This is a genomic window from Leifsonia poae (assembly GCF_050632865.1).
GTDB lineage: Bacteria > Actinomycetota > Actinomycetes > Actinomycetales > Microbacteriaceae > Leifsonia > Leifsonia poae_B.
Genome location: NZ_JBODSA010000002.1, coordinates 169694 through 224830, shown reverse-complemented (window position 1 = coordinate 224830; position 55137 = coordinate 169694). Strand labels below are relative to the sequence as shown.

52 protein-coding genes, 1 tRNA gene and 3 pseudogenes (2 of these 56 only partly in view) are annotated in these 55137 nt (G+C 70.8%); 33 read left to right on the top strand and 23 right to left on the bottom strand.

All coding sequences use genetic code 11. The features are described 5' to 3' along the window. The 6 genes from ACRAWB_RS08285 to ACRAWB_RS08260 form a co-directional block, all read left to right on the top strand. Positions 1–451 carry the final stretch of an MFS transporter gene (locus tag ACRAWB_RS08285; RefSeq protein WP_431352910.1) on the top strand. It extends 521 nt beyond the left edge of the window, so the window shows 451 of its 972 coding nt (coding positions 522–972); the start codon falls outside the window, past its left edge; it ends in the stop codon at positions 449–451. Positions 452–502: 51 nt separating this feature from the next. After that, on the top strand, positions 503–1030 hold the full coding sequence (locus ACRAWB_RS08280; protein WP_431352909.1) for a hypothetical protein: 528 nt from the start codon (positions 503–505) through the stop codon (positions 1028–1030). 110 nt (positions 1031–1140) lie between these two features. Then, positions 1141–4896 carry an AAA family ATPase gene (locus ACRAWB_RS08275; protein ID WP_431352908.1) on the top strand — a complete coding sequence of 1252 codons (3756 nt, stop codon included), beginning with the start codon at positions 1141–1143 and terminating at the stop codon, positions 4894–4896. Positions 4897–4926: 30 nt separating this feature from the next. Continuing rightward, positions 4927–5148 carry an antitoxin gene (locus tag ACRAWB_RS08270; RefSeq protein WP_431352907.1) on the top strand — a complete coding sequence of 74 codons (222 nt, stop codon included), beginning with the start codon at positions 4927–4929 and terminating at the stop codon, positions 5146–5148. After that, positions 5145–5504: a type II toxin-antitoxin system PemK/MazF family toxin gene (locus tag ACRAWB_RS08265; protein WP_431352906.1), complete on the top strand. Its 360-nt coding sequence runs from the start codon at positions 5145–5147 to the stop codon at positions 5502–5504. Before ACRAWB_RS08270 ends, ACRAWB_RS08265 begins: the two co-directional genes overlap by 4 nt. Before the next feature lie 9 nt (positions 5505–5513). Then, complete coding sequence (locus ACRAWB_RS08260) at positions 5514–5693, top strand: hypothetical protein (RefSeq protein ID WP_431352905.1); 180 nt, start codon at positions 5514–5516, stop codon at positions 5691–5693. A 12-nt stretch (positions 5694–5705) separates the two neighbouring features. Here ACRAWB_RS08260 and mscL read toward each other — a convergent pair whose 3' ends face one another. From mscL to ACRAWB_RS08245, 3 genes are read right to left on the bottom strand one after another with little or no spacing between them, the layout of a single operon-like run. Then, positions 5706–6143: a large-conductance mechanosensitive channel protein MscL gene (gene mscL, locus ACRAWB_RS08255; protein WP_431352904.1), complete on the bottom strand. Its 438-nt coding sequence runs from the start codon at positions 6141–6143 to the stop codon at positions 5706–5708. Positions 6144–6157: 14 nt separating this feature from the next. Continuing rightward, the gene (locus ACRAWB_RS08250) at positions 6158–6454 is read right to left on the bottom strand and encodes an FmdB family zinc ribbon protein (RefSeq protein ID WP_431352903.1); all 297 of its coding nucleotides are present in this window, start codon (positions 6452–6454) and stop codon (positions 6158–6160) included. A gap of 32 nt (positions 6455–6486) precedes the next feature. After that, positions 6487–7071, bottom strand: a complete 585-nt coding sequence (locus ACRAWB_RS08245) for a 5-formyltetrahydrofolate cyclo-ligase (RefSeq protein ID WP_363805104.1) — start codon at positions 7069–7071, stop codon at positions 6487–6489. 59 nt (positions 7072–7130) lie between these two features. On the opposite strand from ACRAWB_RS08245, the gene galU reads away from it, so the two are divergent. The 5 genes from galU to ACRAWB_RS08220 all read left to right on the top strand — a co-directional run bounded on the left by galU (position 7131) and on the right by ACRAWB_RS08220 (position 10106). Beyond that, positions 7131–8108: a UTP--glucose-1-phosphate uridylyltransferase GalU gene (gene galU / locus ACRAWB_RS08240; RefSeq protein WP_431352902.1), complete on the top strand. Its 978-nt coding sequence runs from the start codon at positions 7131–7133 to the stop codon at positions 8106–8108. A gap of 19 nt (positions 8109–8127) precedes the next feature. Beyond that, entirely contained in the window at positions 8128–8790 is a 663-nt protein-coding gene (locus tag ACRAWB_RS08235) for a GNAT family N-acetyltransferase (RefSeq protein WP_431352901.1), read from the top strand. Between the two features lie 109 nt (positions 8791–8899). Beyond that, entirely contained in the window at positions 8900–9436 is a 537-nt protein-coding gene (locus tag ACRAWB_RS08230) for a hypothetical protein (protein WP_431352900.1), read from the top strand. Further along, positions 9427–9972 carry a hypothetical protein gene (locus tag ACRAWB_RS08225; RefSeq protein WP_431352899.1) on the top strand — a complete coding sequence of 182 codons (546 nt, stop codon included), beginning with the start codon at positions 9427–9429 and terminating at the stop codon, positions 9970–9972. The genes ACRAWB_RS08230 and ACRAWB_RS08225 overlap by 10 nt, the downstream gene beginning before the upstream one ends. Before the next feature lie 58 nt (positions 9973–10030). Beyond that, positions 10031–10106, top strand: a tRNA-Ala gene (locus ACRAWB_RS08220). A 67-nt stretch (positions 10107–10173) separates the two neighbouring features. Here the strand turns inward: ACRAWB_RS08220 and ACRAWB_RS08215 are convergent. After that, positions 10174–10773 carry a LysE/ArgO family amino acid transporter gene (locus ACRAWB_RS08215; RefSeq protein ID WP_431352898.1) on the bottom strand — a complete coding sequence of 200 codons (600 nt, stop codon included), beginning with the start codon at positions 10771–10773 and terminating at the stop codon, positions 10174–10176. 69 nt (positions 10774–10842) lie between these two features. On the opposite strand from ACRAWB_RS08215, the gene ACRAWB_RS08210 reads away from it, so the two are divergent. Continuing rightward, entirely contained in the window at positions 10843–11775 is a 933-nt protein-coding gene (locus ACRAWB_RS08210) for a LysR family transcriptional regulator ArgP (RefSeq protein ID WP_431352897.1), read from the top strand. Here ACRAWB_RS08210 and ACRAWB_RS08205 read toward each other — a convergent pair. Continuing rightward, positions 11714–14584, bottom strand: a complete 2871-nt coding sequence (locus ACRAWB_RS08205; RefSeq protein WP_431352896.1) for an aminotransferase — start codon at positions 14582–14584, stop codon at positions 11714–11716. The genes ACRAWB_RS08210 and ACRAWB_RS08205 overlap by 62 nt on opposite strands. Before the next feature lie 198 nt (positions 14585–14782). Between ACRAWB_RS08205 and ACRAWB_RS08200 the strand changes: the two genes are divergently transcribed. Further along, on the top strand, positions 14783–15199 hold the full coding sequence (locus ACRAWB_RS08200) for a DUF3054 domain-containing protein (protein ID WP_431352895.1): 417 nt from the start codon (positions 14783–14785) through the stop codon (positions 15197–15199). 4 nt (positions 15200–15203) lie between these two features. Here ACRAWB_RS08200 and ACRAWB_RS08195 read toward each other — a convergent pair whose 3' ends face one another. The 3 genes and pseudogenes from ACRAWB_RS08195 to ACRAWB_RS08185 form a co-directional block, all read right to left on the bottom strand. Next, on the bottom strand, positions 15204–16316 hold the full coding sequence (locus ACRAWB_RS08195; RefSeq protein ID WP_431352894.1) for an aminopeptidase P family protein: 1113 nt from the start codon (positions 16314–16316) through the stop codon (positions 15204–15206). 13 nt (positions 16317–16329) lie between these two features. Then, positions 16330–17495 (bottom strand): annotated as a pseudogene (locus ACRAWB_RS08190) (acyl-CoA dehydrogenase family protein). 84 nt (positions 17496–17579) lie between these two features. Next, complete coding sequence (locus ACRAWB_RS08185; protein WP_431352893.1) at positions 17580–18335, bottom strand: SDR family NAD(P)-dependent oxidoreductase; 756 nt, start codon at positions 18333–18335, stop codon at positions 17580–17582. A gap of 58 nt (positions 18336–18393) precedes the next feature. Between ACRAWB_RS08185 and ACRAWB_RS08180 the strand changes: the two genes are divergently transcribed. After that, positions 18394–18966, top strand: coding sequence for a TetR/AcrR family transcriptional regulator (locus ACRAWB_RS08180; RefSeq protein ID WP_431352892.1), 573 nt, complete (start codon positions 18394–18396; stop codon positions 18964–18966). 6 nt (positions 18967–18972) lie between these two features. On the opposite strand, the gene ACRAWB_RS08175 is transcribed toward ACRAWB_RS08180, so the two are convergent. Beyond that, complete coding sequence (locus tag ACRAWB_RS08175; RefSeq protein ID WP_431352891.1) at positions 18973–19587, bottom strand: TetR/AcrR family transcriptional regulator; 615 nt, start codon at positions 19585–19587, stop codon at positions 18973–18975. Positions 19588–19679: 92 nt separating this feature from the next. Between ACRAWB_RS08175 and ACRAWB_RS08170 the strand changes: the two genes are divergently transcribed. Continuing rightward, on the top strand, positions 19680–20774 hold the full coding sequence (locus ACRAWB_RS08170) for an ABC transporter permease (protein ID WP_431352890.1): 1095 nt from the start codon (positions 19680–19682) through the stop codon (positions 20772–20774). Between the two features lie 79 nt (positions 20775–20853). After that, positions 20854–21834, top strand: a complete 981-nt coding sequence (locus tag ACRAWB_RS08165) for an aldo/keto reductase (RefSeq protein WP_431352889.1) — start codon at positions 20854–20856, stop codon at positions 21832–21834. A 69-nt stretch (positions 21835–21903) separates the two neighbouring features. On the opposite strand, the gene ACRAWB_RS08160 is transcribed toward ACRAWB_RS08165, so the two are convergent. Further along, a complete protein-coding gene (locus ACRAWB_RS08160) occupies positions 21904–22773 on the bottom strand; it encodes a hypothetical protein (protein ID WP_431352888.1) in 870 nt (289 codons plus the stop codon). 137 nt (positions 22774–22910) lie between these two features. Continuing rightward, a pseudogene (locus ACRAWB_RS08155) lies at positions 22911–24123 on the bottom strand (MFS transporter). Between the two features lie 205 nt (positions 24124–24328). Between ACRAWB_RS08155 and ACRAWB_RS08150 the strand changes: the two are divergent. The 7 genes from ACRAWB_RS08150 (at position 24329) to ACRAWB_RS08120 (ending at position 32480) form a co-directional block, all read left to right on the top strand. Next, a complete protein-coding gene (locus ACRAWB_RS08150) occupies positions 24329–26812 on the top strand; it encodes a ribonucleoside-diphosphate reductase subunit alpha (protein ID WP_431352887.1) in 2484 nt (827 codons plus the stop codon). 116 nt (positions 26813–26928) lie between these two features. Further along, positions 26929–27918, top strand: coding sequence for a ribonucleotide-diphosphate reductase subunit beta (locus ACRAWB_RS08145; RefSeq protein WP_064109554.1), 990 nt, complete (start codon positions 26929–26931; stop codon positions 27916–27918). A gap of 15 nt (positions 27919–27933) precedes the next feature. Next, positions 27934–28818, top strand: a complete 885-nt coding sequence (locus ACRAWB_RS08140) for a sulfurtransferase (RefSeq protein WP_431352886.1) — start codon at positions 27934–27936, stop codon at positions 28816–28818. A 236-nt stretch (positions 28819–29054) separates the two neighbouring features. Next, entirely contained in the window at positions 29055–29954 is a 900-nt protein-coding gene (locus ACRAWB_RS08135; RefSeq protein ID WP_431352885.1) for an ABC transporter substrate-binding protein, read from the top strand. Positions 29955–29960: 6 nt separating this feature from the next. Continuing rightward, entirely contained in the window at positions 29961–30944 is a 984-nt protein-coding gene (locus ACRAWB_RS08130; protein ID WP_431352884.1) for an amino acid ABC transporter permease, read from the top strand. Continuing rightward, the gene (locus tag ACRAWB_RS08125; RefSeq protein ID WP_082888921.1) at positions 30941–31711 is read left to right on the top strand and encodes an amino acid ABC transporter ATP-binding protein; all 771 of its coding nucleotides are present in this window, start codon (positions 30941–30943) and stop codon (positions 31709–31711) included. The genes ACRAWB_RS08130 and ACRAWB_RS08125 overlap by 4 nt, the downstream gene beginning before the upstream one ends. Positions 31712–31727: 16 nt before the next feature. Further along, positions 31728–32480, top strand: a complete 753-nt coding sequence (locus tag ACRAWB_RS08120; RefSeq protein ID WP_431352883.1) for an SDR family NAD(P)-dependent oxidoreductase — start codon at positions 31728–31730, stop codon at positions 32478–32480. 14 nt (positions 32481–32494) lie between these two features. Here ACRAWB_RS08120 and hrpA read toward each other — a convergent pair. Continuing rightward, positions 32495–36367, bottom strand: a pseudogene (hrpA, locus tag ACRAWB_RS08115) (ATP-dependent RNA helicase HrpA); the annotation flags it as partial. Between the two features lie 119 nt (positions 36368–36486). On the opposite strand from hrpA, the gene ACRAWB_RS08110 reads away from it, so the two are divergent. From ACRAWB_RS08110 to ACRAWB_RS08095, 4 genes are read left to right on the top strand one after another with little or no spacing between them, the layout of a single operon-like run. Then, a complete protein-coding gene (locus tag ACRAWB_RS08110; protein WP_431352882.1) occupies positions 36487–38058 on the top strand; it encodes a long-chain-fatty-acid--CoA ligase in 1572 nt (523 codons plus the stop codon). Between the two features lie 19 nt (positions 38059–38077). Then, complete coding sequence (locus ACRAWB_RS08105) at positions 38078–38911, top strand: aldo/keto reductase (protein WP_431352881.1); 834 nt, start codon at positions 38078–38080, stop codon at positions 38909–38911. Between the two features lie 57 nt (positions 38912–38968). Continuing rightward, positions 38969–39379, top strand: coding sequence for a hypothetical protein (locus ACRAWB_RS08100; RefSeq protein WP_431352880.1), 411 nt, complete (start codon positions 38969–38971; stop codon positions 39377–39379). A gap of 38 nt (positions 39380–39417) precedes the next feature. After that, positions 39418–41280 (top strand): thioredoxin domain-containing protein, encoded by a 1863-nt coding sequence (locus ACRAWB_RS08095; RefSeq protein WP_431352879.1) that lies wholly within the window; start codon positions 39418–39420, stop codon positions 41278–41280. Here the strand turns inward: ACRAWB_RS08095 and ACRAWB_RS08090 are convergent. From ACRAWB_RS08090 to ACRAWB_RS08075, 4 genes are all read right to left on the bottom strand, one after another. Continuing rightward, positions 41258–41872, bottom strand: a complete 615-nt coding sequence (locus ACRAWB_RS08090; RefSeq protein WP_431352878.1) for a dihydrofolate reductase family protein — start codon at positions 41870–41872, stop codon at positions 41258–41260. The two genes, ACRAWB_RS08095 and ACRAWB_RS08090, sit on opposite strands and share 23 nt — an antisense overlap. A 13-nt stretch (positions 41873–41885) precedes the next feature. Next, on the bottom strand, positions 41886–42221 hold the full coding sequence (locus ACRAWB_RS08085) for a hypothetical protein (RefSeq protein WP_431352877.1): 336 nt from the start codon (positions 42219–42221) through the stop codon (positions 41886–41888). Positions 42222–42343: 122 nt separating this feature from the next. Beyond that, positions 42344–43237 (bottom strand): aminodeoxychorismate lyase, encoded by an 894-nt coding sequence (locus ACRAWB_RS08080; protein ID WP_431352876.1) that lies wholly within the window; start codon positions 43235–43237, stop codon positions 42344–42346. 88 nt (positions 43238–43325) lie between these two features. Continuing rightward, positions 43326–43601 carry an acylphosphatase gene (locus ACRAWB_RS08075; RefSeq protein ID WP_431352875.1) on the bottom strand — a complete coding sequence of 92 codons (276 nt, stop codon included), beginning with the start codon at positions 43599–43601 and terminating at the stop codon, positions 43326–43328. Positions 43602–43632: 31 nt separating this feature from the next. Here ACRAWB_RS08075 and ACRAWB_RS08070 point away from each other — a divergent pair, with 31 nt between their 5' ends. Beyond that, positions 43633–45150, top strand: a complete 1518-nt coding sequence (locus ACRAWB_RS08070; RefSeq protein WP_431352874.1) for a DUF7059 domain-containing protein — start codon at positions 43633–43635, stop codon at positions 45148–45150. 16 nt (positions 45151–45166) lie between these two features. On the opposite strand, the gene ACRAWB_RS08065 is transcribed toward ACRAWB_RS08070, so the two are convergent. Beyond that, positions 45167–45730, bottom strand: coding sequence for a metallophosphoesterase family protein (locus ACRAWB_RS08065; RefSeq protein WP_431352873.1), 564 nt, complete (start codon positions 45728–45730; stop codon positions 45167–45169). A gap of 47 nt (positions 45731–45777) precedes the next feature. On the opposite strand from ACRAWB_RS08065, the gene ACRAWB_RS08060 reads away from it, so the two are divergent. Then, a complete protein-coding gene (locus tag ACRAWB_RS08060) occupies positions 45778–46809 on the top strand; it encodes an aldo/keto reductase (RefSeq protein ID WP_431352872.1) in 1032 nt (343 codons plus the stop codon). 69 nt (positions 46810–46878) lie between these two features. On the opposite strand, the gene ACRAWB_RS08055 is transcribed toward ACRAWB_RS08060, so the two are convergent. Both ACRAWB_RS08055 and ACRAWB_RS08050 read right to left on the bottom strand, forming a co-directional pair. After that, complete coding sequence (locus ACRAWB_RS08055; RefSeq protein ID WP_431352871.1) at positions 46879–47289, bottom strand: WapI family immunity protein; 411 nt, start codon at positions 47287–47289, stop codon at positions 46879–46881. Between the two features lie 5 nt (positions 47290–47294). Beyond that, the gene (locus tag ACRAWB_RS08050) at positions 47295–47888 is read right to left on the bottom strand and encodes an NADPH-dependent FMN reductase (protein ID WP_431352870.1); all 594 of its coding nucleotides are present in this window, start codon (positions 47886–47888) and stop codon (positions 47295–47297) included. Between the two features lie 174 nt (positions 47889–48062). Between ACRAWB_RS08050 and ACRAWB_RS08045 the strand changes: the two genes are divergently transcribed. The 3 genes from ACRAWB_RS08045 to ACRAWB_RS08035 all read left to right on the top strand — a co-directional run bounded on the left by ACRAWB_RS08045 (position 48063) and on the right by ACRAWB_RS08035 (position 51323). Beyond that, positions 48063–48317 carry a hypothetical protein gene (locus ACRAWB_RS08045; protein ID WP_431352869.1) on the top strand — a complete coding sequence of 85 codons (255 nt, stop codon included), beginning with the start codon at positions 48063–48065 and terminating at the stop codon, positions 48315–48317. Between the two features lie 106 nt (positions 48318–48423). Further along, positions 48424–50895 (top strand): ATP-binding protein, encoded by a 2472-nt coding sequence (locus tag ACRAWB_RS08040; protein ID WP_431352868.1) that lies wholly within the window; start codon positions 48424–48426, stop codon positions 50893–50895. A gap of 128 nt (positions 50896–51023) precedes the next feature. Then, positions 51024–51323 (top strand): helix-turn-helix domain-containing protein, encoded by a 300-nt coding sequence (locus tag ACRAWB_RS08035; RefSeq protein ID WP_431352867.1) that lies wholly within the window; start codon positions 51024–51026, stop codon positions 51321–51323. A 116-nt stretch (positions 51324–51439) separates the two neighbouring features. On the opposite strand, the gene ACRAWB_RS08030 is transcribed toward ACRAWB_RS08035, so the two are convergent. Then, on the bottom strand, positions 51440–51853 hold the full coding sequence (locus tag ACRAWB_RS08030; RefSeq protein WP_431352866.1) for a TraR/DksA family transcriptional regulator: 414 nt from the start codon (positions 51851–51853) through the stop codon (positions 51440–51442). Positions 51854–51952: 99 nt separating this feature from the next. Here ACRAWB_RS08030 and ACRAWB_RS08025 point away from each other — a divergent pair, with 99 nt between their 5' ends. After that, positions 51953–52243: a hypothetical protein gene (locus ACRAWB_RS08025; RefSeq protein ID WP_431352865.1), complete on the top strand. Its 291-nt coding sequence runs from the start codon at positions 51953–51955 to the stop codon at positions 52241–52243. 13 nt (positions 52244–52256) lie between these two features. Here the strand turns inward: ACRAWB_RS08025 and ACRAWB_RS08020 are convergent, their stop codons facing one another. From ACRAWB_RS08020 to ACRAWB_RS08010, 3 genes are all read right to left on the bottom strand, one after another. Beyond that, the gene (locus ACRAWB_RS08020; protein WP_431352864.1) at positions 52257–52745 is read right to left on the bottom strand and encodes a glutathione peroxidase; all 489 of its coding nucleotides are present in this window, start codon (positions 52743–52745) and stop codon (positions 52257–52259) included. Between the two features lie 54 nt (positions 52746–52799). Further along, a complete protein-coding gene (locus ACRAWB_RS08015; protein ID WP_431352863.1) occupies positions 52800–53780 on the bottom strand; it encodes a sulfurtransferase in 981 nt (326 codons plus the stop codon). A gap of 91 nt (positions 53781–53871) precedes the next feature. Beyond that, positions 53872–55137, bottom strand: the 3' portion of a protein-coding gene (locus tag ACRAWB_RS08010) for an L-serine ammonia-lyase (protein ID WP_431352862.1). The gene runs 120 nt beyond the window's last position; 1266 of the gene's 1386 nt are visible here — the last part of the coding sequence; its start codon lies off the right edge, out of view; the stop codon is at positions 53872–53874.

Genomic DNA, 55137 nt, shown 5'->3' with positions numbered 1-55137 from the left:
CGGCATCATCCGCGGCGTGCAGGCGATCGGCGGGGTGCTGGGCGGCCTGGTCGCCGGGCTCATCGCGCGCCGGCTGGGGCCGCGCTCGATGATCGGCGGCGGCTACCTGGTGTTCGGGATGCTGTCCCTCCTCACGTGGAACCTCGCCCCGTACACCACCGCCCTCTGGGTCTACTGTGGGCTCTTCATCGCGATGGGCCTCCCGGGGGTCACCACGGCCACCGGCGAGATCACGCTGGTGCAGACGACCGTGCCGCCGCGCGCGCTGGGCCGCGTGATCGCGGCGATGACCACGGTCGACGGCGCGGCGCAGGCGGTGGGCCTGCTGCTCGGCGGGCTGCTGGCCGACTCGCACGACATCGTGCCGATCCTGGATGTGCAGGCATCGCTCTACCTGCTCTGCGGGGTGATCGGGATCATCGCACTGCGCCCCACGCCACGTCTTCCATAACCGCGGCGCGGGGGAATAGCCTGGCGCCACCGTGTCCCTCGGAGGTGTCTGATGCCGTTCCGCCACTCACGCGTCCGTCGTATCGCGGCCGCTGCAGCCATCGCCGCCGCGACCCTCGGAGGCCTCACCGCCTGCGACCTGTTCGCGCCGCAGGACACGCTCTACATCGAGGAGGCGAGCGTCGGCGTGAGCGCGACCGTCGGGAACGTCTTCGTCGGCAACGCGGTGCTCGTGCAGGGAGAAGGGGACACGGCCAACCTGGTCACGACCCTCGTCAACACCGGCAGGGAGAGCGAGAAGGTGACGATCAACCCGTCCGGCGGCACCTCGATCGACGTCACGCTGAAACCCCGCGAGACCAAGCACATCGGCAACCCGCCCAGCGAGGAGTCCCTGGTGACCGGCGTGGAGGGCAAGCCCGGCGGCCTGACCACGGTGTCGGTGACGAGCGGCGGCAACTCGGTCGGGCTCCAGGTGCCGATCATCACGGCGGCGCTGCAGCCGTACGGCACGTTGACGCCGGTGCCGCAGCCGAGCTCCACCGGCTCGCCGACGCCCACGCCGACCTCCACGCCCTGACGCGCCCGAGCATCCGATCGGCACTGGCCCTCGACGCTCAGCGCATGATATTGGCGCGAAACCCGCCCGGGTTCCCGCTGATTCCCTGGATGTGAACGTAGGGTGTCCGTGTGTGGCGACTGGACAGGAAGACCGAGGATGACGACGCGAGGTCGGTCATCGCAGACGACGACGCCCTGAACCCGCGCACCACGACGGCTCCGCACACCCTCAGCCTGGGCGACCCCGGATTGGTCGCCGGCAACATCGCCGAGCCGGTCTGGACGCGGTGGCGTGACGAGATCGCGTCCATCGGCGGCGCATCCCCGCTGCTCCACTTCGAGGACAGCCCGCGGGCGCGCATCGAACTGAGCACCACGCATCCAGGCGGCCTGCCCCAGTTCATCACCGGGCAGAGCACGCTGCTCTCGAGCCTCATCCGCGACGAGCTCGCGCTGCGCACGGCGCGCGCCGCGGCGAACGCGATCACCCAGAAGGGCATCGAGCTGCGGTCGGTCCGCGGCATCGAGTCCGTGCACCTCGCGATCGGTCTGGCGCAGTGGCGGCACGGGTCGGAGGAGTACTTCGCGCCCATCCTGCTGCGTCCGCTCGCCATCCGCCGCTACGGCCGCGACTTCGAGCTGAAGCTGAAGGGCCAGACCTACCTCAACCCGGAGCTGGCCCGCGCCCTCTCGGAGCAGTTCCAGATCACACTCGACGCGGACGCCTTCGTCGCGCTCGCCGTCTCGAACGGCGTGTTCAAGCCGCAGCCGGTGATCGACCGCCTGCGCGGCCTCACCTCGCACCTGCCGTGGTTCAACGTGCAGCCGCGCCTGGTCGCCTCGTCGTTCGCCGACGTCGCCCCCGCGCTCAGCGAGGAGGCCCGCGACCTCGACACCGTCCTGCTGGACGCGCTGGCCGGCAACCCGACCGCGCGCTCGACGGTCGAGAGCGCCTTCAACCCGGTCGACCCGATCCGCCAGGACGAGCGCCCGCCCGCCACCGACACCCTCCTGCTGGATGCCGACGAGGAGCAGGAGAACGTGGTCGCGCAGATCGCGGCCGGCAACTCGATCGTCGTCAAGACGCTGCCGGGAACCGGCGGAACGCAGACCATCGTCAACGCGATCGGCGCGCTCGTCGCCCAGCACAAGCGCGTGCTGGTGGTGAGCCCGCGGCGGTCCAGCCTCGACGACATCGCCCAGCGCCTCACGCAGGCCGGGCTCCCCGGGCTCGCCGTCACGCCGCGCACGCTGCGCCGCGACCTCGTGCAGTCGATCGCACGCAACGAGAAGGCCACGCAGCCGAAGGTCACCGATGTCGACGAGGCGCTGGTGCGCCTCCGCAAGGTGCTCGTCGACTACCGCGCGGCGCTGACCCGCCGCGACCCCGTGCTCCGCGTGTCGGTGCTGGATGCGCTGCGCGAGCTGTCCCGCCTCTCGCTGCTGCCCGCGCCGCCGTCGACCACCGCCCGCCTCGGCCGACGGGCGATCGAGGCGCTGGCGCGCGACCGCGACGCCTCGGCCGACGCGCTGATCCGCGCCGCCCGGCTGGGGGAGTTCCGTTACGGCCCCAACGACTCGCCCTGGTACGGCGCCTCCTTCACCACGACGGAGGAGGGCAAGAGCGCCCACGAGCTCGCCAAGAAGCTGAACCGCGCCGAGCTGCCGCGTCTGCTCGACCGCGCCAACGCGCTCATCGGCCAGACCCGGATGCGGCCCTTCGCATCCATCGCCGAGCTCGGCGTCTACCTGCGCCTGCTCCTCGACATCCGCGAGACGCTGGACAAGTTCACGCCGTCGGTGTTCGACCGGTCGCTCACCGAGCTGATCGCCGCCACCGCATCCCGTCGCGAGTCGCCGTCGATGTCGGGCGCGAACCGTCGCCGCCTGCGCAAGCACGCGCTGGAGTACGTGCGCCCCGGCGTGCACGTCACCGACCTCAACGAGAGCCTGCGCCGCATCCAGCAGCAGCGCATCCTGTGGAACCGCTTCGCCGTCGCCGGCGTCGTGCCCGAGGTGCCGGTCGGCATCGCCGACGTCCAGGTCGCCTACCAGCGCGTGGCCGAAGACCTGGCGCGCCTCGACATCCCGCTGCGCCGCACCGGCACGCCGCAGTCGCTCGCCGCACTGCCGGTCGAGGAGCTGACCCGCCAGATCGCCGGCCTCGCCGCCGAATCCGAAGTGCTGGCCAACCTGCAGGAGCGCACCGCGCTGCTCACCCAGCTGCGCGACCTGGAGCTGGACCCGCTGATCTCCGACCTCTCCATCCGCCACGTTCCCGAGACCCAGGTGAGCGCCGAGCTGGAGCTCGCCTGGTGGCAGTCGGTGCTGGAGTCGCTGCTCGCGAACGACCGCGCCCTGCTCAATGCCAACACCGGCGTGCTCGACCGCCTCGAGGCGGACTTCCGGCTGGTAGACGAGGCGCACGCCTCCGCGACCGGCAAGCAGCTGGCGTGGATGCTGTCCGAGACCTGGAAGATCGGGATCGTCGACTGGCCGGACGAGGCCGCCGCGCTCAAGCGCCTGTTGAAGAGCAGCGTCCCCACGGCGACCTCGCTCAACGAGGCCGCGCCGCACCTCGCCCGTCCGCTCGCGCCGGTGTGGCTGGTGTCGCCGTACGAGATCCCGTCGATCGGCCGCGAGGTCGGCTTCGACGCCGTGCTGCTGGTGGACGCGGGCGCCTCGAGCCTCGCCGAGAACGTGCCCGTCATCCGCCGTGCCCGCCAGGTCGTCGCGTTCGGCGACCCCGTGACCCAGACGCCGTCGCGCTTCGACATCGGCGTGCACGAGTACGGCACCACCGTCGAGGACGTCGACGTGGACGCGCTGCACGCCGAGTCCGCGCTGGCCCGGCTCTCCGAGCTGCTGCCGGTGTACACGCTGAGTCGCAGCTACCGCGCCGGCGGCGAAGACCTGGCCGAGCTCGTCAACCGCCGCTTCTACGGCGGGATGATCGACTCCCTCCCGTGGGCCGGCACCTACCTCGGCCACGGCAGCCTCGCGCTGCACTACGTGACCGGCGGTCAGGGGATGCCCGACAGCGACACGGGAGCCGTCGAGTCGACGGACGCCGAGGTCGCGAAGGTCGTGGAGCTGGTGCTCGCGCACGCGACCGAGCGTCCGCGCGAATCCCTCATGGTCATCACCGCGAGCGAGCGCCACGCGGTGCGGGTCAACCAGGCGGTGCTGGCGGCGTTCGCCAAGCGCTCGGAGCTGGCCGACTTCATCCTGGGCGACCGCGCCGAGCCGTTCACCGTGGTGACGCTCGACCAGTCGGTGGGACAGAGCCGCGACCGGGTCATCTTCTCCATCGGCTACGGCCGCACCCCGCACGGCCGCCTGCTGTCGAACTTCGGCGCGCTGGCCGAGCCGGGCGGCGACCGCCTGCTCGCCGTCGGCATGACCCGCGGACGCCGCGGCATGGACATCGTCTCCTGCTTCAAGCCGGACGACATCGACGAGTCGCGGATGCGCCACGGCATCGCCGCGCTGGCACAGGTGCTGGGGGAGGCCGACCAGCTCCAGACGGCGGCGCCCGAATACCTCAGCCAGGATGCGGACCCGATGGTCGTCGACCTCGCCAAGCGCCTGGCGCGTCGCGGGCTGGACGTGCACCTCGGCTACCGCGGCAAGCTCACGCTGGTCGCCTCGCACGAGGGCCGCGCGGTGGTCGTGGAGACGGACGACGACGTGTCGAAGGGCAGCCTCCGCGAGTCGCTGCGCCTGCGTCCCGACGTGCTCCGCCGCCTCGGCTGGCACTACCTGCGGGTGCACAGCTTCGAGCTGTTCGCCGACCCGGACGCTGTGGCGGCGCGCGTGGCGAAGCTGATCGGCAAGGGCGAGCCCGACGCGGTGACGGCGCCGATCGAGCTGCCGCAGCTCTAGCTCTTTGTCTTACCCTGGTAGTATCGGGGTATGACCAAGCTGAGCGTGAGCCTATCCGCGGAGGACGTCGCCTATCTCGATGCGGTTGCGGCCGACTTCGACGGCAACCGCTCGGCCGCGATCCATCGCCTGATCCGTTTGAAGCGCGAACTCGACGCCGAGGGCGCCTATGCCCAGGCGTTCGAGGAATGGGAGGCGTCCGGAGAGCAGGCGCTGTGGGACCAGACCGCCGCTGACGGACTGGACGCATGAGGCGGGGCGAGGTCTACGACGTCCAGCTCGATCCCGTCGTCGAGGGTGAGGCGGCACGACTGAGACCGTGCATCGTCGTGAGTAACGAAGGGGTGAACGCGGCGGTCACCCGGCGTGCTCGAGGGGTACTGACTTTCGTACCGTTGACATCCAATGTCTCGATCGTCCATGAGTTCCAGGTGGCAGTGGATGATCCTGAGGACCTGGCGCTGATGGGCCTCGATCGGGCATCGAAGATCCAGTCCGAGCAGGTCCGCGCTCTCGGACATGCCCGCATCGGTCGCTATCGAGGTGTCGCTCCTGCCTGGATCATGCACCAGGTGGATGAGGCCCTGCGCTTCCATCTCTCGCTCTAGGCTGGAGGGGTGAGCGAGTCACCCGGAAGACGGCGGCACCGGCGCGTGCAGCGTCCCGGCGCGCCCGGAACGGATCCGGAGCCGCGCGTCGATCCGCGGGACGACGAGCCGCGTCCGGACTCGGACAACGCGCCCAGCTGGTCCTCGAACGACGAGCAGCTGCGTCGGGACGTCCCGCCCCACTGGTGAGCGGGCGCGGCCTTACGGCAGCGGGTCGGCGTGCTTGCCGGCGGGCTGCGGCGGGGACTGCTGTGCGGCCAGGAGGTCGCGGATCTCGGTGAGGAGGTCGAGGTCGGTGACGGGCTTGTCCGGCTCGACCACGCCCTTCTTGCGCAAGCGCTCGGCGCGCTTCTTCACCTGATTCAGCGGGTACACGAAGACGAAGTAGACGACCACCGCCACTATCAGGAAGTTGATGATCGAGCCGAGGACGGCGCCGAACTTGATGTCGGACCCGTTGATTGTCACCACCATCGCGCTGTCGAGAGTGCTGGCCTTGAAGAAGGCGCCGATCACGGGATTGATCAGATTGTTCACGATAGACGTCACGACCGCCGTGAACGCCGCGCCGATGACGACGGCGACGGCCAGGTCGATGACGTTCCCGCGGAGGATGAACTCCTTGAAGCCTTTGATCATGGATCCGTCCTTCACTATGCGGCGGAACCCGACGACGGCGTCGACGAGGGAGAGCTGGTGGAGCTGCTGGACGACGACGAAGTCGAAGAAGACGACGACGTCGAGGACGACGACGAATCCGACGACTTCGTCCCGCTGCGCGAGTCGGTCCGGTAGAAGCCGGAGCCGTTGAACGTCACGCCGACGGTGCCGAACACCTTGCGGAGCGAGCCGCCGCAGTTCGGGCACACCGTGAGGGCGTCGTCGGTGAAGGCCTGCTGGATGTCGAAGGCGTGGCCGCAGTCGCGGCACGAGTAGGAGTAGGTGGGCATTCTTCTTCCGCTGCGCTTCGGTGAAAAGGGTGTCAGGTGAACTGGACGATCCGGGTCGGGGTGACCGCGCCGTCCACCGGCTGGTCGTGGCGCTCGCGCGGCACCTCGTCCACGAGTTCGCCGTCGAACAGGACGGCGTACACCGGGGGACATTTTTCCATGCTCCCGAGCGTCTTGTCGAAGTACCCGCGGCCCCAGCCCATCCGCATCCCCGTCGCGTCGACCGCTGCGGCCGGGACCAGGATGAGGTCGACGTCGTTGATCGCGATCGGGCCGAGCAGTTCGCCGACCGCCTCCGGCAGCCCGAACAGGCCCTCGGTCTCGGATTCGCCGTCGCCCGTGGTCCAGTCGAGCAGGCCGTCTTCGCGCGAGATCGGGAGGAGCACCCGCAGACCCTGGGCGTGCGCCCAGTTGAGGAACGGACGCGTGTCGGGCTCGATCGTGGTGGAGAGGTAGGCGGCGACGGACCGGGCCGAGAGGTCGGTCGCCAGGTCGACGAGGTTGCGGGTGATGCCCGCCGTCGCGCCCTGGCGCTCGGTCGTGGTGAGGTTCTGCCGGCGCTCGCGCAGCTCCGCCCGCAGGGCGCGCTTGCGATGAGCGGCAGTGTCCGGATCCATGAGGCAATCCTAGGAGATGCCATCCTGTGCACCCTGAAAATGCGGATACTGTAGGCGGCATGGCTAACCATGACCGCGTTACGAAAGCAGTGATCCCCGCCGCCGGACTCGGAACCCGCTTCCTCCCTGCGACGAAAGCGATGCCCAAGGAGATGCTTCCGGTCGTGGACAAGCCCGCCATCCAGTACGTGGTCGAGGAGGCCGTGGATGCGGGCCTGCACGACGTCCTGATGGTCACCGGCCGCAACAAGAACGCCCTCGAGAACCACTTCGACCGCAACGCCGAGCTGGAGGAGACCCTGGTCAAGAAGGGCGACACCGACCGGCTCGAGAAGGTCAACTACTCCACCGTGCTCGCGGACATGCACTACGTGCGTCAGGGCGACCCGAAGGGTCTCGGACACGCGGTGCTCCGCGCCAAGATGCACGTCGGCCGCGAGCCGTTCGCGGTCCTCCTCGGCGACGACATCATCGACGCGCGCGACGACCTCCTCAAGCGGATGCTGACCGTGCAGCAGCAGCGCCACGCGAGCGTGGTGGCCCTGCTCGAAGTCGACCCCGACTCCATCCACCTCTACGGCGCCGCCGCCGTCGAGGCGACCGACGAGGACGACGTCGTCCGCATCACCGGCCTGGTCGAGAAGCCGGACAAGGAGCATGCGCCCTCGAACTACGCCGTCATCGGCCGCTACGTGCTGCGCCCGGAGGTCTTCGACGTCCTGGAGCGCACCGAGCCCGGCCGCGGCGGCGAGATCCAGCTGACGGACGCGCTGCAGTCGATGGCCGAGGCGCCCGACTGGACCGGCGGCGTCTACGGCGTCGTGTTCCGCGGCCGCCGCTACGACACCGGTGACCGGCTCGACTACATCAAGGCCATCGTGCGGCTCGCGAGCGACCGGGAAGATCTCGGGCCGGAGCTCCGTCCGTGGCTGCGCGAGTTCGCCAGCGAGCTGGAGGACGAGCCCACGGAGTTCGTGGCCGAGATGCCGGCCGACCCGACCGGGCCCATCCAGACGCTCTCCGCCCGCGACCGCTGATCGGCTGAAGGAGGAGTCTGTGGCGATCGTGGTCCCCACCCTCACCGAGGGCCGCGTGGCGTTGCGCCCGATCCGCCTGCGGGATGCGCGCGCGCTCGAGCGTTCGCTGCTCGACAACCGCGGATGGCTGCGGCAGTGGGAGGCGACGAGCCCGTACTCGCCGGGGTCGTTCGACACGCGGGCGAGCATCCGGTCGCTGCTCGCGAACGCGCGCGCCGGCCACGGGCTGCCGTTCATCGTGGAGTGGGACGGGCAGCTCGCCGGCCAGCTCAACGTGTCGTCGATCACCTACGGGTCGCTGTCGAGCGCGACGATCGGGTACTGGATCGCCGAGGAGTTCGCCGGCCGCAACATCACGCCGACAGCGGTGGCGCTCGCCACGGACTACTGCTTCTACCAGCTGGGCCTGCACCGGATGGAGATCTGCATCCGCCCGGAGAACGGCCCCAGCCTGCGCGTGGTCGAGAAGCTGGGGTTCCGTTACGAGGGTCTGCGGCGCCGCTACATCCACATCAACGGGGACTGGCGCGACCACTTCTGTTTCGGCCTGGTGTCCGAGGAGCTGACCCAGGGCGTGCTGCGCCGGTGGCTCGATCACAACGTGCCGGCCGACGCCGCGCTCATCCCGGCGGAGGACCGTGCGGCCGCCGCCGTGCCGCTGCCGGTCTCGCGCCACCGCTGAGCCGGTCCGCTGAGCCGGTCCGCCACGTTCGCTGAAAGAACTCTGGATCACATGACACACCCCTGCACCTGACGGGGGCCCGGGTACTCGCGCCCCTACCGTAGAGGTCATGAACGGGGATGTGATGGGCGGCGGGGTGATCGTCGCGATCGCGGCCGCCCTGTGGCTGGCCTATCTCGTCCCGGTGTGGCTGCGCCGCCGCGAGTACCTGGCGACGGAGCGCAACGCCGTGCGACTGCAGCAGACGCTCCGCATCCTCGCCGAGACCAGCGAGCTGCCGGACGAGGTGCGCATGGAGGCGACCGCGCGCACGGTCGCTGAGCAGCAGCGCATCCTGCGCAGGGCCGAGCAGAAGACGCTCGCCCACGCGCGCGCCGAAGCAGCGGCCCACGCGCGCCGCGAGCAGGCACTCGCGGAGGAGCGTCGTCGCGCCGCCGAGGAGGCCGAACGCGCCGCCGCCGAGGCCATCGCCCTCGAGCGCGCCGCTCGTGCGGCCGCGGCCCAGCGGGCGCGCGCACTGGCGACGGCCGCGGCGGTCGCACCCTCTCGCCCCAGCGCCGCCGGCGTCTGCGCCGGACCCGCGCACTCTCGACCCTCGTCCTCGTCGCCGGCCTCGCCGGGTTCGTCGCCGGAGCGGTGGAGCTGATCGCCACCGGCGTCTGGCTGACGGCGGCCCTCTCCGCCGGCGTCGTGGCGCTGTCGGGCTGGATGCTGGCCCGTCTGGCGCGCCCCCAGCGCGCCGCCGTCGCCGCCCAGCCGATGGTGCGCACCTCGCAGGTGTCGCCGGAGCTCTACGACGACGCCCAGCACGATGTGCCTGTGCAGGAACGCCTCAAGCAGAGCTGGACGCCGCGCCCGCTGCCCAAGCCGCTCCACCTCTCGCCCGGGACGGTCGCGGCCGCCGCGATGGCGTCGGTGGATGCGGCTGCCGAGCTGCGTCGGGCCGCCGCCCGGGCCGAGTTCGAGCGGAAGGCGGCGGAGGTGGCGGCGCCCGTGGCGGCGCCGGTGCCGCTGCGCCCGGTCGCGGTGGCGCCGACGGTCGCTGCGCCTGCGGAGGCTGTTTCCGTGGCTCCCGCGCCCGCCGCTCCGAGCCTCTACGCCAGCATGGGCGTGCTCGACGAGGCTGACACCGGCAGCATGGATCTGGACGCCGTCCTGCGCCGCCGCCGGGCCGCCAGCTGAGCCCGGCTCGATTTCGACTCGGCCGGTCCGGAGTGCTATTGTTTCTAAGCAGTTCCCCGGGGCTATGGCGCAGTTGGTAGCGCGCTTCGTTCGCATCGAAGAGGTCAGGAGTTCGAATCTCCTTAGCTCCACCATTACCGGAAAGGCCGCCCGAATCGGGCGGCCTTTTCGTTTGTCCGGAGCTTGCTCGTCGGCGCGCCGTCAGACGACGAGCAGCACCGCGAGCACGAGCATCAGCACCGCGATCGCGCCGTCCAGGATGCGCCACGCGACCGGCTTCGCGAACACCGGGGCGGCGAAGCGGGCGCCGAAGCCGAGCATCCCGAACCAGAGCAGGCTGGCCGTCGCCGCACCCGCGCCGAACACCCAGCGCCCGGGGTCGCCGTGCGAGGCCGAGAGCGAGCCGAGCAGGAGCACCGTGTCGAGATACACGTGCGGGTTCAGCCAGGTGATGGCGAGGCACGTGCCGATGGCGGCCGCGAGCGATCCTGCGACCGCCCCGGACGTGCTGAGCGATTCCGGCTTGAGGGCGCGGCGCGCGGCGAAGATCGCGTAGCCGACCAGGAAGACGAAACCGGCCAAGCGGACGATGTCGAGTGCGACCGGAGCGTTCTTCACGATGACTCCGATCCCGGCGACGCCCGCCGCGATCAGGATGGCGTCGCTGACGACGCAGATGATCACGATGGGAAGCACGTGCTGGCGGCGGAGCCCCTGCCGGAGGACGAACGCGTTCTGCGCGCCGATGGCGATGATGAGGGAGGCGGCAGACCCGAGGCCGGTGAAGAACGTTGCGAGCACTCTTCGACGCTACGGTTCCGTCTCGGATAAGTACAGCTCATGATTCTGAAGGCGCATTAGCATTGCTTCATGGTCACGAATCGCGAGCACCTGCGGACCCTCGCCGCGGTGGTCGACGGCGGGTCCTTCGAAAATGCGGCGGCCGCGCTGCACGTGACTCCTTCGGCGGTCAGCCAGCGGATCAAGGCGCTGGAGGAGCAGAGCGGCCGTGTCCTGGTCCGCCGCAGCAAGCCGGCGGCGGTGACCGAGGCGGGCAGCGTCCTCCTGCGCCTTGCGCGTCAGCTGGCGCTGCTGGAGGCGGAGGCGGATGCGGCTCTTGCCGGTGGGCCGGGTCGGACCGCTATCGCTCTCGTGGTGAACGCCGACTCGCTCGCGACCTGGGTGCTGCCCGCGCTGGCCGGGGTGGACGCGATCGCCTTCGAGCTCGTGCTCGACGACCAGGAGCACACGCCCGACCGTCTGCGCGACGGCACGGCCATGGCCGCGATCGGCTCCGACCCCGAGCCGGTGCAGGGCTGTATCGCGCGGCCCCTGGGGTCGATGACCTACCGTGCGGTCGCGAGTCCGGCGTTCGCTGCGCGCTGGTGTTCCGACGGCTGGACGCCGGAGGCCGCGGCCGTCGCACCCGTGCTGGTGTTCGACCGCAAGGACGCCCTCCAGGACCGTTACCTCACCGCGTTCGCGCCGGGCGCCCGGCCGCCGCGGCACTTCGTCCCGGCCTCCACCCAGTTCGTGGAGGCGGCCGTGCTCGGCCTGGGCTGGGGCATGCTGCCGGACCTCCAGGCTGCCCACCTCGTGGCCGACGGCTCGCTGGTGGTGCTGGACGGCGAACGCGTTGAGGAGGTGCCGTTGTACTGGCACCAGTGGTCGCTGCGGTCGGCGGCGCTGGATGCGGTCGCCGCCGCGATCGAGGCGGAGGCGGTCCGGGTGCTCGACGGCGCTACAGCGTCGCCAGCACCAGGTCGAGCGCGTCGACGAACCGGTCCGCGCTCTCACGCGTGATGCAGAGCGGCGGCTTGATCTTCAGCACGTTCTTGAAGTCGCCCGTCGGCTGCACGATGCACCCCTCGGCCAGCATCCGATCGCAGACCAGCTTCGCCTCGGCGGTCGCCGGAGCCAGCGTCTCTCGATCGAGCACGAGCTCCATCCCCAGGTAGAGGCCCATGCCGTGCACGGCGCCGACCAGCGGATGCCGGTCGCCGAGCGCCCGCAACCGGCCGGCGAGATGGTCGCCCACCTCGGCGGCGTTCTGCTGCAGCCGCTCGTCGCGCATGACGTCGAGCACGGTCAGCCCGACGACGGCCGACACGGGACTGCCGCCCGCGGACGAGAAGAAGCTGCCCTCTGCGGCGAACGACTCCGCGATCTCCCGCCGGGTGATCACCGCGCCGAGCGGCTGGCCGTTCCCCATGGCCTTGGCGACCGTGATGACGTCCGGCACGACGCCCTGCTGCTCGGATCCCCAGAAGTAGTGCCCGAGCCGCCCGTACCCGACCTGCACCTCGTCCGCGATGCAGACGCCGCCGCGGGCGCGGATGCGCTCGTAGACGCCGGCCAGGTAGCCGTCGGGCAGCATGAGCCCGCCCGCGTTGCCGAACACCGGCTCCGCGATGTAGCCGGCCACCTCGATGCCTGCGGCGTCGAGCTCGGCGAGGTCGGCATCCAGATCGGCCAGGTAGGCCGGGCCGGAGTCGGCGCCGAGGTGCTTCCCTCGCAGGGAGTTGGGCGCCGCGACGAGCTTGACCCAGTCGGGCCGCGTCTCGAGCGCCCGCGGGTTGTCGCCGAGGGACGAGGAGACGGCGTCCGAGGCCATCGTCCAGCCGTGGTACGCCTCGGTCACGGCCAGGATGGTCTTCCGGTTCGTGTGGATCTGCGCCAGCCGCAGCGCCAGGTCGACCGCCTCGCTGCCGCTGTTGACGAGGAAGACTGTGTCGAGGCCGTCGGGCGCGATCTCGGCCAGACGCTCGGTGAACCGGGACAGCTCGTCGTAGTGGAACCGCGAGTTCGTGTTGAGTCGCGCCCACTGGTCGCGTACCGCGTCGACCAACCGAGGGTGGCCGTGGCCGATCTGGGTCACGTTGTTGACCATGTCGAGGTAGCTCTGTGCACGAGTGTCGACGAGGTAGTGACGCCAGCCCCGCTCGATCAGCGGGGGATGCGCGAAGTAGTGCTCCTGCACTTCGGCGAAGGTGGCGTCACGCCGCGCCAGCGAGGCCTCGGCGTCGGGCGTCGGCGCCGAGACGTCGAGACCGAACAGCGCCGACGGGTCGGGCGACACCGCCGTCCATGGGGCGAACGGCAGCGACGGCGTCACGAAGGCCGGGGGCCGGTGACCCGGGACCGTGCTGAGCTGCGCCGTCAGGCGGATCGCGGTTCCGATGCGATCTCCGGCCTGGACCGTGGCTGTGGTGAGCGGGCGGGTCAGGCCGTCGAGCCAGAGCTCCAGGCCGTCGGTGCGGAGCAGCCAGGAACCGTCCGCGAGCAGGAGTTCCCCGGTGAAGGGAGCGACGACGTCGAGCGCGTCCGGGGCTCCGACGGTCACCGCAAGAGCGATGGTGGCGGACGGCGTGGAGCGGTCGGGCTGCGCGCGCGTGAGTCGCGCCTCGCCGTACCGCGTGACCGCGCGCCCGTGCTCGCGCTCGACGCGGTCGAGTACCGCCTCCTCCGCGTCGGGGCGGAGCCACACGCCGGCGTCGAGATCGCGGGCGGTCACGGAGAGGTCGACCAGCTGCTCGGAGGTCGAGTCCACGGCGAGCAGACGGCCGATGGCGGTGCCTTCGGCGGCGCTGCCGAACAGGCGGGCGCGGATCAGCGTCTCGACCTCGGCGGACTCCAGGCGCCGGGCCACGTCGAACGCCACCCACTCGTGCGCCCGGTTCTCGGCGGCGTAGATGTTGTCGGCCTCCAGCGCCACCTGCTGCTCGCCGCTGACGACGAGCACGGCCCCGCGGAGCACCACGAGCGGCCACAGCGCGGCGAGGTCGGCGTCGTCGAGCGGCGCCTCGGCGTGGAAGGCCTCCACCACGTCCAGCACGGCCAGCGGCTCGTCGGGCACGTGGTGCAGGGCGCTCGCGACCGTCGCCGCCAGCTCGGCCACGAGCCAGCCGTCGGACACGTCGCCGAAGTCGATGACGCCCGGACCGCCCTCGCCGAGGACGATGTTGTCGTCCGTCACGTCGCCGTGCACCGCCTGCACGCGCAGACGCGAGCGCAGCGGCTCGAGGCGGGCGAGCGCCGCATCCGTCGCCTCGCGGACGACCGCGCGCTTCGCGGGCTGCTCGACGTGTTCGAGCAGGAGGTCGACGACTTCGCCGCTGATGCGCGCATCCCACTGCGTGGTGCGGTCGAGCCCCGGGTGCCGCAGCTCGGCGAGTCCGCCGGCGACGCGGCCGGCGAGCGTGCCGAGCGTGCGGAGCTGATCGGGTGTCGGACGCCCCACGTCGGTGAGCGGTTCGCCGTCGAGGTAGCGCAGGACACGCGCGAGCAGCGTCACGCCCTGTACGTCGACCTCGACCAGCTCGTCGCCGTCCACGGATTCGACGACGGACGGAATGCGGACGCCCGAGCCGTCGAGCACGGCCAGCGCGGCGTTCTGCGCCCGCAGCTCGTCGGCCGAGAACACCGGATTGGCCAGCTTAAGCACGAAGCGCTCGGCGCCGGTGTCGATGCGGAAGTTGCGGTCCTGGTTGCTCCCGAGCTCGACGATGCGGCCCTCCAACCGGAAGTGCTCTGCGGCGATCCGCGCGGCATCGTCGATGGTCGCGTCCGGGCGCGGAAGGGCGGGCTGGGTGAGGAAGTCGAAGTTCGGCAACGGGGCTCCAGGGCTCGGGTGGCTGCTGGTCGTCAGTCTATTGAGGGGGCATGGACACGGTGTCGACCGGATCCGGAATCTGTGGACGACGTGCCGGTTGTGGACAACGCTCTGAATTTCGTTCGTTCTCGATAACGGTCAGTATCGACACGGGTTCCGCCCAGCCAATGCTCGGGAGGCCCTGCGTACTCTGATGGGGTGAAGCCCTGGAGGACCGCGCTCGTCGCATTCGTCATCGACGCGGCCTTCGTGACCCTGTTCGTCCTGATCGGGCGTCGCAGCCACGGCGAGGCGAACTCCGCCGCCGGTATCCTCGACACCCTGTGGCCCTTTCTCGTCGGACTGGTCGCCGGCTGGCTGGTCACGTGGGCGTGGCGCCGACCGCTGGCGATCGTCTGGCCCGGCGTCCCGATCTGGCTGATGACGGTGGCGGTGGGGATGCTGATCCGCACGTCGGCCGGCCAGGGCGTACAGCCGTCGTTCATCGCGGTGGCCGCCGTGGTGCTCGGGGTGTTCCTCGTCGGCTGGCGCCTCGTGGCGCTGCCCTTCGCGCGCCGCCGTTCCCGGCTGGCCCGCGAGGACCGCCGGGCTCAGCAGGCTCAGCTGCGCGCATAGTCCCTCACCCCACGAGGTGCAGCTCGCGGCTGGAGTTGTTCAGCCGGTGCGGTCCGTCCTCCGCGGCGACCACGATGTCCTCGATCCGGACCCCGAACCGCCCCGGCAGGTAGATGCCCGGCTCGATGGAGAAGCACATCCCCGCCTCGATCGGCTGTTCTTCTCCTTCCACCATGTAGGGCGGCTCGTGCGTCGTGACGCCGATGCCGTGCCCGACCCGGTGGATGAAGAACTCGCCGTAGCCCGCGTCCCGGATGACCGCGCGCGCGGCCCGGTCGACCTCCTGGCACGGGACGCCTACGCCGACCGCCTCGAAGGCGGCCTGCTGCGCATGGCGCACCACCTCGAAGACCTCGTGCTCCTCGTCGGTGGGTTCGCCGACGTGCACCGCGCGGGTCGTGTCGGACCCGTAGCCGTCTTGCAGACCGCCGAAGTCGAGCACCACCATGTCGCCCTCGGTGATCAGGCGTTCGCCCGGTTCGTGATGCGGGTCGGCGCCGTTCGGGCCGGACGCCACGATCGTGAAATCGACCTGCGAGTGTCCGTGCTCGCGGAGCAGCCGATCGAGGTCCGCGGCGACCTGCAACTCGGTGCGACCGGCGAACGGCAGCTGGAGGACGTCCTCGAACGTCGCGTCGGCCGCCGCACCGGCGGCCGCAAGCCGGTCGATCTCGTCGGCCGTCTTGACCGCTCGGAGCAGCGGAAGCGCGTGCGAGATCGCCTGGAAGCGCGCTCCGGGCAGCTTCTCCTGCAGGCCGAGCAGGTGCATCGCCCAGGTCGCGTCCGAGATGGCGTAGCGCCCGTCGGGCTTCAGCAGCGCCGCGGCCGGGACGTACTCGTCCTCGCCGTCCGCCCAGTCGATCAGCCTCAGCGCGCCCGCAGCACGGGTCTGCGCGGCGCCGCCGTGCTCGAGCGCGGGAACGAGCATCGACGGCTCGCCCTCGGCCGGGATCACCAGCAGCGTGATCCGCTCGGTCGTCGCGACCGGAAGGTAGTCGGCGAAGTAGGCCAGGTCGGGACCGGGCGCCACGATCAGCCCGTCGAAGCCCGCTCGGGCCGCCTGCCGTGCGCCGCGCTCCAGCCGCTCGGCGAAGTGCTTCGCCGTGATCTGCTGCATCTCTTCTCCCGCTCTACTGTTCGACCGGCCCGAGCCAGGCCGTCGCGACGGTGTTGTGCGCCGACTCCGCGTCGGACGGATGGAAGATGCCGGCGAGCACGTCGCGGTACAGCCGGCCGAGCTCGTTCCCGGCGAAGAACGTGGAGCCGCCCGACACCCGGATCGCCTGGTCGACGACCCGCCGCGCCGTTTCGGTCGCCCGGATCTTGAGCCCGACGAGCTTCGGGAACCACAGCCTGCCGTGGTCGGCGAGCGTGTCGACGTCGCGGGCGAGCGCATCCAGTTGGGGCAGGAGCGCATCCTGCTCGATCGCCGCCTCGGCCACGCGCCAGCGGATGTCTGGATCGTTCGCGTAACTGCGTCCGTCGTTCTTGAGACTCGTCCGCCGGTGGGCCGCCGCGACCGCCAGGTCGAGCGCTCGCGCGCCCAGCCCGGTGTAGACCGACGCGAGCAGGATCTCGAAGTTCGCGAAGATGGCGAACACGAGCGGGTCCGGATTCGGGCCGGGATCGAGCCGTCGGACGATCCGGTCGGCGGGGAGCGGGCGCCGTCGAGCAGGGTCGTATTGCTCTGCGTGGCGCGCATCCCGAGGGTGTCCCAGTCCTCGCGGATCTCGAACCCGCCCCCGGTGCGCTCCACGAACCCGTAGACGATCTTCGGTGCGTCGGCGCTGGTCGTATCGAGGCCCATCGTGCCGAGACGCGTCCACGCCGGGGAGAGGGACGTGAAGATCTTGCGCCCATGGAAGGTGTACGACCCGTCGGGCTGGGGCCGCGCTTCCGTGGTCGACCCGAAGAGGACGAGATCATTGCCGGCCTCGCTCAGCCCGAACGCGAACACCTCTCCGGCGCCCGCCTCGCGGAGCACGAACTCCAGCGAGTCGTCGCCGCGGTCGCGCAAGGTCTTGGCGATGCCTGTCCAGACCAGGTGCATGTTGACGGCCAGCGCCGTGGCCGGGGCGGCGCCGGCGAGCCGCACCTGCAGGCGCGCGGTCTGCTCGAGGCTCAGGCCGAGCCCGCCGAACTCCGCCGGCACGAGCGCGCGCAGGTATCCCGCCTCCGCCAGCTCGGCGAAGTCTTCGGTGAAGAAGCGGTTCTCGCGGTCGTACGCGTCGGCGCGCCCGCGGATGCGCTCTAGCAGCTCGTCGGACAGGGGGTCGGTGGTGTCGTGCTCGGTCACGCTCCTCACACTAGAGCGAGCGTGACCGGGCGCGGCAGACGTCCCGGAATCTGTGGAGAGCACGACAGAACGGGACCCTGTGGATCACTGCGCGGTGTAGCCGCCGTCGACCAGGTGGTAGCTGCCGGTGATGAAGGAGGCGGCGTCGGACGCGAGGAACGCGACCAGGGAGGCGACCTCCTCCGGCTCGCCCAGGCGGCCGAGGGCGTGCTTGCCCTCGAGGAACGCCAGCGCGTCCGCATCCAGGTTCGACGCGACCAGCGGGGTCCGGATGAAGCCGGGGCCGACGGCGACGACGCGCACGTTCTGGCCCGCGTACTCCAGCGCCGCGTTCTGCGTCAGGCCGAGCAGGGCGTGCTTGGCGGTGACGTACGCGGACGAGTTGGCGAACCCGACGCTGCCGAGGATGGACGCCATGTTCACGATCGCTCCGCCGCCGTTCGCGCCGATCGCGTCGAGCTGTGCCTGCATCCCGTAGAAGACGGCGTTGAGGTTGACCTCGATGACCTTGCGCCACGAGTCGAGCGGGTAGTCGCCGACCGGGGCCGCTGCTCCGCCGATGCCCGCGTTGTTGACGGCGATGCGGAGCGGGGCCAGCTCATTGGCGGCCGCGACGCTGGCGTCGGCGAAGGCCGGGTCGGTGACGTCGCCCGCGAGCGCCCGTGCGGTGCCGCCGGCGGCCTGGATCTCGGCCACGACGGCCGTGGCGTGCTCCTCGTTCAGGTCGGTGACGAGGACGGCCGCCCCGCTCGCCGCGAGAGTCAGGGCGATGGCGCGCCCGATGCCCGAGCCGCCTCCGGTCACGATCGCGGACCGTCCGGCGACGTCGTACTGAGCCATGAGAAATCTCCTTTCGTTATCCGACATCTGTCGGATAACTCCATTGTACGATCGTCCGGTGGACGCTCGCCAGCAGAAGACCTACGCCCGCCTCCGCGAGGCGGTGCTCGACCTGGCGACCCGCGGACCCGTGGGCGATGTGACGGTGTCGGCGCTCGCCGCCGCCGCCGACGTCCACCGGTCGACCGTGTACGAGTACGCGGCGTCTCCTGCCGATCTGCTGCAGCGCGTCCTCCGGTCGGAGCTGGACGAGCTGCGCGCGCAGTACCTCGTCGATGTGGAGCCGTCGGACGCAGCGGCAGCGGTCGTCGGCGTGACGCGGGCGGTGCTGAGCCACGTCGATCAGCACGACGCGATCTACCGGCGCGGGCTCGGTGCCGAGAGCGGTTCGGCCAGCCTCCACGCGATGCTGAGCGAGCACTTCCAGGGGTCGGTCGATCTGCTCCTGGAGCAGCACTCGCTGGTCGTCCCCGCCGAGGACGACACCGACCGGCGCGCCATCGCGCGCTGGCTCGCCGACGGGACGATCGGCGCCATCGACGTCTGGCTGACGCGCCCGCGCCCACGGGATGTGGACGCCTTCCTGGCGCTGGTCGGCCGGCTCACGCCGGCGTGGTGGCCGGGAGCCTGAGCGCCGTCAAGCCGTTCGGGCTGCCGCTGCGCGGGGATCCATCCGCGCCACCGACGCGAGGTAGCCGTCGCCGTCGAAGTCGGTGAAGAGCACGGTCTGAACGACATAACCCTGGACGAGGCCGACATAGAGGGACGCGTCCTCCTCGCCCGCGAGCCGGGCGGACGCCTCGTCCATCCCGCGATGCCGGTGGTACCACTCCGCCAGATAGTCGGCGAACATCGTCCGGATGCGTCCGCCGACGGCCGTGGTGACGCGCGAGAGGGCCGGGTTGATCGGCACCTGTCCCCAGACCTGGACGAGCAGCTGCAGGTCGCCGATCTGCGCCCGAAGGCCCCGAACCAAGATCGCGACGAGCTCAGCCGGTGAGGGCTGCGGATCGCTGGTGCGAGCGTGCGCGAGGTCCAGGAAGCGCGCGTCCAGCACCTCCGTGACAGCCAGCTCGACCAGCTCCTCCTTGCTCTTGTAGTGCCCGTAGATCGCGCCGGCGGACAGCCCGGACTCGGCGATGATGTCCGCCATCGAGGTCTGCTGGAAGCCCGAGCGCGCGAAGCAGCGGAGGGCCGCCTCGGCGATCTGCCGCCGGCGGGCGGTGCGGTGCTCCTCCGTGACCTTGGGCATTCGGCCTCCTCGTCCAAAAAGAATGAACGTTCTTGACAATACCGGATGAAGCCATCACTATAAAGAACGAGCATTCGTTTTTGGAGGAGATCATGAGCGACACCCTGACCCGCCCGCCGCAGGACGACACGTCCGCGGTCACGCCGACGCAGCCGCCGCACACTCCGTGGCTGCGTTCGGTGCTCCTCGCGATCGGCGCGGCAGCCGCGGTCGTCGTCGTGCTGCTCGCGTTCCTCTGGCCGACGATCACCTCCTCCGTGAAGGACCTGCCGATCGCCATCGCGGGTGACAGCACCGCGGTCTCCGCCGTCGAGAAGCAGCTCGACACCGCAGCGCACGGCGCCTTCGACACGACCACGGTCGCGACCCGCGACGAGGCGGTCGACCTCATCCGCAGCCGCGACGTCTACGGGGCCATCGTGCTCGGGGATCAGCCGGAGGTGCTGACGGCCTCGGCGAACGGCGCCGCCGTCAGCCAGATCCTCGGCCAGGTCGCGACGCGCATCCAGGCCTCGGCGCAGCAGCAGGCGGACGCCGCTGTACAGCAGGCCATCGCCGCGGGCCGCGCACCCGCCGGCACGCAGGCGCCGACCATCACGGTGAAGGTGACGGACGTCGTCCCACTCGCCTCCACCGACTCCCGCGGGCTCGGCCTGACGTCGTCCGCGTTCCCGCTGGTCCTGGGTGGAATGCTCGGCGGCGTGCTCATTTCGATCCTCGTCGCCGGGAGCTGGCGGCGGTTGACCGCCGTGGCGGTGTACGCGGTCACCGTCGGACTCGCCGTCGCCGGTATCCTGCAGGGCTGGTTCGGCATCCTGCAGGGCGGCTTCTGGGTGAACGCGCTCGCGGTCTCCCTCTCGATGTTCGCCACGGCGTCGTTCATCGTCGGGATGAACGCGCTGCTCGGCCGCGTGGGCATCGCCGTCGGGGCGGTGCTGACCGTGCTTGTCGGCAACCCGCTGTCGTCCGCGGCGCAGCCGCTGCAGTTCCTGGTCGGGCCGTGGGGCGAGATCGGGCAGTGGTTCGTGCCCGGCGCCTCCGTCACCCTGCTGCGGGACCTCTCCTACTTCCCGGACGCGGACGCGACCTTCCCGTGGCTGGTGCTGCTGGGCTGGGCCGCCGCGGGCGTCGCGGCGATGCTCGCGGGTCACTTCCGCAACCAGGAGGTGACCGAGGCCGCCGCCTGACGTGCGCGGGACGATGACGGACCGGCGGGCCACGTGCCCGCCGGTTCTGCGGTCTCCGCGCAACGCCTACGCTGGCGGTATGGAACAGCGCATCCTCGGCGGAACCGGACGGGAGGTGTCGGTCGTCGGACTCGGCACGTGGCAGCTCGGAGCGGACTGGGGTGACGTCTCCGAAGACGACGCGCTCGCCGTGCTCGAGGCGGCGGCGGAATCGGGCGTCACCTTCTTCGACACCGCCGACGTCTACGGGGACGGGCGCAGCGAGCAGATCATCGGGCGGTTCGTCACCGAGCATCCCGAGCTGCCGTTGACGGTCGCCACGAAGATGGGCCGCCGCGAAGCGCAGGACCCGGCCAACTTCACGCTCGCGAAGTTCCGGGAGTGGACGGACCGCTCCCGCCGCAACCTCGGTGTCGACCGGCTCGACCTCGTCCAGCTGCACTGCCCGCCCACCCCCGTGTTCTCGACGGAGGCCGTGTACGACGCGCTCGACACGCTCGTCGAAGAGGGTGCGATCGAGAACTACGGCGTGAGCGTCGAGACCGTGGACGAAGCGCTTGCCGCGATCGCGCACCCCGGCACGGCGACGGTGCAGATCATCCTGAACGCCTTCCGCCTCAAGCCGCTCGACCGGGTGCTCCCCGCCGCGCGCGAGGCCGGCGTCGGCATCATCGCCCGCGTGCCGCTCGCGTCCGGCCTGCTGAGCGGCCGGTACACCGAGCGGACGACGTTCTCGGCGGACGACCACCGCACCTACAACCGCGACGGCTCGGCGTTCGACGTGGGCGAGACCTTCTCGGGCGTGGACTACGAGGAGGGAGTGCAGGCGGCGCGCGAGTTCGCGTCCCTCGCCCCGGAGGGCGTGACGCCGGCGCAGGCCGCGATCGCGTGGATCGTCGCGCAGGACGGCGTGACCACGGTCATCCCGGGCGCGCGCTCGCCGGAGCAGGCGCGTGCGAACGCGGCCGCGGGCTCGGTCTCCCTGCCCGCCGGCTTCGACGCCGCCGTCCACCGCATCTACGACGACCACTTCCGCGCCGCCATCCACCCCCGCTGGTAGCCCGGCTTCTACCGTGAATTGCTCGTAGTTGCGGTCCGGCACGGCGTGTCGACAGCAACTACGAGCAATTCACGGGTGGGTGAGCCGGGAACGGAGCAGGCGGCGCAGGCGGATGAGCAGGCGTGCGGGGTTGCGGAGGTCGGCAGCGGTTACGCGGATCTGGCGCCAGCCGAGGTCTTCGACGTGTTCACGCCGTGAGATGTCCTTCATCCATATGCTCCGATCGACCCGGTGGATGTCGCCCTCGTACTCGAGCGCGATACGCGCCTCGACGTAGGCGAGGTCGACGCGAGCGACCAACCTTCCGGCGGAGTCGAGGATGCGGTGATTGAGGGCGGGTTCAGGCAGGCCGGCATCGGTGAGCAGCAGGCGGAGTCGTGTCTCGCCCGGTGACTCGGATCCGACTCTGGCGCGGTCGAGCGCCAGCCGTGCTCGCCCAGCGCCGCGTCGCCCTGCCGATGCGGCGAGCATTGAACGAAGCCGGTCGATCGTGGTGAGCGAAGGGTTGCCGCTGAGCAGGTAGTCGGCAGCGATGACAACATCCTCGTGGCGCAGCATCGTCGCCAGATCGAGCCACGTCTGCTCGGGCGGCGTGACCGGGAAACACCCGGCTTCGATCACCGACCATCGCTTCAGTGCGTGACCGACGTACCCGCTGATCACCGGGGCGCGGGCGCCTGCAGGCACACTCACGTGGATCTCCGGTCCGCAGTCGAGCGGCAGCGGGAAGCCGAGGAGCCGAGCAGCTGTGGTGTGGCTGAAGGCGAAGTCCGTGGGACGGTGCGCCGCGAAAGCCTCCAGGCGCGCATGGAATCCGTCCGACTCGACCGATATGCGGATTCCGCGGATCGGTCGAACCAGTCGGGGCGACCGCAGCTGCGCCGGGGTGAGGCCATGGCGACCCGCGTCGAGAGTCGAGAAGACGTGCTGATCTGGCATCCGCCCACACTGGCACCCGCCTTCCTCCGCCCGGCCCTCATCCACAGACCCCTGCGTGAATTGCTCGTAGTTGTTGTCGCCGACGGCGTGTCGACAGCAACTCCGAGCAATTCACGAAAGGGCTAGGAGGGAGGGTGTCAGGAGGGCTGGACGGGGACGGGCTCGGTGTCGGGGATGGGGGAGGCGTCGCGGCCGCGGAGGTCGGGGTGGATGCGGTGCGCCAGCGCCGGGACGACGAAGCCGACGAGCGCGAAGGCGCCGGCCACCCAGAACGCGCCGACGGCGCCCGTACCGTCGATGAGGAAGCCGGCGAGGGCGGACCCGAGCGCGGCGCCGATGAGCTGGCCGGTGCCGACCCAGCCGTACGCCTCGGCGGTGTCGGAGAACTTGACGCTCGCGGACACGATCGCGAACAGCACGGCCAGGGCGGGGGCGATGCCGAGGCCGGCGATCAGCAGCGTGATCGAGAGGCCCCACCACGACCAGAGCATGAAGGTCGACAGCACGACGCCGACGAAGACGATCAGCATGCGACGTGCGGTGGCCCACGGCCCGATCGGCACGTGCCCGAAGGCGAGGCCGCCGACAAGCGAGCCGAGCGACCAGATCGCGAGGACGATGCCGGCGAGCGGCGACCCCTCACCGAAGGTGGCGACGACGCCGGCCTCGACGGCCGAGCACGAGCCGATGAGCAGGAAGCCGACGACCGTGGCGAGCAGCACCGGAGGACGCGCCAACACGGTCCCGAACCGCCGCTTGCTGCGCGGGATGCGCACCCGCCCCACCTCGGGCGACGCGATGAACCAGAAGCCGCCCGCGAGCATGATGGCGACGGACATCAGGATGCCCTCCACCGTGCCGATCTGGGTCGAGACGAACGTGATGGCGACGGGGCCGGCGATCCAGATGATCTCCCTGCGCGGACGCGTCGAGTGAGAACAGCGGGGTGAGCTGCCGGGAGTTGACCATCTTCGGATAGATCGTGCGGACCGCGGGCTGGATGGGCGGCATGCAGAGACCGGCGAAGAACGCGACGGCCATAGTCAGCGGGATCGGCATGACGAACAGGCCGATCGCGGCGACCGCGGCGGAGCAGAGGAGGAGGGTCGTCCAGAGCACGACGCGCATCCCGAGCACACCCATCAGGCGGCTCGTCATCGGACCGGCGATCGCCTGCCCGATGCTCATCGCGCCGAGGACCAGACCCGCGGCGCCGTACGAGTCGTGGATGCGCTCGATATGGAGCAGGAAGGCCAGCGACAGCATGCCGAACGGGAAGCGGGCGGTGAGCTGAGCCGCGATGATGCGGGCGACGCCCGGCGTCTTCAGAAGGCTGGAATAGCTGCTCACAACGGTCAACACTATCGGTCCGGAAAGCCGCGTCCAGAGGTTCCCACAGCACGGGTGACCCCCTTAGCGGGGTGTGGAAACTGTGCATAAGTTGTCCCCATCTGTGGACGACACGCCCACTAGATGTGGGGGATGGAAATGTCGGACCCCCGCTATATAGTGGTCGAGCCGCAGGGTGATGCGGCACAGCGAAGAGGGAGAGACAGTGGCAATCACAGTCGTGAAGCGCAACGGCGAACGGGAGCCGTACGACGCCAACAAGATCAACCTGGCCATCGAGAATGCGGCCCAGGGACTGGACGAGAACATCACGTGGGTGACGCAGATCGCGAGCGAGCTCGAACTCACGCTGTTCGACGGCATCACGACGCAGCAGCTCGACGAGGCGGTCATCCAGGTCGCCCTCCAGAACGTCAAGGACGACCCGGCGTTCGACACCGTCGCCGCTCGCCTCCTGCTCAAGACGATCTACAAGCGCGTCCTCGGCGACTACGAGGGCCACGACGAGCTCGTGCAGCTCCACGCCGAGCGCTTCCGCGGCTACATCGAGCGCGGCGTCGCCGAGACGCTGCTCGACGGCCGCTTCACCACCGCGTTCGACCTCGACCGACTCGCCGGCTACCTCGACCCGTCGCGCGACGAGCTGCTGAAGTACATCGGCGTCGTCACCCTCAACAACCGCTACGGCATCAAGGCCCGCAACGGCGACTCCCTCGAGGTGCCGCAGTTCTTCTGGATGCGCATCGCGATGGGCCTCTCGCTCAACGAGGCCGACCCGACCAGCCACGCCATCGCCTTCTACGAGAAGATGTCGAAGCTCGAGTACCTGGCGGCCGGCTCCACCCTCGTCAACGCGGGCACCGCGTACCCGCAGCTCTCCAACTGCTTCGTCATGGAGATGCAGGACGACATCGAGCACATCGCCAAGAGCGTCCGCGACGTCATGTGGCTCACCAAGGGCACCGGTGGCATCGGCCTCTCGGTCACCAAGCTGCGCGCCCAGGGCTCGCCCATCCGCTCGAACAACACCACCTCGACCGGCCCGATCCCGTTCATGCACACGATCGACTCGGTGCTGCGCGCGGTCAGCCGCGGCGGCAAGAAGTTCGGCGCCCTCTGCTTCTACATGGAGAACTGGCACATGGACTTCCCGGAGTTCCTGGACCTGCGCCAGAACTCGGGCGACCCGTACCGCCGCACCCGCACCGCGAACACAGCGGTGTGGATCAGCGATGAGTTCATGAAGCGCGTCCAGAACGACGAGGACTGGTACCTCTTCGACCCGCTGGAGGTCGCCGACCTCAACGAGCTGTACGGCAAGGCGTTCTCGGAGCGCTACGCCCACTATGTCGCCGAGGCCGAGGCCGGCAACCTCAAGATGTTCAAGAAGATCAGCGCCCGCGCGCAGTTCAAGGACATCCTGATGAGCCTCCAGACCACCAGCCACCCGTGGCTGACCTGGAAGGACACGATCAACAACCGTGCCCTCAACAACAACACGGGCACGATCCACCTCTCCAACCTCTGCACCGAGATCACGCTGCCGCAGGACCGCGACAACGTCTCCGTCTGCAACCTGGCCTCCATCAACCTGACCCGTCACCTGGTCGACGGCAAGATGGACTGGGAGCGCATCGAGGCGAGCGCCCGTCAGGCGGTGCGTCAGCTCGACAACCTCATCGACATCACGGTGTCGAGCGTGCCGGAGGCGGACTACTCCAACCAGCAGAACCGCGCCATCGGCCTGGGCGTCATGGGCTTCACCGACGTCGTCGAGAAGCTGGGCCTCAGCTACGAGAGCGAGGAGGCGTACGCCCTGATCGACGAGATCATGGAGCACGTCTCGTACGCGGCCATCGACGAGAGCGCCGACCTGGCGCAGGAGCGCGGTGCGTATCCGAACTTCGAGGGCTCGCGCTGGTCGAAGGGCCTCGTGCCCTACGACTCGATCGCGCTCACCGAGGCCGACCGCGGCGTGCCGATCACGGTCGACCGCAGCATCCGCCTCGACTGGGACCGCCTGCGCGAGAAGGTCAAGGGCGGCATGCGCAACGCGACGCTCATGGCCATCGCGCCGACCGCGTCCATCGGTCTCGTCGCCGGGACCACGCCCGGCTTCGACCCGCAGTTCTCGCAGATCTTCAGCCGGTCGACCTCGTCGGGCAAGTTCCTCGAGGTCAACCGCAACCTGGTCGAGACGCTGCAGGAGCGCGGCATCTGGCAGGACGTCCGCGAGGCGATCCTGCGGTCGCAGGGCGACATCCAGAACATCGCGGAGATCCCGGACGACATCAAGGCGACGTTCAAGACGAGCTTCCAGCTCTCGCCGTACGCCTTCATCGAGGTCGCGGCGCGTGCGCAGAAGTGGATCGACCAGGCGATCAGCCGCAACATGTACCTCGAGACCCGCGACCTCGGCGACATGATGGACATCTACTACGCGGCCTGGGAGAAGGGCGTCAAGACGACGTACTACCTCCACATGAAGCCGCGTCACCAGGCCGAGCAGTCGACGGTCAAGGTCAACAAGGCCGAGGAGATCTCGGGCGGCCGCAAGGGCTTCGCCTCCGTCGGCGCCGGTGCGCCGGCCCCGGCCGCGGGTCCCGCCGTCACCGAGACGGCTCCGGCCGCCGCCCCTGCTCGTCGTGGCTTCGGCTTCGGAGGTCTGACCGGGGGTGACAACAAGTGAACAGCACCAAGATCGAGGAGTACTACGTGCCGGTCGACCCGATGGACGACCTGCAGTGCGAGTCCTGCCAGTAAGCCGCGCCGGACGCGCACCGAAGTAACGAGGAGAACGAGACCATGGGGATTCTGGGCACCGGAATCGAAGAGGGGCTGCTGCTGAAGCCCGTGAAGTACCAGTGGGCGATGGACCTGTACGACCAGGCCGTGGCGAACACCTGGTTCCCGAACGAGATCCAGCTCGGCGAGGACATCGCCGACTTCAAGCGGATGACCGACGAGGAGCGCCACGCGGTCACCTTCCTGATGAGCTACTTCAACCCGAACGAGCTGCTGGTCAACAAGGCGCTGGCGTTCGGCGTCTACCCCTACATCAACGCGGCCGAGGCGCACCTCTACCTCGCGAAGCAGATGTGGGAAGAGGCCAACCACTGCATGTCGTTCGAGTACGTCCTGGAGACGTTCCCGATCGACCGCGAGCAGGCGTACAACTCCCACGTCGACGTGCCGTCGATGGCGAAGAAGGAGGAGTTCGAGGTCAGCTTCATCAAGCGGATGACCGAGCAGACCCTCGACATCTCGACGACCGAGGGCAAGCAGGACTTCATCCGCAACCTGGTGGCGTACAACGTCATCCTCGAGGGGATCTGGTTCTACTCGGGCTTCATGGTGGCGTTGTCGTTCCGTCAGCGGAACCTGCTGCGCAACTTCGGCTCGCTGATCGACTGGGTGGTGCGCGACGAGTCGCTGCACCTCAAGTTCGGCATCAACCTCATCCTGACGGTGCTGGAGGAGAACCCCGACCTGCAGACGCCGGAGTTCGCCGCCGAGATCCGCCAGATGATCCTCGACGCCGTCGAGATGGAGGAGCAGTACAACCGCGACCTCCTGCCGGGCGGCATCCTGGGCCTCAATGCCAACTACATCAACCAGTACGTCCGCTACCTGGCGGACCGTCGCCTGGAGGAGCTGGGCTTCGAGGCCGAGTACAAGGTCTCCAACCCGGCCAAGTGGATGGCGACCGCCAACGACACGCTGGAGCTCGTGAACTTCTTCGAGTCCACGAACACCTCCTACGAGTCGAACGCGAAGGCGTCCAGCGGACGCTGACACCGACGCCACGATATGACGACGGAACTCCCGCCGCTGATCACCGCCGCCGCGCTGGACGTCGCTCTCGGGGCTGAATCCCTGTGGAGCGGCGCCGGCCGGCGGCGTTCGTCGTGGCGCGTGCTCGATGTCCGCTGGAAGCTCGGCGGTCCGCCCGGGCGTGAGGAGTACGAGCGCGGCCACATCCCCGGGGCGATCTATGTCGACCTCGACACCGAGCTCGCCGGTCACGGCGCGCCCACCGACGGGCGGCACCCGCTGCCGTCCGAGGCCGACTTCCAGGGCGCCGCGCGCCGCTGGGGGCTGAACGACGGCGACTCGGTCGTCGTGTACGACGACGTCTCCGGAACCTCCGCCGCGCGCGCCTGGTGGCTGCTGCGTCACGCGGGCGTCCGCGATGTGCGCGTGCTCGACGGCGGACTCGCCGCCTGGCGCGCCGCCGGGTATCCCCTCCAGACCGGACAGGTGCTGACGGCCCCCGGATCCATCGAGCTTCGGTTCGGCGCGCTTCCCCTCCTCGACGGCGACGACGCCGCCGTGCTCGCGGCCGACGGCGACGGCGTCCTGCTCGACGCCCGTGCCGCCGAGCGGTACCGCGGCGAGGTCGAGCCCGTCGACCCGCGCCCCGGGCACATCCCCGGCGCGGTGAGTGCACCGACGACCGACAACCTCGGCGCCGACGGCCGGATGCTGCCTTCCGATGAGCTGGCCACCCGATTCACCGCCCTCGGCGTCACCGCTGACGCGCGGGTCGGCGTCTACTGCGGATCCGGCGTCACAGCCGCCCACGAAGCCCTGGCGCTCGTGGTCGCGGGCTTCCCGATGCCGTCCCTCTACGCCGGCTCCTACTCGGCGTGGTCCAACGACCCGGCCCGGCCCGTCGCGCTCGAGAACCGATAGCCGATCGAGACCCAGCGGCGCATCTCCGCCGCGACGACCGCGATCTATAGCGCAAAGCGCCCCGAAACGCGGATTTCGCGCTCGATCGACGCGAAACCTGATGGAAACGTCCGTGAAAAACGCTGTTCCCTGCGCGAATTAGTGTTGAGGGGCGGCCTCGCCGCTGGGGTATCCTCCCCTTACCCGTGCAATACGCATAGACACATTCCTGCACCAGGAAGAAGGACAACGACAACATGCGCATCCGATCCGCGGCCCCCATCGCCGCCATCGCCGCCGTTGCAGCCCTCGCGCTCACCGGTTGCGTCGACAACTCCACCCCGTCCTCCGGCTCAACGTCGAGCGCCGCGGCGGGCGTGAAGAAGGACGACTCCCTCGCCGGCCAGCTGCCCCAGAAGATCAAGGACGCCGGCAAGCTCGTCGTCGGCATGGACAACACGTACCCGCCGAACGAGTTCAAGGACGACAGCGGTCAGCCCGTCGGCTGGGAGGTTGACCTGGCCAACGCGATCGGCGCGAAGCTGGGCGTGAAGACCGACTTCGCGATCGCGAAGTTCGACAACATCATCCCGAGCATCGCCGGCGGCAAGGACGACTACGGTATGTCGTCGTTCACCGACACCACCGAGCGTGAGCAGCAGGTCGACTTCGTCAACTACTACTCGGCCGGCATCCTCTGGGCCTCGGCCAAGGGCAAGACGGTCGACCCGGACAACGCCTGCGGCCTGAAGGTCGCCGTCCAGTCGACCACCTACGAGGACACCGACGAGGTGCCCGCGAAGTCGAAGAAGTGCACGGATGAGGGCAAGCCCGCCATCCAGGCCCTCCGCTACGACACCCAGGACGACGCGACCAACGCGGTCATCCTCGGCAAGGCCGACGCCCTCAGCGCCGACTCGCCCGTCACCCTGTACGCGATCTCGAAGTCGGACGGCAAGCTCCAGGAGGCCGGCAAGACCTTCGACGAGGCGCCGTACGGTCTCCCGGTCCAGAAGGACTCGAAGCTCGGCCCGGTGCTGCAGAAGGCGGTCCAGGCACTGATCGATGACGGCACCTACAAGAAGATCCTGGACAAGTGGGGCGTCGCCGACGGCGCCGTCGAGAAGGCCGACTTCAACGCGGCCTCGAAGGGCTGACCTTTCATGTCCCAGAGCAACACCGCTCGGCCGGCGACGGGATCCGTCCCGTCGCCGGCGGGCTCCCGCTCCGAGCCGATCAAGGCGATCAAGCTCAAGCACCCGTGGCGGATCGTCTTCGCCGTCATCCTCATCCTGCTGGTCGTCTGGTTCATCATCGACGCATCCCAGCGCTCCGCGTACGGCTGGCAGTACGTCGGCAAGTACGTCTTCGACAAGCGCATCAGTGCTGCTGCGCTCGTGACCCTCGAACTCACCGTCTTCTCGATGATCATCGGCGTCATCCTGGGCCTCATCCTCGCGGTGATGCGCCAGTCGCCGAACCCGGTCGTGAAGTCGGTCGCGTGGGTGTACCTGTGGATCTTCCGCGGGACCCCGGTCTACGTGCAGCTCGTCTTCTGGGGCCTGTTCTCGCTGATCTACCCGCAGATCTTCCTCGGCGTGCCGTGGACGGACGTCGGCTTCACCTTCGACCTCGGCTTCATGCAGAACGCGTTCATCATCGCGATCATCGGCCTCGCGCTCAACGAAGCGGCGTACATGGCGGAGATCGTGCGCGCCGGCCTGCTCTCGGTCGACAAAGGCCAGGAGGAGGCGGCGACCGCGCTCGGTATGTCGTGGGGCCAGACGATGGGACGCATCGTCATCCCTCAGGCCATGCGCGTCATCATCCCGCCGACGGGCAACGAGGTCATCTCGATGCTGAAGACGACCTCGTTGGTGGCGGCCATCCCGCTCACCACCGACCTGTACGGCGTCGCCCGTGACATCTCGGCGGTGACGTACACGCCTATCCCGCTGCTCATCGTCGCGTCGCTGTGGTACCTGCTGTTCACGTCGCTCCTGATGATCGGGCAGTACTTCCTCGAGAAGCGGTTCTCGCGCGGTGTCAACGCACGTCGCCCGGACCGCAACGAACCCGCCCTCGCGACCGGCGCGCTGCCGGCGGCGGGCGCACCCGACGGAAACGACCTCGGAGGCAAGGGATGACCGACACGACCCCCATGGTGCTCGCGGAGGGCGTCTCGAAGAGCTTCGGCTCCAACGAGGTGCTGAAGAGCATCGACCTGAAGGTGAACCCGGGCGAGGTGCTGTGCATCATCGGCCCGTCGGGCTCCGGCAAGTCCACCTTCCTGCGCTGCATCAACCACCTCGAGCGCGTCGACGCCGGCCGGCTCTCGGTCGACGGCGAGGTCGTCGGCTACCGCCAGCACGGCGACAAGCTGTACGAGCTCAAGCCGAAGGAGGCCGCCCGCCAGCGCCGCGAGATCGGGATGGTGTTCCAGCGGTTCAACCTGTTCCCGCACATGACCGCGCTCGAGAACGTCATCGAGGCGCCCATCCGCGTGAAGGGCATCTCGAAGGCCAAGGCGGTCGAGCGCGCGAACGAACTGCTCACTCGCGTCGGCCTCGCCGACAAGGGCGACCATTACCCGTCGCAGCTGTCCGGCGGCCAGCAGCAGCGCGTCGCGATCGCGCGCGCGCTGGCCATGGACCCGAAGCTCATGCTGTTCGACGAGCCCACTTCTGCGCTCGACCCGGAGCTGGTCGGCGAGGTGCTGGATGTCATGAAGGGCCTGGCCGCCAGCGGCATGACCATGGTCGTCGTGACGCACGAGATGGGCTTCGCCCGCGAGGTGGCGGACGAGCTGGTCTTCATGGACGGCGGCGTCGTGGTGGAGTCCGGCGACCCGCGTGAGGTGCTGGGTAACCCGCAGCACCAGCGGACGCAGGCGTTCCTGTCCAAGGTGCTCTAGCTGACAGGATGGGGGGATGACCGAACAGCGTCGTCCCCTCGTCCTGGTCACCGGCGTCGGCCGGCCCAACGCGATCGGCACCGGGATCGTGCGCCGGCTGGGCGCGGACGGCTTCGACGTCGCATTCGCCGACCTCGCGCCGGACGCCGGCTTCCATGAGGAGTTGGCCGCCGAGGTGTCCGCCGAGGGCGGACGCGCCCTCGGCTTCGTCGCCGACGTCTCGGATCCGGCCGGACCGGCCGACCTCGTCGCGCGTGTGAACGACGAGTTGGGACCCATCCAGGCGCTGGTCGCCAGCCACGCCTACTCGGTGGACAGCGGCCTGCTCGACACCAGCGTCGAGGCCTTCGACCGCCACTTCGCGGTCAACACGCGCGGCTCCTGGCTGCTCATTAAGGCCTTCGCCGAGCAGTATGCCGCAAACGGCATACCGTCGGGCGCGGGGCGGATCGTCGCGCTCACCAGCGACCACACGGCGTACAACCTGCCGTACGGCGCGAGCAAGGGCGCGCTCGACCGCATCGTCAAGGCGGCGGCGGTCGAGCTCGCCCACCTCGGCATCACGGCGAACCTCATCAACCCCGGCCCCATCGACACCGGCTGGATGACGCCCGACCTCGCCGATGCCCTGGCCGCCGAGACCGCCCTCGGCCGCCTCGGCACGCCGCGCGACACCGCCGACCTGGTCTCGTTCCTCCTCTCCGCGAACGGAGGCTGGATCAACGGCCAGCTCCTCCACTCCAACGGAGGCTTCCACCTCGGCGTCTGACCGGGCTCCGGGCTAGGAGCCGAGGACTTTGCGGATGCGGGGAGGGAGACGGTCTCGGCCGTGCCGAGCGACTGGGCGAAGAGCGAGACGCGGAACTCCTCGAGCATCCAGCGCGCGTGCACGATGGCGGGCGGGGAGCCGGGCGCGAGCGGGATGCGGCCGCCGGCGTCCGTGTAGAGCGCCACGGCGGTCTCGACCTGCGTCTGCCAGGCGCGGTCGCGGCCCGGGTTGGTCGGCAGCGCCTGCATCCGCTGGGTGATGCCGGCGAGGTAGCGGGGGAGGTGCCGCAGCTGCTCCAAGCCGGTCGCCGAGACGAACCCCGGATAGACCAGGCCCGCGAGCTGTCTCTTCGCGTCGTTCAGCGCCGCCAGATATGTGAGCGCCGTCACACTCGAGATCGCCTTCTCGGCGGTGCGGGCGGCGGTGAGGATGCGCGTGACGAGCGCGACCGTCTCGAACATCGAGTCCATGACGATCCCGGAGACGCGGTCGCGCACGGCCTCGAACTCGGCGCGCATGAAGATCTGGCCGTCGGGCTTCATCCGGTACAGCACCGAGTCCACGACGGCGAGCAGGCAGTCGTCGAACAGCGCCTTGGTGTTCGGGTACGGGCTGGCGGCGAGGGTCAGCTTCTCGTTCGACGTGAGGTGCTGCTGCACGTAGGCGACGGGGGACGGTACGCTCGCGAGCAGCAGGCGGCGCACGCCGCCCGGCATCGCGCGCGCCTGCTCGGCCGGGGTGCCCATCAGCCGGATGCTGACCGACGTACCGTCGTCGACGAGCGCCGGGTAGGCGCGGATCACATTGCGCGTGCCGCCCGGACCGGTGTGCTCCGAGTCGACGAACCGCGGCAGCTCGTCGAAGTCCCACGTGGTTATGCCCGACCGTTCGAGCGCGTTCGGCGTGCGCGCCTCAGCCACGCGAGCCACCGAGTCGCGGGCGCGCGACCGCAGGCGGTCCTGCAGCGCGCCGAGGTCCTTGCCGCTCGCCATCGGCCGCCCGCGCTCGCCGATCACCTGGAACGTCGGCCGCAGGTGCGGCGGGAGCCGGTCGAGGTCGAAGTCGGTCCCGCTCACCCGCGAGCCGGTGAGCCGCGAGATGGTCGCCGCGAGGGTGTCGGCCAGCGTCCCCGCGGGGCGCTCGCCCTCGTGCGCGCGCATCCCGGCCGTGCCGGCGAGCTCGCCGAGCAGCCGCTGCGCCCAGTCGGCGGCGGGGACGACCTGCCGGCGGATCGCCTTCGGCAGCGACTTGATCATCGCGGTCACGAGCTCGTGGCGGAGACCGGGCACCTGCCAGTCGAAGCCGTCCGGCAGCAGGCCGGCGAGCAGCGGCAGCGGCACCTGGACGGTCACGCCGTCGTCCGCGGCTCCGGGCTCGAACCGGTAGCGCAACGTGAGCCGCTGGTCGCCCTGCCGCCACACCGGCGGGAACGCCTCCTCGTCGACGTCGGCCGCATCCTCGTCCAGCAGCGCCTCGGGCGTCATCGTCAGGAGGTCCGGCGTCTCCTGCCGCGCCTTCTTCCACCAGCCCTCGAACGACCGGGTGGACACGACATCCGCCGGGATGCGCTTCTCGTAGAACTCGAAGACGGCCTCGTCGTCGTTCAGGATGTCGCGGCGGCGGGTCCGCTCCTCCAACTCGCGCAGCTCGGCGCGCAGCTTCCGGTTGGCGCGATCGAACGCCTGGTGTGAGTCCCATTCGCCGTCGACCAGAGCATGCCGGATGAACAGCTCGCGGGAGAGCTCCGCGTCGATCCGGGCGTACTGCACGCGGCGGCGCGGGATGATCGGGACGCCGAACAGCGTGACGCGCTCGTAGGCGACGACCGCACCCTGGTTCTTCTCCCAGTGCGGCTCGCTGTACTGCCGCTTGCAGAGGTCGCCGGCGATCGGCTCGGCCCAGGCGGGGTCGATCGCGGCGTTCATCCGGGCGAAGAGGCGCGAGGTCTCGACGAGCTCGGCGCTCATAACGGCGTTGGGCTGCTTCTTCGCCAGCGTGGAGCCGGGGAAGATCACGAACCGCGTCTGCCGGGCGCCGAGGTATTCCGCCTGCCGTGACCGCGGGCCGCCCTTCGCCGCGCCGCCGCGCGTGTTGGTGCCGGCGTCGCGCGCATCCTTCAGCCCGATGTGCGACAGCAACCCGGCGAGCAGCGAGCGGTGGATGCCGTCCGGGTTGACCGACGGCTCGCCGATGGTGAGCCCGAGCGGCTTGGCGAGCTGCCGCAGCTGGCGGTAGACGTCCTGCCACTCGCGCACGCGCAGGAAGTTGAGGTATTCGGCCTTGCAGAGGCGCCGGAAGGCGCTCGACGACAGCTCCTTCTGCTGCTCCTCCAGGTAGTTCCAGAGGTTGAGCAGGGTGAGGAAGTCGCTGGTCGGGTCGGCGAAGCGGGCGTGCTTCTCGTCGGCGCTGCCGCGCTTCTCGACGGGACGCTCACGCGGGTCCTGGATGGTGAGCCCCGCGACGATCGCCATGACCTCGCGCGACGTGTTGTGCCGCTTCGACTCCACGACCATGCGGGCGAACCGCGGGTCGATGGGGAGCTGGGCGAGCTGGCGGCCGACGCCGGTGAGTTTGGTGTCCCCGCCGCCGGCGGTGATCGCGCCGAGCTCGATCAGCAGGTCGAGGCCGTCCTTGATGCCGCGCGAGTCGGGCGGGGTGAGGAACGGGAACGCCGCGATGTCGCCGAGCCCGAGCGATATCATCTGCAGGATGACGGCCGCGAGGTTGGTGCGCAGGATCTCCGGCTCGGTGAACTCCGGCCGCTTCTCGAAGTCCTCCTCCGAGTAGAGGCGGATCGCGATGCCGTCGCTCGTGCGCCCGGAGCGGCCGGACCGCTGGTTCGCGCTCGCCTGCGAGATCGCCTCGATCGGGAGGCGCTGCACCTTGGCGCGCACGCTGTAGCGGCTGATGCGCGCGGTCCCCGCATCCACGACGTACTTGATGCCCGGGACGGTGAGGCTGGTCTCGGCGACGTTGGTCGCGAGCACGACGCGGCGGCGAACACCGGCGACGGTCGACGGCTGGAAGACCTTGTGCTGCTCGGCCGCGGAGAGCCGGCCGTACAGCGGCAGCACTTCTGTTCCGGGGAGATTGCGGCCACGAATGGCGTCCGCCGCATCCCGGATCTCGTTCTCACCGGAGAGAAACACGAGGACGTCGCCGCGATCCTCGCGCGCGAGCTCGTCGAGCGCGTCGTTGATGCCCTGCAGGTAGTCGCGGTCGGCGGACGGTACGGGATCCGGATCCTCGTCGTCCTCCTCCATCGCTTCCGCGACGAGCGGCCGGTAGCGGATCTCGACGGGGTACGTCCGTCCGGACACCTCGACGATCGGCGCCGGCGTGCCGTCCGCCGAGGCGAAGTGCGCGGCGAAGCTCTCCGGGTCGATGGTCGCCGACGTGATGATGAGCTTGAGGTCGGGACGCTGCGGCAGCAGCTGCTTGAGGTAGCCGAGCAGGAAGTCGATGTTGAGGCTGCGCTCGTGCGCCTCGTCGATGATGATCGTGTCGTAGGCGCGCAGCATCCGGTCGCGGCGCAGCTCGTTGAGCAGGATGCCGTCGGTCATCAGCTTGATGCGCGTCTGCTTGGAGACGCGGTCCGTGAACCGCACCTGGTAGCCGACCAGCTCGCCGACCTGTTGGCCCAGCTCCTCCGCGACGCGCTCGGCGATCGTCCGGGCCGCGATGCGCCGCGGCTGGGTGTGACCGATGGAGGTGCGGCCGAGCTCCAGCGCGATCTTCGGCAGCTGCGTCGTCTTGCCCGAGCCGGTGGCCCCGGCCACGATCACGACCTGGTTGTCGCGGATGGCGCGCGCGATCTCCTCCCGCTTCCGGCTGACGGGCAGCTCGGGCGGGAAGACGATGCGGGGAAGGGTCTCGGTGGAAGACATGAGCCTTCTATTCTAGCCGCGCATGGTCCCCACCCGGGGGCGTTGCCCCGCGCCCCCGCGTGACGTAGGTTCACATCAACCCGGATCGGTTCCGGCGTCGATGGAGACGAGGAGAACCCATGAGTCACGGTTATGCCACCATGTCGGTCGCCAGCATCCTGGCGGAGACGGCGCACCGGATGCCCGACAACGTCGCGCTGGTCTTCGCAGGCCACGAGATCCGTTACCGCGAGCTGTGGGATGAGACCCGCGCCTATGCGGGCGCGCTGCGCGATCTGGGCGTCGGGCCGGGTGACCGGGTGGCGTTGATGCTGCCGAACGTTCCGGACTTCCCGCGCGCCTACTACGCGGTGCTCGCGCTCGGCGCGGTGGTGGTGCCCATCCACGCTCTGCTGAAAGCGGAGGAGATCGCGTACGTCCTCCGCGACTCCGGGGCCGCCCTGCTGATCTGCGCCGCGCCGCTTCTGGGCGAGGGCGCGCGCGGGGCCGGGCTCGCCGGCATCCCGACGCTGTCCGTGCTCGTGCCGGACGAGATGTGGGAGCAGGCGCCGTTCCCGCGCCTGGAGGAGCTGGCGGTGGCGGCCGAGCCGATCGACACCTACGTGCCGCGCGACCCGCTGGACACCGCGACCATCCTGTACACGAGCGGCACGACCGGCAAGCCGAAGGGCGCAGAGGGATGCCACTTCTCGCTGATCGAGCAGGTCAACGTGCTGCTGGCGGGGACGCTGGACATCGACCCGGAGGACCGCATCCTCGGCTGCCTGCCGCTGTTCCACACGTTCGGCCAGACCTGCGTGATGAACATGGGCTTCCGGGCGGGCGCCGCCGTGGTGCTGGTGCCGAAGTTCGACGGCGCGACCGCGCTGCAGCTGCTCAACGCGCACGGCTGCACGATCATGACCGGCGTCCCGACCATGTACATCGCGCTACTGGAGGCGGCCAAGACCAACCCGGACCGCCCGCCGCTGCGCTACGGCATGAGCGGCGGCGCGGCCATCCCGGTCGCCGTCATCGAGCGGATGAAGGAGGTGTACGGCATCGACGTCCACGAAGGATACGGCCTCACCGAGACCTCGCCGGTCGCCTCCTTCAACCACCGCGGCCGGCCGACGCGCGTCGGCACCGTCGGCACGCCGATCTGGGGCGTGGATGTGGAGATCGCCGACCCCGAGCTCGACGACCGCATCGAGCTGCTGCCACGCGGCGAGCTCGGCGAGATCGTGGTGCGCGGCCACAACCTGATGAAGGGCTACCTCAACCTCCCCGAGGCGAACGCGGAGGCGGTCCTGGACGGCTGGTTCCGGACCGGCGACCTCGGCACCAAGAGCGACGACGACTACATCACGATCGTCGACCGCAAGAAGGACATGATCGTCCGCAACGGCTACAACGTGTACCCGCGCGAGGTCGAGGAGGTGCTGTCCACACATCCCGCTGTCGCGATGGTGGCCGTGTTCGGCGTCGCACACGACACGCACGGGCAGGAGATCATGGCCGCCGTCACGCTCATGCCCGGCAGCGCGGCCGAGGGGGACGAGCTGGTCGCCTTCGCGCAGGAGAAGGTCGCGGCCTACAAGTACCCGCGGCGGGTGGAGATCCTGGAGGTGCTGCCGCTGGGGCCCAGCGGCAAGGTGCTGAAGCGGGAGCTGGTGGCCCGGTTCGAGGCGGAGGCGGCGACCACGTCCTGACGCTGGTACCGTGGCGGATATGGTTGCAAACGCAAATACTCCGCTCCTGACCCTGAACAACGGGACCACCATCCCGCAGCTCGGTTTCGGCGTCTTCAAGGTCGACCCGGCCGAGACGACCCGCATCGTCGCCGACGCGCTCGAGGTGGGCTACCGCCACATCGACACCGCCGCCATCTACGGCAACGAGGAGGGCGTCGGCCGTGCGATCGCCGACTCCGGCATCCCGCGCGACGAGCTGTTCGTCACCACCAAGCTGTGGAACGACCGCCAGACCGACGCCGAGAACGCGTTGGAGGAGTCGCTGACCAAGCTGGGCCTCGACTACGTCGACCTGTACCTCATCCACTGGCCGACCCCGCAGAAGGACACGTTCGTCGAGGCGTGGAAGTCGCTCGAGAAGATCTACGCGTCCGGCCGCGCCAAGGCGATCGGCGTCTCGAACTTCCTCGTGCCGCACCTGACCAAGCTCCTCGCCGAGACCGACATCGTGCCCGCGGTCAACCAGATCGAGCTGCACCCGGCGCACCAGCAGCCGGAGGTGACCGCGTTCTCCCGCGAGCACGGCATCGAGATCGAGGCGTGGGGACCGCTCGGCCAGGGCAAGTACCCGCTGTTCGAGCTCCCGGAGGTGGCGGACGCCGCCGCCGCGCACGGCAAGACTCCGGCGCAGGTCGTCATCCGCTGGCACCTGCAGACCGGCAACATCGTGTTCCCGAAGTCGAACCGCCGCGAGCGCATGGCCGAGAACTTCGACGTCTTCGACTTCGAGCTGACGGCCGACGAGGTCCAGGCGATCAGCTCGCTGGAGCGCGAGGGCCGCGTCAGCGCCCACCCCGACGAGGTCAACTGACGACACCCTGCCGGGCCCGGGGATGCGGTGTCGTACCCCCGGGCTAGGCTCGGTGGGGTGAGGATCACGTCGGTCACCGGGAAGATCATCTACATCGTCGGCGTCTTCGCGCTGATCTTCATCCTCAACATCTTCGTCTTCGCCCGCCTGCTCAATCCCACCTTCGACGTGCTGATCATCGCGGTGCTGAACCTCGCGTACGTCATCGTCGGCGTGCGCATCTTCCGCGGCCAGGGCGAGAACCGCACCGACCCGCGGCCATGGTGGCGGGCCACCGCACGACCCGCGGCGGGCTTCTGGATCGGCGGCCTGCTCGGCGTGCTCGCCTTCATCTCCGGGGTGGGCGCCTTCGCCAGCAACCCGGAGGACGCGTTCATCCCCGCGGTCGCGTGCCTCACCTACGCCGCGCTGGCGATCTACTACGTGCACTCCTCGATCCGGCTGCAGGGGATGGACACCGCCGGCTGACGGGTTCCCTTCCCGCGCCCCCGTCGTAGGGTGTGCCCATGGCGAATCGGCTCGCGGACGCGATCAGTCCCTACCTGCGCGCGCACGCGGACAACCCCGTCGACTGGTTCCCCTGGGGTGCGGACGCCTTCGCCGAGGCCCGACGCCGGGATGTCCCGGTCATGGTGTCCATCGGCTACGCGACCTGCCACTGGTGCCACGTCATGGCGCGGGAGAGCTTCAGCGACCCGGCCACGGCGGAGGAGCTGAACGCGCGCTTCGTCGCGATCAAGGTCGACCGGGAGGAGCATCCCGACGTCGACGCCGCCTACCTCTCGGCCGCCAGCGCCTTCACGGGCAACCTGGGCTGGCCGCTCACGGTGTTCGCGACGCCGGACGGCACGGCGTTCTTCGCCGGCACCTACTTCCCGCCGCAGCCGGTCGCCGGGCGCGCGTCCTTCCGCCAGGTGCTCGACGCCGTGTGGGACGCGTGGACCGCGCGTCGCCACGAGGTCGAGTCCGACGCCGGCCGGGTGCGGGAGGCGCTGGCCGCGGCCGCGGACGCGGCGACCTCGGTGTCGGACCTGCCCGACGAACGGACCCTGGATGCGGCGGTCGCGCAGCTCGCAGAGGCGGAGGACCCCGAGTTCGGCGGATTCGGCACGGCACCGAAATTCCCGGTAGCGCCCATCCTCGACTTCCTGCTGTCGCGCCCGGCCGGGCACGCCCTTGCCGCGCGCACGCTGCGGGCGATGGCGGAGTCGCCGCTGCGCGACCCGGTCGACGGCGGCTTCTTCCGCTACGCGACCCGGCGCGACTGGAGCGAGCCGCACTACGAGCGGATGCTGTACGACAACGCGCTCCTGCTCGACGCCTACGCACGCGCCTGGCAGCAGACAGGCGAGGAGTGGGCCGAGCGCACTGCGGACGGTATCGCCGGGTTCCTGCTCGGCGTGCTGCGGCAGCCGTCGGGCGGCTTCGCGTCGGCCCAGGACTCGGAGAGCACGATCGACGGCGCCCGGGTCGAGGGCACGTACTACACAGTCCCGCCGGCGGAACGGGCGCAGCTGGACCCGCCGCCGATCGACGCTAAGGTGCTCACCGGGTGGAACGGCTTCGCGATCGGCGCGCTGGCCCGCGCGGGGCGCATCCTGGACCGTCCGGCGTGGGTGTCCGCCGCGGCGAAGGCCGCCGACACGGTGCTCAGCCGGCACCGGCGCGAGGACGGGACGCTGCTGCGCGCGTCCCTCGGCGACCGCCGCTCGGAGGCGGGCGCGACGCTCGAGGACTACGGCGGGCTGGCGTCCGGGCTCTTGGAGCTGGCGCTCGCGTCCGGCGAGGTCGGCCCGGCGGTGGCGGCGCGCGACCTGGTCGACCTCTGCCTGGACGCCGCAGGAGAGGGGACGTGCCCGTTCGAGACGCCCGGCGGCGTCGATCCCGTGCTCGCGGCCACCGGGCTCGCGGTGCAGGTCGATCCCTCGGAGGGCGCGTATCCGTCCGGCCTGTCGTCGCTGGCAGAGGCCGCGCACACGCTGTACCTGCTGACCGGCGAGCGCCGCTACGAGCGGGCCGCGCGCGAGGGGATGCGGATGGTAGCCGCCCAGGCGGTACGCGTCCCGAGCGCGTTCGGGACCTCGCTCGCGCTGATGTCGCAGCTCGCGGGCGAGGCCGAGCAGCTGGTGGTCGTGCTACCGGCGGCGGGGGAGACGTCCGGCGTCGTCGCTGCCGCCCGACGGCATCCCGCACCGCTGGTCGCCTTCGCCACCAAGTCGCAGGTGCAGGAGTTGACGGCCGCGGGGTTCGAGCTGTTCGAGGCGCGCACCACCCGGGACGGCCTCCCGACCGCGTACCTGTGCCGGGACTTCGTCTGCAGGCTGCCCGCGACGAGCGTCGAAGAGCTCAGCGCCGCACGCGGTAGGTGAGGTGCGCCACCTCGGGCGTCACCCGCTCCCGGACCAGTTCCAGGTCGAGCGGAGGCACGCGGTCGAACACGCGCTCGCCCGCGCCCAGGGTCAGCGGCACGACATGGAGCCGCAGCTCGTCGACCACCCCCGCCCAGAGCGCCTGGTTCAGGGTCTCGGCCCCGCCCGCGACCGACACGTCGGCGTCGCCCGCGACCTCCCGCGCCTGCTCCATCGCCGAGTGGATGCCGTCGGTCACGAAGTAGAACGTCGTCCCGGTCATCTCCAGAGGCTCCCGCGCGAAGTGCGTGAGCACGAAGACGGGCGCGTGGTACGGCGGCTCCTCGCCCCACCAGCCGCGCCAGTCGGCGAACGGCTCGCCCTCCCCGGGCCACTCGTTGCGCACCGGCCCGAACATCTTGCGGCCCATCACGTAGGCGCCGGCCCGCACGATCGCTTCGATCTCCTCGCGGTGGTTCGCGGAGCGCTCGTCGAACATCCAGGCGTGCAGGCGCTCCTCGGCGCCCTCGCCCAGCGGGTGCTCGAGCGACTGGTTCGGACCGGCGGCGAAGCCGTCCAACGAGATGGCGATGTCAGCGGTGACGATTCCCATGCGGGAAGCGTAGTCAGGCGCGTTCGACCTTGTCGAGCATCCCCCAGACCGCCTCGCTGAGCTCGGGATGCTCCAGCGCGATGCGGCGCAGCACGCCGTACTCGAACCGGGTGAACACGTCGCGGCCGGCGGCGGGATGGTGCGCCCGGGACTGCTCCTCGGCGAGGTCGAAGGCCTCGATCGCCGTGGCGCGGAGCGAGATGACGACCTGCTCGTCGACGCTCGGGAGCTCGGGGATGAACTGCCACGGGTCCTCCCCGGCGCGACAGCGGTGCTCGATGATCGCGGACAGCTCGTCACGCGCCTGCTGGCGCAGGAGTTCGATGCTGCGGGGCACCTGTTCGGTCATCTCGCACCCTCCCTTCCCCTGGGGTCGTGGACGTCGTTCGCGCCGCCGCGGGCCCCGTCGCCCGCGCAGTGGGTTCAGCCTAGGCGCTCCCGCCGGGCCTCGCGAATCGCGCCGTCATCGACTCACTCGGTGCGGGCGAGGAGGTAGGCGTTGAGGTCGGCGGTGAGGTCCGCGTCCACGGGGTAGGCGCGGTCGTCGAGGTGCGTGACCGGGGCGGCCTGGCGGACGCTGGAGACCAGCCAGATGGCGTCGGCGGCACGCACCTCCTCGATCGTGAGCGGCGCGAACTCGGTGCGCAGGCCGCGCGCGGTGAAGAAGTCGAACACGGCCGCCTGAGTGGTGCCGGCGAGGATGCCCTGGTCGGTGTTCGGCGTGCGGACGACGCCGTCGGTGAGCGTCACGACGTTCGAGGTGGGACCCTCGAGCGCGTAGCCGTCGCTGCTGACGAACAGCACGTCATCGAACCCGCGGCGCACCGCCTCCCGCTGGGCCGCGCGGTTCACCGCGTACGAGAGGGTCTTCGCTCCTGCGAGCAGCCACGGCGAGGTCTCGGCGACGTCGTGCCGCACGCCGCGGTCGAGGGAGACGACCCGGATGCCGAGGCGGGCCTGCGTGAAGTCCTCGCCGAGGTCGACGAACAGCCACCCGCTCGGGAAGGCCGCGCCCTCGACGCCGCGGGTGTAGACGAGCTTGGCGTACAGCTCGGCGCCCGCATCGCCGTTGCGGGTGAGGAAGTCGGCCACGCCCGCGCGCACCGCCTCCCGCCAGACGTCGAGCGCCGGGACCGGCAGGTCGAGCAGTTCGGCGGAGTGCGCGAGGCGGGCGAGGTGCGGCTCCAGGGCCTGCGGGTGCCCGTTGATGACCGCAACGGTCTCGAACACGCCGTCGCCGCGGGTCACCGCGAGGTCGGTGATCCGCACCTGCGGAGCGTCGAAGTCGGCCACCACGTAGCCGGGGTCGCCCTCCAGCGGCTCTCCGGTGGGCGTGGTGATGGTCAGCAGGGTCGCGCGCGTCATGCGTCCCATTGTGCCCCCGTCGTCGAGTCCGCACAGAGTGCACGCGACACGCCGTGCGGGCGTGCAGTCTTCGCTCTCGATGGAGGGGTCAGGCCGTCTCGCGGATGCGAAACGCGTCGTCGTCCTGCGGCTCGGCGTCGGTCACGTCGACGGACTCGACGGAGGCGCCGGGCGGCCCTGTGCGCAGCCAGGCGAGCATCCGCTCCACCTGCTCCGGCTCGCCCTGGATCTCGGCTTCCACGGTGCCGTCGTGGCGGTTGCGGGCCCAGCCGGTCACCCCGAGGCGCTGCGCTGCCTCGCGCGCGCTCCAGCGGAAGCCGACGCCCTGGACGCCCCCGGTCACGATCGCTCGTCTGCGGATCACAGCCCCATTGTGCCCCTGCTTCAATGGAGGGATGAGCGAACCCGCCGACCGCATCCCCGATCTCCGCGCCGACCTGATCGCCGCAGGGCTGACCGTCGACGCGCTCACAGAGCTGTGGGGGGCGGAGGCGGCGGACGCGCTGCACCGCGGACAGCGCGTCCCGGCCGAGAGGGCGCTGGCCCGGCGGGAGCCGTCGGCGCTCGCGACGCTCGCGCGGCTGTTCGTGCTCGGGCGGCCGGTCGCGCGTGTCGACGCCGAGGCGGCGCTGCCGTCGCTCGGTGTCGAGGGCGCGGCATCTCTCGGGCTGGTCGCGCTCGACGGCGACACCGTGCGCGCAGCCGTCGACCTGCGTCCCTACGGATTCGTGGACGCCGCGGGCCCTGCCGAGTGGTGGATCGTCTCCGACCTCGGCGAGCTGGCGCTCGGCCACGCGCTCCCCGAGGACCACGTGCTCGGCGTCGGAGGCGCGTCGCTCACCCTCAGCGGACTGATGCTGCAGCAGCCGGTCGAGAGCGCGCTCGACCTCGGCACGGGATGCGGCATCCAGGCCATGCACGCCGCCCGCCATGCCCGCCGGGTCGTCGCGACCGACATCTCCGAGCGCGCGCTGCGGCTGGCCGCGCTGAACCTCGCGCTCAACGAGATCGACGGGGTGGAGCTGCGGCTCGGCAGCATGTTCGAGCCCGTCGCGGGGGAGCGGTTCGACCACATCGTGTCCAACCCGCCGTTCGTCATCACCCCACGGACGGAGGGCGTCCCGGCCTACGAGTACCGCGACGGCGGCATGGTCGGCGATGGGCTCGTCGCATCCTTCGTCAGCGGCTGCGGCGATCACCTGACCCCCGGCGGCGTCGCGCAACTGCTCGGCAACTGGGAGTACCGCGGCACCGGCGACGGCCTGTTGCGGGTGCGGGACTGGGTGGACGCCTCCACGGCGCCGCTCGACGCCTGGGTGATCGAGCGCGACGTCGAGGACGCGGTGCGCTACGCCGAGACGTGGATCCGCGACGGCGGCACCCGGCCGGGCACACCGGAGTTCGAGCGGCTGCTCGACGCCTGGCTCGCGGACTTCGAGACGCGCGACGTGCGCTCCGTCGGCTTCGGCTACCTGCTGCTGCGCCGCACGGAGGACGTGCCGACGCTGCGCCGGTTCGAACGGCTCCACGGGTCGCTGGGCGCGAACGAGGCCGGGCTCGGCGTCCATCTGGGGGAGGCGCTGGCCGCCCACGATCTGCAGGCGGCGCTGACCGACGACGAGCTCGGGCGGCTGCGTCCCGTCGTCTCCGGCGACGTCACCGAGGAGCGGCACCTGTGGCCGGGAGCGGACGCGCCGACCGCGATCCTGCTGCGGCAGGGCGGCGGGTTCGGGCGCGTCGTGTCGGCCGACACCGGGCTCGCCGCGCTGGTCGGCGCGAGCGACGGCGAACTGAGCGTCGCCGCGATCGTGGCCGCGCTGGCGCACCTCCTCGAGGTGGATGAGGACGCCCTGCGCGCCGACCTGCTCCCCGCCGTCCGCGCCCTGCTCGTCGACGGCTTCCTGCGCGCCTGACGCCGACCACCTCCACCTACTCGTCCTGACACGCCGTTATCGCACCGGTCATAACGGCGTGTTGGGACGAGTAGGTGGGGTCAGGGCGGGGGAGCGGGACGAGGGTAACGGTGCCGAGGCGGCCGTCGGCCGCCTCCGCCGTCATGTAGGTGCAGACCGGCTGGCGGCGGCGGTCGGTGGGCGAGCCCGGGTTCAGCAGGCGCAGGCCGCCCGGCGAGACCGTGTCCCACGGGATGTGCGAGTGGCCGAACACGAGGACGTCGGCGTCCGGATAGGCGGCGTCGGCCCGCGCCTCGCGGCCGGTCGCCGGCCCGGTCTCGTGCACGACCGCGAACCGGACGCCGCCCAGCTCCACCCGCGCCACCTCCGGGAGCCGCCGGCGCAGCTCCGGGCCGTCGTTGTTGCCGTACACGCCGATCAGGCGCCGCGACCGCTCCTCCAGCACGTCGAGCGTCGCCGCATCCACCCAGTCCCCGGCATGGATGACGACATCCGCCGCATCCACCGCCTCCAGCACCGCGGGCGGGAGCGCCCTGGCGCGCTTCGGGACGTGCGTGTCGGAGATCAGGAGCAGCTTCACGAACGCACACAGTAGGCGAACCCGGGAGACGGGGCTAGGTTCGCGCTATGCAGCTACGCAATCTCGGAAACAGCGGAACGATCGTGTCGGAGTTCGCCCTCGGCACCATGACCTTCGGCGCGGAGGCCGACGAGCAGGCCTCGCACGCCATCCTGGAGCGGTACCTTGACGCGGGAGGCAACTTCCTCGACACCGCCGACGTCTACACGGCGGGCGCGTCGGAGTCCATCATCGGGCGCTGGCTGGCCCGCAACCCGGGCAGCCGCGACAGCGTCGTCATCGCGACCAAGGGGCGCTTCCCGATGGGCGGCGGACCGAACGACCTCGGACTGTCGCGCGCCCACCTGCGGACCGCGCTCGACGCCTCCCTCCGCCGCCTCGGCGTCGAGCACATCGACCTCTACCAGATGCACGCCTGGGACGCTCTGACGCCGATCGAGGAGACCCTGCGGTTCCTCGACGACGCGATCAGCGCGGGCAAGATCTCGTACTACGGCTTCTCGAACTACCTCGGCTGGCAGCTCACCAAGGCCGTGCACGTCGCCCGGGCGCACGGGTTCGCGCCGCCGGTGACGCTGCAGCCTCAGTACAGCCTCATCGTGCGCGGCATCGAGCACGAGGTGGTCCCGGCGGCCCTGGATGCGGGCATCGGCCTGCTGCCGTGGTCGCCGCTCGCGGGCGGCTGGCTGAGCGGCAAGTACCAGCGCGATCAGGCACCGACCGGCGCGACCCGGCTCGGCGAGAACCCGACCCGCGGGATGGAGGCGTGGGAGGCCCGCAACGCCGACCCGCGCACGTGGGAGATCATCGACGCGGTGGACGCGGTCGCGAAGGAGACCGGCGCCTCCGCATCCCAGGTGTCGCTGCGGTGGTTGAGCGACCGGCCGGCGGTGACGTCCGTCATCCTCGGCGCCCGCACGACCGAGCAGCTGGAGGACAACCTCGGGGCGGCCGACCTGGTCCTCACCGACGAGCAGCGCCGCCGCCTGGACGACGCCAGCACTCCCCGCACCGACATCTACCCCTATGGCGAGCAGGCCGTCCAGCAGCGCCACCGCAAGATCGAGGGCGGCCGCTAGCCCGCCCGCGAGCACAGGAAAAACGTCGCGCATCCGGCCGGATCGCGACGTTTTCCCTGTGCTCGGCGGCTAGGCGGGGAGGGCGTCCAGCTCTGTGAGGAGGGTGCGGGCGGCGGAGGTGACAGCGGGCTGCGGGGCGCGGAGGCCGACCACCACATCCGTCGTGCCGGTGCCCGCCGTGTGCATCCGGAGCAGCGCGAGGCGCAGCTCGACGGTGCCGCCGGGGATGCGGTGGCCGCTGAGGGAGAGCGCGTTCGAGGCGAAGGTGAGCGACGTCCACTCGTCGGCGGCCGCGGTCGTGTCCTCGGCGAGGCCGGCCAGCCAGGCGGCCAGGTCGCGCGCTTCCGTCGTGGTCAGACACGCCTCGGACAGCTCCCAGCGGCGGCCGCCGTCGTCCACGATCGCATCGATGACGACCCGGTCGCCCTCCTCGCGCGCCGCCGGCCGCAGCTCGACGCTGCGGTCGGCGTCCTGATCCACGATCCTCACGATGGGCTCGGCACCACCGTCAGCACGCGTTCGATGTACTCGAAGAACGACGCCATGTAGCCGCGCAGGAACTCCTCGGTCCCGGGATCGGTCACCGTGCCGTCCTCCTCGATCAGCCCCGGCCGCATCCAGATGTAGGCCTCCGGCGCGTTCATCTGCGGCGCCTGCAGGAAGCTCAGGATGCTGCGCAGGTGCTGCTGGCCGACGGCCGTGCCGATCTGTCCGGGAGAGGCGCCGATCACCGCGGTCGCCTTGCGGGCGATGACGTTCTCGCCGTAGGGCCGGCTCGCCCAGTCGATCGCGTTCTTCAGCGCGCCCGGGATGGAGCGGTTGTACTCCGGCGTGATGAACAGCAGCGCATCCTGGTCGGCGATCAGCCGTTTGTACTCGATCGCCTCGGGCGGGAAGCGGCCGTCCAGATCGCGGTTGTAGAGGGGGAGACCGCCGATCGGGATCTCGGTGAAGACGAGCTCGGAGGGCGCGAGTCGCAGCAGCGCTTTCGAGAGGGTCCGGTTGACCGACTGCGTGGACAGACTGCCCACGAAATAGCCGACGTTGTACGGGGGATCGAGTTCGTTGATCGTGGCCATGACGCCATGCTGCCCCGGCGGCGGGGGCGAGTGAAGCCCCCTTCTCCGGATGCCTTATCCGCACCCGACGGACCGGAATAGGGCATCCTCCCGATGTCCCGGGGGTGCCTTAGCGAGAAGTCTGGTGTCATCGCCGGAGCGAGGTGCCCGGCGAGAGCATAAGGGGAGTGGATCATGCTGCTGGACGAGTTCGTGGACTTCCGGGTACGGGCCGGCGAGAGCGGACGTCAGGAGGTGGAGCGCGAGCGGGTGCGGCGCGCCGACGAGCACGGGCGGTGGCTGCGCGGGATGCGCGAGGCGCTGCACCGGGCGGAGGCCCGGGTCGGGGGCGGCGCGCGGGTCGCGGAAGCGGCGGCGCGGAGCGAGGCGCCCCTGCCTGTCGCAGTCGCCGAGGCGCCCGAGCGGGAGCTGGCTCACGCCGGGCGGTGAGGCCGCGACGGGGACGGCGGGGGCGCTGGGGGCGCGTCCGTCCGCCCTGCGCGAAGCCGTCACGGGTGGTGGCCCGGATGTCGGTGGTCCGTGGCACGATGAGGCCATGCGAGCACCGGCGTCGAGCCTCACGGTGGTCGGGCGGGAGCCCGACCTGGCGGCGCTGCGCGACGAGTTCCGGGTCGCCTCCGAAGGCGAGCCGCGCGCGGTCGTGATCGGCGGCGAAGCGGGTATCGGCAAGACCCGCCTGCTCGAGGAGTTCCTGGTCCAGCAGGAGGCGCAGGCCACGATCTTGCTCGGCCGATGCGTCGATCTGGGCGACGACGGTGCGCCGTATGCGCCCTTCGCCGCGGTGCTGCGCAGGCTCATCCAGGTGGTCGGGCTGGAGCGGATCCTCCAGGCGGCCGGGTCGGGGGCGGGGGTACTCCCGGCGTTGCTGCCCGAACTGGCGGACGAGTCGGCCGTGCCGCCGCGGACGGGCGCGGAGCGGCTGTACGAGCTTGTCACCGACCTGCTCGAGACGGTGTCGGCCGAGCGCCCCGTCATCCTGGCGATCGAAGACCTGCAGTGGGCCGACCGCTCGACGCTCGAGCTGTTGCGGTTCCTGGTCCGCATGTCCGAGCGCGGACGGCTGCTCATCGTGCTCACGTACCGCAGCGACGAGGTGCCGCGGGGTCACATCCTGCGCTCCTGGCTGCCCGAACTCGAGCGCACGCGCCGGGTGACGCGGTGGGAGCTTGCCCGCCTCGGCCGCGAGCAGGTGGCCGAGCTGGTCGAGCAACTGCTCGGGCGCATGCCCGACGAGGGCTCGCTGGAGCGCGTGACCGAGTTGAGCGAGGGCGTCCCGTTCTTCGTCGAAGAGCTCGTGGGCATCGACGGCCTGCGCTCGGGCGACGACCTGCCCGAGACGCTGCGGGAGCTGGTGCTGACTCGCTTCGAGCGGCTGAGCGACCCGGCTCAGCGGCTGCTGCGGGTGCTCGCCGCCGGCGGCGTGTGCGTCCCGCACGAGCTGCTGGCCGCGGTGTACGAAGGCACGCCCGACGAACTGGACGCGGCAGCCCGCGAAGCCCTGGCGGCGAACCTGCTGCGGGCCGACTCCACGGAGTACGCGTTCCGGCACACGCTCGTGCGCGAGGCCGTGCACGCCGATCTGCTGCCAGGGGAGCGCTCGCGGTTCCACGCCCGCTACGCCGAGGCGCTGGAGGCCGACCCGCAGCGGTCGGCGGTGCAGCTTTCGGCGCACTGGCTGGCCGCGCACGACGTCCGCCGGGCATTCGTGGCGTCGGTCGAGGCGATGGACGAGGCCAAGCGCTCGTACGCCTACTCCACCGCCGCCGCGATGGGCGACCGCATGCTCGAGCTGTGGGACCGCGTCCCGGACGCCGAGGAACTGGCCGGCCGCGACCGCGTCGCCGTGATCGCCATCACGGCGTCTGCGCTGCGGAACGCGGGCAACAACGAGCGGGCGCTGGCACTGGTCGAAGTGGCGCTCGCCGACTCCGACGACCTGCCGCCCGCGCGCCGCGCGCGGCTGCTCCGCGACAAGGGGCAGTACCTCGCCAATCTCAACCGCCCGGGCTTCGCCGACCTGCTCGAAGAGGCGCTGGCGCTCGTCCCGCCCGGCACGGCTCCCGCCGGCGATCCCCTGCGGCCGCATCTGCTGACCGAGCTCGCCGCCCAGCGGATGCTCGCCGGCACCTTCGACACCGCCATCCCGACCGCGCGCGAGGCGATCGAGGAGGCCGCGGCTGCCCCGCCACCCCTGCGCTCGGTCGCGCACAACATCCTCGCGTCGTCGCTGGTCGCCTCCGGCCGCATCCGCGAGGGCTTCGACGAGTTCGAGACCGCCGACGCTCTGTCGCAGGGCGACGCCTCTGCCACCCTGCGGTACGCGGTGAACGCCTCCGATGCATTGAACTCCGTCGGCCGCTACGCCGAGGCGGTGCTGCTGGCAGAGTCCGGCGTCGCCCGCGCCCGTGAGCGCGGGGTCGAACGCACCTCCGGCATCTGGCTGGCGGCCAACACGGCCGAACCGCTCATCGCCCTCGGCGAGTTCGATCGCGCGGAAGACCTGCTGCGGATCGCCCTCGGGCTCGACGACCGCACGGGCTTGTGTGCGGCTTTGCAGCGCGCCCGGCTGTGGGTGTGGCACGGCGAGCCGGAGCGGGCGGACGCGCTCCTTCGTCGCCTGCGCACGCCGCTGCGCACCCTCTCCGAATTGGAGCAGCAGACCCGGCTCATGGTCGCCCGGGTCGTCGGCGAGACCGCGATCGCCCTCGGCGACCACGAGCGGGCGTGGGCGGAGACGCGGGGAATCGGCGCGCTGCCGTTCCGTCCGATGCCCGGCTACGACCTCCCGGTGCTGGCCGCCGCGTCGCGGGCGCTGGCGGAGCTGGCTGAGCGCGGTGCGTCCCTGGACGTAGTGGGGGAGGCGGCGCGGCTGGAGGCTGTGCTCGGCACCCTGCGCGAGTGGCCGACTGCGGCGGCGTGGGGCCCGCTGGTGGCCGCCGAGCTGGCGACCGCCCGGGCCGCCGTCTCGGACGCGCCCGATCGCGCCGACCGGGTCTCGGCCCCCTAGACGCCTGGGAGGCTGCCGCTTCCGCGGGCGAGCTTTCCGTCGCGCCCGTCCACCTGCGCCCGTACGCCCTCCTGCGCGGCGCGCGTGTCGCCTTCGCCGCGGGCGAGCGCTCACGCGCCGACGCCCTCGTGGCGGAGGGCCGCGCGCTCGCCGCCGAGCACGGCATCCGCCTGCTCGTCGAAGCCGCCGACGCGCTCGCCGGGCAGCCCGGCCGCGCCGCGCCCGCAGCGACGGCCCAGGGCGCACCGCTGACCGAGCGCGAGGAGCAGGTCCTCGCCCTCATCGAGCAGGGCCTGAGCAACAAGCAGATCGGCGAACGCCTCTACATCAGCGCCAAGACCGCGAGCGTGCACGTGTCGAGCATCCTGCGCAAGGTCGGCGCGTCGACGCGCACGGAGGCCGTGTACCTCGCCCGCACGCCGTCTTGACGCGGACCGGGACGGCTGCCACCGCGGCTGCGCGCCGCGACCACAAGCCGCACCCGGCGTGTCACCGCGCGCGCGGCTCGCTCACGCCGGCACTCCGCAGCGGGCGGGCGGCGCCCCTACGACTCCACCGCGATCGCGCACCGGATGCACAGCTCGGCGGTGGGCCGGGCACGGAGCCGGTCGACGCCGATGGATCGCCCGCAGCGGGCGCAGACGCCGTAGGTCCCGCGTTGGATCCGTTCGAGCGCGGCGTCTACGGCCACGATGTCGTGGGCGGCGTCCGACCGCAGCGCTTGCAGGCGGCTCCACTCCGACGACAGCGTCGGACCCTCCGGATCGTGCTCGTCGTCCGCCGTCGACTCCGACCGCGACGACAGCAGCACCCCGAGCGATTCGGCCATCCGCTGCGACTCGGCGACATCACCGTGGCGCCGCTCGATCAGCAGGTTCTCCAGTTCGGCGAGCTCCGCGGCGTCCAGGTCGTCGTCCGGCCGCGTCTGCTCGATCTCTTCCGTGTTCGTGTCGTGCACCAGCGCACTCCTTCCGATCCCCCGATCGTGCTTCTCTGGTCGGGTCAGCGTACGCCCGACCGGTCCGATCCGCGTCATCGACGCGCGTAGGCTCAGCGGGTGCCCTCCTTCCGCGTGATCCTCGCCGTCGGGCGGCTGCGTCCGGGCGTCGACCCGCGCTCCGTCGAACCCGCCGCCGCCGACGCCGCCCGCGAACTGGCCGTCGTGGAGGCGAGCAGCGTGGACGTCGTGGCCGGCGAGGCCCGCATCACCGTGCGGTTCATGGAGGACAACGTCCGCCTCGCACTCCGCGTCGCGGAGCACACCGTGGCGCACGTGCAGACCCTCGCCGACACCGGCGCGTGGAGGCTCACCGAGCGTGTCGGCGGCCGCTGGTTCCGGCGCGCCTGACGAGCCCGGCCGGTCACGCAGCCTCGGCCAGCGACTCCTCGATCAGCTCGACGATGGCCGGGTCATCCGGCTCGGTCTGCGGGCGGAAGCGGTGGATCGCGCCGTCGGGCGTGATGACGAACTTCTCGAAGTTCCACTTGACGCGGCCGGCCTTGCCCTCCGCGTCGGGGTGCTTCGTCAGCTCCTGGTACAGCGGGTGCGCGTTGCGGCCGTTCAGCTTCACCTTCTCGGCCATCGGGAAGGTGACGCCCCACGTCGTGGAGCAGTACTCCTTGATGGCGTCGGTCGTGCTCAGCTCCTGCAGGAACTGGTTGCTCGGGAAGCCGATCACGGTGAACCCGCGGTCGCCGTAGGTCTCCTGCAACTTCTCGAGCTTCTCGTACTGCGGCGCGAGCCCGCAGCGGGAGGCGACGTTGACGACGAGGATGACCTTGCCCGCGTACGCGGAGAGAGCGGTCTGCTCGCCGTCGATGGTCTCGAAGGGGATGTCCATCACGGTCATGATCGCAGCCTAGGGTGCGACGCTCGGAGCGAGCTAGGAAAGGTGCGCGACCGCTCAGGCCGCGGAGGCCAGAGGTGCGGCCGGGTCGGCGGCCCACTCGGAGAGCGAGCCGTCGTACAGCAGCACATCGTGCCGCCCGAGGAGTCCGAGCGCCAAGGCGTCCGACGCGGCCGCGATGCCGGCACCGCAGTAGACGACGATGGGGCCGGGAGCGTCGAGCACGTCGGCGAACAGCGCCCGCAACTCACGCTCCGGCAGCAGCGTGTTCGTCTCGCGGTCGACCAGGCGCACGGCGGGTGCGCTCAGGCTTCCCGGGATGTGACCTGCGGCGAAGTCGCGCGGAGGCGTGCCGCAGACGAGCGCCCCGGGTCGCGTGCCCGCGACGATCTCGGCCACCTCTTCCGTCGAGACCCAGAAGCCCGTGCGGGGCCGCGCGACCAGCGGCGAGGCTGCACCCGCGGACGGGACGGTCACGGGGCGCTGCTCTACCGGGCGCCCCTCGGCGCGCCAGGCGTTCACTCCGCCGTCGAGCACGGCGACCCGGTCGTGCCCGAACGACCGGAACAGGTACCACAGCCGGGCGGCCCACTGCCCGACGGCGGTGTCCGCGATCACGACGGTGGTGTCCGCGCCGATGCCGAGCTCGGCGACCGCCGCCTCGAACGGCGCCGCCTCGGGCCGCGTGAACGGGAAGCGCCCGGCCGGGTCGCTGAACGCCTCCAGCAGGTCGGCGAAGACGGACCCGGGGACGTGACCATCGCGGAGGAAGCGGTCGCGCCCGCTGAGGTACGACGGCCGTCCGTCTGCGCCCTGCGACGGCACGACTGAGGCGTCGACCACGACGAGCCCGTCGGCGCCGAGGTGGTCCGCGAGCCACTGCGTCGAGACGAGCGGCCCGTCGAGGGCGGCGGCGAGCGCGGCGGCCGGGCCGTCGAGCGTGGCTGGCCCAGCGGGCGCGGCCGTAGAGGCGGCTGGCCCAGCGGGCGCGTCCACCGGCTCAGAGGTCGGGGTGCTGGTGCGGTCGGTGATGGTCACCCGATCACGCTAGCCACGACCTCCGACGCTGGATACGACGCCCGCAACGCGCCGTAACCCGTCGCGCCGCACCGGGACGTGACGCGGCCCGTCAGCACTCGATGACGTTGACCGCGAGGCCGCCCTCGCTCGTCTCCTTGTACTTGGTGGACATGTCCAGCCCGGTCTGCCGCATGGTCTCGATGACGGTGTCGAGCGAGACGAGGTGGCGGCCGTCGCCGTGCAGCGCCAGCCGGGCCGCGGAGACGGCCGTCGACGACGCGATCGCGTTCCGCTCGATGCACGGTATCTGCACGAGGCCGCCGACCGGGTCGCAGGTGAGTCCGAGGTGGTGCTCCATCGCGATCTCCGCCGCGTTCTCGACCTGACGCGGCGTGCCGCCGAGCACGGCGCACAGCGCGCCCGCGGCCATGGCACACGCGGAGCCGACCTCGGCCTGGCAGCCGCCCTCGGCGCCGGAGATGGAGGCGTTGGCCTTGAACAGCGAGCCGATCGCCGTCGCCGTCAGCAGATACTGGCGGATGCCCTCGGCGGACGAGCCCGGAACGAACCGCAGGTAGTAGTGGGCGACGGCGGGCACGATGCCGGCGGCGCCGTTCGTCGGGGCGGTGACGACGCGGCCGCCGGACGCGTTCTCCTCGTTGACGGCGAGCGCGAAGGCGTGCAGCCACTCCAGCGCGGTCGCGCGTCCCGGGTCGTCCTGCACCGACTCCAGGTGCTCACGCATCGCTGCGGCGCGGCGACGGACGCCGAGCCCTCCCGGCAGGGTGCCGTCGCCGGCCAGCCCGCGGGACACGCACTCGGCCATGGCCTCCCAGATGAGGTCGAGGCGTTCGCGCACGGCGTCCTCGCCATGCAGGGCGACCTCGTTGCGGCGGGCGACCTCGCAGATCGGGATCCCGTCGCGCTCGCAGATCGCCAGCAGTTCCTCCGCGCTGGCATAGGGGAGGGGATGACGCTGCTGCGCGGCGAGCTGCGCCTCTTCGCCGTCGCGGCGGATGAAACCGCCGCCGATGGAGTAGTACGTCTCCTCCAGCAGGGGGAGCGGCGAGCGCTGCCCGGCCTCGTCGCGGCCCCAGGCGCGGAGGGTGAGTGCGTTGGGGTGTCCGGGGAGGCGGGTGCGCGGCTCGAAGTCGATGTCGTCCTTCGAGAGCGGGATGGCGCGGCGCCCGGCGAGCAGGAGGGTCGCGCCGGCCTGGAGGTCGGACCACGCGCCCCGGACGTCCTCCGGGCGGCAGGTCTCGGGCTGCAGGCCGCGCAGGCCGGCGATCACCGCGTCCGGCGTCCCATGTCCGATGCCCGTGGAGCCGAGCGAACCGTAGAGCGTGCAGGTCACCTGGTCGACCCGGTCGAGCAT

What these genes read in the sequence shown, in the direction of transcription:
- ACRAWB_RS08280 (WP_431352909.1), top strand. Translation starts at nt 503, where the DNA reads ATGCCGTTCCGCCACTCACGCGTCCGTCGTATCGCGGCCGCTGCAGCC.
- ACRAWB_RS08270 (WP_431352907.1), top strand. Translation starts at nt 4,927, where the DNA reads ATGACCAAGCTGAGCGTGAGCCTATCCGCGGAGGACGTCGCCTATCTC.
- ACRAWB_RS08265 (WP_431352906.1), top strand. Translation starts at nt 5,145, where the DNA reads ATGAGGCGGGGCGAGGTCTACGACGTCCAGCTCGATCCCGTCGTCGAG.
- mscL (WP_431352904.1), bottom strand. Translation starts at nt 6,143, where the DNA reads ATGATCAAAGGCTTCAAGGAGTTCATCCTCCGCGGGAACGTCATCGAC.
- ACRAWB_RS08250 (WP_431352903.1), bottom strand. Translation starts at nt 6,454, where the DNA reads ATGCCCACCTACTCCTACTCGTGCCGCGACTGCGGCCACGCCTTCGAC.
- ACRAWB_RS08245 (WP_363805104.1), bottom strand. Translation starts at nt 7,071, where the DNA reads ATGGATCCGGACACTGCCGCTCATCGCAAGCGCGCCCTGCGGGCGGAG.
- galU (WP_431352902.1), top strand. Translation starts at nt 7,131, where the DNA reads ATGGCTAACCATGACCGCGTTACGAAAGCAGTGATCCCCGCCGCCGGA.
- ACRAWB_RS08230 (WP_431352900.1), top strand. Translation starts at nt 8,900, where the DNA reads ATGAACGGGGATGTGATGGGCGGCGGGGTGATCGTCGCGATCGCGGCC.
- ACRAWB_RS08210 (WP_431352897.1), top strand. Translation starts at nt 10,843, where the DNA reads ATGGTCACGAATCGCGAGCACCTGCGGACCCTCGCCGCGGTGGTCGAC.
- ACRAWB_RS08195 (WP_431352894.1), bottom strand. Translation starts at nt 16,316, where the DNA reads ATGCAGCAGATCACGGCGAAGCACTTCGCCGAGCGGCTGGAGCGCGGC.
- ACRAWB_RS08185 (WP_431352893.1), bottom strand. Translation starts at nt 18,335, where the DNA reads ATGGCTCAGTACGACGTCGCCGGACGGTCCGCGATCGTGACCGGAGGC.
- ACRAWB_RS08175 (WP_431352891.1), bottom strand. Translation starts at nt 19,587, where the DNA reads ATGCCCAAGGTCACGGAGGAGCACCGCACCGCCCGCCGGCGGCAGATC.
- ACRAWB_RS08170 (WP_431352890.1), top strand. Translation starts at nt 19,680, where the DNA reads ATGAGCGACACCCTGACCCGCCCGCCGCAGGACGACACGTCCGCGGTC.
- ACRAWB_RS08165 (WP_431352889.1), top strand. Translation starts at nt 20,854, where the DNA reads ATGGAACAGCGCATCCTCGGCGGAACCGGACGGGAGGTGTCGGTCGTC.
- ACRAWB_RS08160 (WP_431352888.1), bottom strand. Translation starts at nt 22,773, where the DNA reads ATGCCAGATCAGCACGTCTTCTCGACTCTCGACGCGGGTCGCCATGGC.
- ACRAWB_RS08145 (WP_064109554.1), top strand. Translation starts at nt 26,929, where the DNA reads ATGGGGATTCTGGGCACCGGAATCGAAGAGGGGCTGCTGCTGAAGCCC.
- ACRAWB_RS08140 (WP_431352886.1), top strand. Translation starts at nt 27,934, where the DNA reads ATGACGACGGAACTCCCGCCGCTGATCACCGCCGCCGCGCTGGACGTC.
- ACRAWB_RS08135 (WP_431352885.1), top strand. Translation starts at nt 29,055, where the DNA reads ATGCGCATCCGATCCGCGGCCCCCATCGCCGCCATCGCCGCCGTTGCA.
- ACRAWB_RS08130 (WP_431352884.1), top strand. Translation starts at nt 29,961, where the DNA reads ATGTCCCAGAGCAACACCGCTCGGCCGGCGACGGGATCCGTCCCGTCG.
- ACRAWB_RS08125 (WP_082888921.1), top strand. Translation starts at nt 30,941, where the DNA reads ATGACCGACACGACCCCCATGGTGCTCGCGGAGGGCGTCTCGAAGAGC.
- ACRAWB_RS08120 (WP_431352883.1), top strand. Translation starts at nt 31,728, where the DNA reads ATGACCGAACAGCGTCGTCCCCTCGTCCTGGTCACCGGCGTCGGCCGG.
- ACRAWB_RS08110 (WP_431352882.1), top strand. Translation starts at nt 36,487, where the DNA reads ATGAGTCACGGTTATGCCACCATGTCGGTCGCCAGCATCCTGGCGGAG.
- ACRAWB_RS08105 (WP_431352881.1), top strand. Translation starts at nt 38,078, where the DNA reads ATGGTTGCAAACGCAAATACTCCGCTCCTGACCCTGAACAACGGGACC.
- ACRAWB_RS08095 (WP_431352879.1), top strand. Translation starts at nt 39,418, where the DNA reads ATGGCGAATCGGCTCGCGGACGCGATCAGTCCCTACCTGCGCGCGCAC.
- ACRAWB_RS08090 (WP_431352878.1), bottom strand. Translation starts at nt 41,872, where the DNA reads ATGGGAATCGTCACCGCTGACATCGCCATCTCGTTGGACGGCTTCGCC.
- ACRAWB_RS08085 (WP_431352877.1), bottom strand. Translation starts at nt 42,221, where the DNA reads ATGACCGAACAGGTGCCCCGCAGCATCGAACTCCTGCGCCAGCAGGCG.
- ACRAWB_RS08080 (WP_431352876.1), bottom strand. Translation starts at nt 43,237, where the DNA reads ATGACGCGCGCGACCCTGCTGACCATCACCACGCCCACCGGAGAGCCG.
- ACRAWB_RS08070 (WP_431352874.1), top strand. Translation starts at nt 43,633, where the DNA reads ATGAGCGAACCCGCCGACCGCATCCCCGATCTCCGCGCCGACCTGATC.
- ACRAWB_RS08060 (WP_431352872.1), top strand. Translation starts at nt 45,778, where the DNA reads ATGCAGCTACGCAATCTCGGAAACAGCGGAACGATCGTGTCGGAGTTC.
- ACRAWB_RS08050 (WP_431352870.1), bottom strand. Translation starts at nt 47,888, where the DNA reads ATGGCCACGATCAACGAACTCGATCCCCCGTACAACGTCGGCTATTTC.
- ACRAWB_RS08045 (WP_431352869.1), top strand. Translation starts at nt 48,063, where the DNA reads ATGCTGCTGGACGAGTTCGTGGACTTCCGGGTACGGGCCGGCGAGAGC.
- ACRAWB_RS08040 (WP_431352868.1), top strand. Translation starts at nt 48,424, where the DNA reads ATGCGAGCACCGGCGTCGAGCCTCACGGTGGTCGGGCGGGAGCCCGAC.
- ACRAWB_RS08020 (WP_431352864.1), bottom strand. Translation starts at nt 52,745, where the DNA reads ATGACCGTGATGGACATCCCCTTCGAGACCATCGACGGCGAGCAGACC.